This window comes from Flavobacterium sp., from assembly GCF_043780635.1.
Classification (GTDB): domain Bacteria; phylum Bacteroidota; class Bacteroidia; order Flavobacteriales; family Flavobacteriaceae; genus Flavobacterium.
This window is the reverse complement of record NZ_JAYWCK010000077.1, coordinates 1-51,639: the sequence shown is the minus strand read 5'-3', so window position 1 is coordinate 51,639 and position 51,639 is coordinate 1. Positions and strand designations below refer to the sequence as shown.

Sequence of the window (51,639 nt, the reverse complement as noted above, 5' to 3'; positions counted from 1 at the left end):
TATACTACATCTGGTATCAAAACTGGTCCAACGGCAAACTGTGTTACCGAAAAATTAGATTTGACCATCACTCCATCTTCTGATAATGTGACTATTGTTTCAGCTTGTGATAGTTATTTTTGGAATGGAACAACCTATACTACATCTGGTATCAAAACTGGTCCAACGGCAAACTGTGTTACCGAAAAATTAGATTTGACCATCACTCCATCATCGGATAATGTGACTACAGTTTCGGCTTGTAATAGTTATTTTTGGAATGGAACAACTTACACCACATCAGGTATTAAAACTGGGCCAACGTTAAACTGTATAACCGAGAAATTAGATTTAACTATCACTCCATCATCGGATAATGTGACTATTGTTTCTACTTGTGATAGTTATACTTGGAATGGAACAACCTACACTACATCTGGTATTAAAACTGGGCCAACTGCAAACTGTGTTACCGAAAAATTAGATTTGACAATAAATACAACTACTGCCCCAACAGGATTGGCATCACAAACATTTTGCAGCAGTGAAACGGTAAGTTTACTGAATGCAACAGGAACAGGAATTATCTGGTATGACGCTGCAACTTTGGGAGCAGTAGTGACTGGATCAACATTATTAGTTGACGGCACTACTTATTATGCTTCGCAAACAATCAGTGGTTGTGAGAGTTCAACAAGATTAGCGGTAACAGTAACTGCTGGTGGTTGTTTAGGTTTAGACAATTTTGACGCTGCAAATTTGCTATGGTATCCAAACCCAACCAAGGGAATATTGAATATCACTTATTCAAAAAATATCGAAGAAATAAGCGTGATTAATTTGTTGGGACAAACTTTGTTTACCAACAAAACAAAAGCAAACGAAGTTCATCTCGATTTATCGAAACTTTCAACGGATACATATTTTGTAAAAGTGGTTTCTGAAGGAAAATCGAAAATGATTAAAGTGATTAAACAATAGCTTACTTCTAGTTTTAATTCAACAAAAAGTCTCGCAATTGCAGGACTTTTTGTTTTATAAGCTAAATCATTTTTTTCTAAAACGGCATTTCGTTATCGTCGTCCTCATCATTATTCAAATTACTACCAAAAGCTTCATTTGGTGATGGAAGATTCTTAGTTTGAAATGGATTATCATCATGATTCATTTTGGAAGGTAAATCATCAAAACTACCGCTGTAATCTTCTAGATTGTCAAATTTACCCAAATTTCCAATAAACTTCAAGCGAACATTTTCAAGAGAACCATTTCTGTGCTTTGCAATAATAAATTCGGCTTGACCAGCTGAAGGAGTTTGCTCGTCATCATCCCATTCATCTATTTTATAATATTCTGGTCTATAGATAAACGACACAATATCTGCATCTTGTTCTATCGCTCCCGATTCCCGAAGGTCAGATAATAAAGGTCTTTTACTCGAACCACGAGTTTCTACTGCACGAGACAATTGGGATAAGGCAATTACGGGAATCGCTAACTCTTTGGCCAAAGCCTTTAAATTTCTTGAAATGGTAGAGATTTCTTGTTCTCTATTTCCACCACCTTTTCCGTTTCCTCCGGCAGTCATCAATTGTAAATAATCGACAATAATAATTTTTATTCCATGTTGCGAAACTAAACGTCTTGCTTTTGCTCTTAAATCAAAAATAGAAAGCGAAGGTGAATCATCTATAAAAAGCGGTGCTTTTTCTAAATCTTTAACTTTAGTATTCAATTGTGTCCATTCGTGTGTTTCCAATTTCCCTGTTCGAAGTTTTTCAGAAGATAATCCAGTTTCGGAAGAAATCAATCTTGTAATTAACTGAACAGATGACATTTCTAAAGAAAATAAGGCAACTGGCAATTTAGAATCTATCGCAATATTTCGAGCCATCGATAGAACAAAAGCAGTTTTTCCCATACCTGGTCTAGCTGCTATAATAATTAAATCGCTCGGTTGCCAACCAGAAGTAATGGCATCGAGTTTAGTAAAACCTGTTTCTACACCACTTAATCCCTTTTGGTTTCCAATTTCCTCAATTCGTTTTTTTGCTTGTAAAACTAAAGTCTGGGCAGTTTCAGAACTACGTTTTATATTCCCTTGGGTAACTTCATAAAGTTTAGATTCTGCTTTATCCAATAAATCGAAAACATCAGTAGTTTCATCATAGGAATCTTCGATAATATCCGAAGAAATCCGTATCAAACTACGCTGAATATATTTTTGGAGAATGATTCTGGAGTGGAATTCAATGTGTGCAGAAGAAGAAATTTTTTGTGTAAGTTGAATGAGGTAAAAATCACCTCCCGCCAAGTCTAATTTTGCATTTTTTCGCAACTGTGCCGAAACTGTTAATAAGTCAATAGGCTGTGTATCTGTAAACAGTTGAACGATAGCCTCAAAAATATATTTATGTCCTTCTTTATAAAAAGCATCAGGTTGTAGAATGTCAATTACCTCATCTACTCCTTTTTTATCAATCATCATCGCACCAAGCACAGCCTCTTCTAAGTCGATAACTTGTGGAGGTAGTTTGCCTTTTTCAAGGCTTATGATGTTTGTTCTTTCTGTTTTTATTGGGTTTATATTCCTGACGTTTTCCATAGAGCGAATGTAACGAAAATTAAAAAATTATTACCATTGAGTTATTACAAATAATTGTTAATAAACAATCTTTTTTTGTTAATAAGCCAAAAAAAATCCGAAACGATAAGGCTTCGGATTATTTAAAGATTTGTAGGATTTTACTCTTTGAATTCTCCCATGTTACAGTATTTATCCATTCTCTGGGCAACTAATTCTTGTGTTGATAAGTCTTTCAATTCATTGAATCCTTTCATAATATATTGCTCAACCGTTTTGAAAGCAGTTTCTCTGTCAAAATGAGCTCCTCCTAAAGGTTCTGGGATAATATCATCAACTAATTTTTGTTTTTTCATATCAGCTGAAGTCAGTTTTAAGGCTTCGGCCGCTTGTTCTTTATAATCCCAACTTTTCCAAAGGATAGAAGAACAAGATTCTGGAGAAATAACAGAATACCAAGTATTTTCCATCATATAAACTCTGTCTCCAACACCTATTCCTAATGCACCACCTGAAGCTCCTTCGCCAACAATGACAACAATAATAGGAACTTTTAAACGAACCATCTCGAATATATTTCTGGCAATTGCTTCTCCTTGTCCGCGTTCTTCTGCTTCAATTCCAGGAAAAGCACCCGGTGTGTCTATCAAAGATAAAACTGGAATACCAAATTTCTCTGCCATTTTCATCAATCGCAACGCTTTCCGATAACCTTCTGGATTTGCCATTCCAAAATTTCTATATTGACGCGTTTTGGTATTGTATCCTTTTTGCTGACCAATGATCATAAACGATTGTCCGCAAATTTTTCCTAAACCACCAATCATTGCCTTATCGTCTTTAAATCCTCTGTCGCCGTGAAGTTCCAGAAAAGTATCACCGCAAAGTGCTTTTACATGATCTAAAGTGTAGGGTCTATTAGGGTGTCTTGACAATTGAACCCGCTGCCAGGCGGTAAGATGTTTATAAATATGTCTTTTAGTCTCTTCGAGTTTTTTGTTGATTTGTTTACACGTATTTGTAACATCAACTTCTGATTCCTGTCCTATAACCAGACATTTATCCAGCTGGTCTTCAAGTTCTTTTATTGGAAGCTCAAAATCTAAATATTCCATGTGGTATATGAGTTTTTGTTTTTGATTTGAAATGCAAATATAAAATTTAAAATTATCAAAAACGTTTATTTCTTATCTTATTACAAATAAATTCACAGTAAAATTCAATGAAAATAATTATTCTTTATCCGTAAGATAATGCTTCAAAACAGCGTTCAGGATTACAGTAATAACTATTAAAATTGCTCCAATGTAAAATTCTGCACTCATTTTTTCTTTCCCTCCAATGATAAAAAAAGCTAAAATAATACCATAAACAGGCTCTAAACTAGTAGTTAACATAACAGTATATGGTGATAATTTTCGCATCACTTTTACTGAAGCTGTGAATGCATAAGCAGTACAAACCGAGGACAAAATAAATAGCAAAAGCCAATCATTAGAAGTCAGAATAAAGAATTCAACAGTAAATTTATTTTCGAATAAAAAGTAAATAGAAATAAAAAACACCCCTGCCAGAAATTCATAAAATGTGATAACAGACGGTTCATGTTTTTCGATTAATTTTCCATTCATAAGTGTAAATAAAACTCCAATTATTATGGAAGCTAGTGCGTACATCATTCCTTCGAAATAATTGATTTCGACTTGCAAAATCAGAGCAAGCCCAGCAATAATTACAAGTCCGAAAAGGACTTCGTACCAAAGCACTTTTCTTCCATAAAAAATAGGTTCGAGTATTGATGTGAAAAATGCTCCTAAAGAAAAAACGGATAATGTGATGGATACATTGGAAATATGAATGGCCTTGAAAAAAAATATCCAATGAACCGCTATTAATAATCCAACAAAAATCAATTTAAAAAATTCTTTTATCGGAATTCGAAATGATTGCTTTTTAAAGAGAATATAAAGGAATAAAAAAACACCTGCAAAAAGCATTCGATACCAAACCAAAGCATCCGCCTGAATTGAAATTAATGCTCCCAATATTGCTGTGAATCCCCAAATAAAAACAATTAAATGAAGATTTAAATAACTTGTTAATTTACCGTTTCGCATTTCGTAATAAAAAAATTGCCAAAATTCCGAAAACAATATTAGGAAACCAAACTGCTAATAAAGGTGGAAAACTTGATTTTTCGGCCAATGTTCCAAATATTTTATCAAAAAACACAAATGAGAAAGCCACTGCTATCCCAATTGCTAAACTCAATCCCATTCCTCCTCTTCGTTTCATTGATGAAACCGCAACGGCTATAATGGTAAGAATAAATGCCGAAACTGGAATACTATATTTTTTATATAAAACCACCATATACACATTGATATTTGAAGAACCTCGCTTTTTTTCCTTATCAATAAATTGGTTTAATTTACCTAGATTTAGTGTTTCAGCAATGTAAACTACAGGTGTTAAATCTTCTAAATCAAAATTAAATTTAGCATCCTTTTTGTCTACTTTTTCAATTTTATCATCTATTTCCCCTACAGTTCTTTTGACGTAATCATACATCGTATAGTTCTTGGTTTTGGGATTCCATTGTATCCTTGAGGCCGATATTTTATAATCTAGTTTATCCTTTTTGAACTTTTCATAGCTAAAATTATAAGCTGTTTTTGACACTACATCAAAACTATTGACATAGATATATTCATCATTGCTGACTTGTCTGTAAACGTCAGTATTATCGCCCCTCATTGCTTGTTTTCCGTCTCCTCTAAGATAAGTATACCTAAAATTATTGAATCCTTCGCTAGCTTTTGGAACAACAAAGAACCCCATTAACAAAATAAAAACAGAAATGATTGAAGCACCAATAATAAAAGGCCTTAAAAATCTGGTAAACGAAATTCCAGAACTTAAAATAGCAATGATTTCAGTATCATTGGCTAATTTTGAGGTAAACCAAATCACAGATAAAAACAAAAATATTGGAAATAATAAGTTGGTGAAATAGATGGTGAAATTAAAATAGTAAATCAATATTTCAGCAATTGGAATTTTGTTTTCAATCATTTTATTGATTTTTTCCGAAACATCAATTACGATTCCAATAGGTGCAAATAACAACAACATAACCGCAAAAGTGGTCAGGTATTTTTTTAGAATGTATTTGTCAATTATTTTCATTTATTGTTGATTCAGCTATACAAAATTACAATCTCTGGCTCATATTTCGAACCATCATTTCTTTCCAAGTTCTAAAATCTCCGGCTAAGATATGTTTTCTAGCCTCACGAACCAACCACATATAAAAACCAAGATTGTGTATCGTGGCAATTTGTTTTCCAAGGTATTCATTGGCAGCAAACAAATGTCGCAAATACGCTTTTGTATATTCTGTATCCACAAACGTATGTCCCATTTCGTCAACAGGCGAAAAATCATCTTCCCACTTTTTGTTTTTGATATTGATGGTTCCGTTTGCAGTAAACAACATTCCATTTCTGGCGTTTCGTGTTGGCATCACACAATCAAACATATCAATTCCCAAGGCAATATTTTCGAGAATATTTATTGGAGTTCCTACACCCATTAAGTATCGAGGTTTGTCTTCTGGAAGGATCTCACAAACAATCTCGGTCATAGCATACATTTCTTCGGCTGGTTCACCTACAGAAAGTCCGCCGATAGCATTTCCTTGCTGACCAGCATTGGCAATATATTCTGCTGATTGTTGACGTAAATCTTTGTATGTACTTCCCTGAACAATTGGGAAAAAAGTTTGGTCATAACCATATTTTGTAGGTACTTTTTCCAAATGGTTGATGCAGCGATCCAACCAGCGATGTGTCATTTTCATCGATTTTTGTGCATATCGATAATCACAAGGGTAAGGCGTACATTCGTCGAAAGCCATAATGATATCGGCTCCAATGGTCCGTTGAATTTCCATCACGTTTTCAGGAGTGAAAAAATGATAAGATCCATCGATATGCGATTTGAATTTTACTCCTTCTTCCTTAATTTTTCTGTTTGCCGAAAGCGAATACACTTGGTAACCGCCGGAATCAGTCAAAATATTCCTGTCCCAATTCATAAATTTGTGCAAACCGCCAGCTTTTTCAAGGATTTGAGTTTGTGGACGCAAGTATAAATGATAGGTATTCCCTAAGATAATATCTGGATTAATATCGTCTTTCAATTCCCGTTGATGCACTCCTTTTACCGAAGCAACCGTACCAACAGGCATAAAAATTGGGGTTTCAATAACACCGTGATCAGTAGTAATACTTCCTGCTCTGGCCTTAGTATGAAGATCTTTTTGTAATAAATCAAATTTCATAAATCATTTTTCAGTGCGCAAAGATAATTTATTTAAGATTTAGGAATTGGGATTTAGGATTTTATTTAACAAGTCCGTTTTAAATAAAAAAAGCGACCCTTGTAAGGCCGCTTTGAATGTTTTCACAACGGAATAATCCTTATTGTGAATTGCTTCAAAATTGTACTACAATAGTACAACAAAAGTTTTAATATTTGAATGAGGTTTACCGTAAAGCAGTTAATTTTCTTTTGATTAAATTTAGAGATTAATTTAGATAACGCGAAAAATCATTATAAAATATAGTTAGAAATGAAAAAAATATTAGGACTGGATTTAGGGACAAATAGTATTGGGTGGGCATTAACAAACAATGACTTCGACAATAAACTAGGAAATATTGAAGGATTAGGGAGCAGAATAATCCCTATGAGTCAAGATGTTTTGGGAAAATTTGACAGTGGAGTATCTATTTCGCAAACTGCTGAAAGAACAAAATACAGAGGAACAAGGAGATTAGTGCAACGCTTTTTATTAAGAAGAGAACGACTTCATAGAGTTTTGAATATCCTTGATTTTCTACCTAAACATTATTCTGAAGCAATCTATTTTGATACGAAGTTTGGGCAATTTAAACCCGGAAGAGAAGAAAAATTATCTTTTTATAAAAATGAAAGCGGTAAAAATCAATTTTTATTTTTGGAAAGCCACCAAGAAATGCTTTCTGAATTCAAATTAACACATCCTGATTTAAAACAAGTTCCTTATGATTGGACAATTTATTATTTGAGAAAAAAAGCATTAACCCAAAAAATATCCAAAGAAGAATTGGCTTGGATAGTATTAAATTTCAATCAAAAAAGAGGCTATTATCAATTGCGTGGAGAAGAACAAGAAGAGAACAAAAATAAATTAGAAGAGTTTCATTCCCTTACTGTTGTTGATGTAATTGAAAGAGAAAAAGGAAAGTCTGGTATATGGTATAACGTGATTCTTGAAAACGGTTGGATTTACAAACGTGAAAGCAAAATAGCATTATTTGACTGGGTTGGAAAGCAAAAGAATTTTATTGTTACGACCGAATTGAATGATGACGGAACTGTAAAACTTAATAAAGACAATGAAGAAAAAAGAAGTTTTAGATCTCCAAAAGAAGACGATTGGGGATTAAGAAAAATCAGAACTGAACAAACGATAAATCAAAGTGAAAAATCGGTTGGTTCTTTTATCTATGATGAACTTTTAAAAAACCCAAATCAAAAAATAAAAGGAGAATTAGTTCGAACTATTGAAAGAAAGTTTTACAAAGATGAACTGTCTAAAATTCTTAAAACCCAGATAGAATTTCATTCGGCTATTTTAATTGATAGAAATCTATACAAAATATGTATTGATGAATTGTATAAACATAATGATTCTCATAAAAACAACATCAAAGACAGAAGTTTTGAGTACTTGTTTTTGGATGATATTATTTTTTATCAACGTCCGCTTAAAAGTAAGACTTCGTTAATTAGCGATTGTAGTTTAGAATTTGTACCGATTAAAGATAAAAAAGGTGTTTTAGTAAAAGACGTTAATGGAAAGCAAATTGTAAAACCCTTGAAATGTATTGCAAAATCAAATCCTATTTTTCAAGAATTTAGATTGTTACAATTTGTAAAGAATCTTAAAATTTATAAAAAAGAAATCGTAAATGAAGTTGATGTTACCAATGATTATTTAAAATCAGAAGACGATTTGGTAGAATTATTTAATTGGCTAAATGACAAAGCTGAAATCAGTCAGAAACAATTTTTAGCGTATCCAAAATTCAAATTAAAAGAAGATAAAGATAAATTCAGATGGAATTTTGTAGAAGATAAAATTTATCCTTGTAACGAAACTAGAAATCAATTTTTGAATGCTATTACAAAAATAGATGTAGATAAATCTTTTTTTGATGCCAAAAACACCCAAGATCTATGGCATATTTTATATTCTGTTACTGATAAAACGGAATTATATTCAATAAATCCAGATACAGGAGTACAATCTGGAGCTCTTTCTACATTTGCTAAACGACATAATCTATCTAACGAATTCGTATTGAATTTTTCAAAAATAAAACCTTACAAAAAAGATTATGGTTCTTATTCTGAAAAAGCGATAAAAAAATTATTGACTTTAATGCGTTTTGGAAGTAATTGGAATGAAAACAATATCGATTCTAAAACATTGGCTAGAATTGACAAAATCCAAACAGGAGAATTTGATGAAAATATGAGAAATCAAGTTAGATTCAAAGCTATTGATTTACATAAAATTAAAGATTTTCAAGGTTTGCCTTTGTGGCTTGCTTCATACATTATTTATGATAGACATAGCGAATCTAGCGATATTTCCAAATGGAAAACTCCAGCGGATATTGAACACTTTTTGAAACACGACTTTAAACAACATTCACTCCGAAATCCAATTGTAGAACAAGTAATTACAGAAACTTTACGAGTTGTAAAAGATATTTGGCAACATTACGGAGAAGGAAAAGAAAATTTCTTCGACGAAATCCATATCGAATTAGGTCGTGAAATGAAGAATGACAAAGCCACTCGTGAAAGAATGACTAAAAAAATATCAGAAAACGAAAATACAAACTTGCGAATTAAAGCCATTTTAACGGAATTGAAAAATGATGGAATTAATGATGTCCGTCCTTATTCGCCAAGTCAGCAAGAAATTCTGAAAATTTATGAGGAAGGCGTTTATAGTAGTGAAATTAAAAAAGAAAAGTTAGAGGAAATTGATAAAATCAGAAAAAATGCAAAACCCACAACTTCTGAAATTATCAAATACAAACTTTGGTTGGAACAAGGTTATATTTCACCATATACAGGAAAACTAATACCGCTAAGTGATTTATTTACCACAAAATATCAAATCGAACATATTATTCCACAATCAAGATTATTTGATGACTCCTTATCTAATAAAGTTATTTGTGAATCTGAAGTGAATGAGTTGAAAGGAAATATGACTGCAATGGAATTCATCATAAAAAAAGGAACTACAATTGTAACTTTAACAGGCGGAAAATCTGTTGAAATATTTACTAAAGAAGCCTATAACCAACACATAACTGCTTATTACAGCAAAAATAAAAACAAGCAAAAAAGATTATTGACCGAAGAAATTCCCGAAAAGTTTATCGAAAGACAATTGAATGATACTAAATACATCAGTAAAATTGTAAAAAATATTTTAAGCAAAATAGTTCGAGAAGACGACGAACAAGAAGTCACTTCAAAACATATTGTTTCCTTGAATGGATCTATAACATCAAGAATGAAACAAGATTGGGGCTTAAATGATGTTTGGAACAACATAATTACACCACGTTTTGAACGCTTAAATGCCATTACTAATTCTAGCGATTTTGGAAAATTAGAATTGAAAGTAGATGAATTTGGAAATAGAGGCAAACAAGTTTTTCAAACCACTGTGCCAGATGCAATTGCAAAAGGATTCACTAAAAAAAGAATTGACCATCGCCATCACGCTTTAGACGCTTTGGTAATTGCTTGTGTAAATAGAACACACATCAACTATTTGAACAATCTAAATGCTAAAGATGATGATGACAAATCAGTCAAACACGAATTAAGAAACAAACTTTGTTTTAAAACCAAACCTGATGCAAATGGGAATTACAAATGGGAATTTTACAAACCTTGGAATAATTTTACAAAAAATGCAGAAGATGTATTGAATCAAACCATTATCAGTTTCAAGCAAAACACTCGAGTTATCAATAAAACGGTAAACAAATATCAAGTTTGGAAAGAGGAAGATGGTGCAATGAAAAAAGTTACCGTTAAACAAACAAAAGGAGATAATTGGGCAATTAGAAAACCTATGCACGCAGAAACGGTAAGCGGAAAAGTGTTTTTAAAGCGAATCAAACAAAGTCATATTACCATTGTAAATGCAATTGAGCAAATAGAATTGATTGTTGATAAGGACGTTAAAAAGCAACTGACAGCAAAAATTAAACAATATCCTAACAATCCTGAGGGATTAAAAAAATACATCAAAGCTTTTCCTGTAATGATTAATGCAAAGGCAATTGACAAAGTTCAGATTTATGAAACCATACAAGCAACTGCAACTCGAAAAACACTCGATATTACTTTTGATGAAAAAAGAATTGAGAAAATAACAGATACTGGAATTCAACAAATTCTTTTGAATCATTTGAAACAAGAAATATATCAAAATGCGATTGATGAAAATGGCAAAAAAATCCCAGCTTACGAAGTTGCTTTTTCTGAAAATGGAATAGATCAATTAAATAAAAATATTACAGCACTAAATAATGGCAAAAAACATCAACCAATTAAAAAGGTTAGAGTTTTTGAGGAAGGTGGTAAATTTAGTTTAGGTCAAACTGGTAACAAAGCTGATAAATATGTTGAAACCGCAAAAGGAACAAACTTATTCTTCGCAATTTATCAAGATGAAAATGGGAAACGAAACTATAAAACCATTCCTTTCAATGAAGTAATTGAAAGACAAAAACAAGGATTAAGTTCTGCTTTAGAAATAGATGAAAACGGAAATCGTCTTTTATTTACTCTTTCTCCAAATGATTTAGTTTATGTACCAACAGAAGATGAAAAAGAAAACTTAACGTTACTTAATTTGGATAAACTATCAAAAGAGCAAGTTCAAAGGGTTTTTAAAATGGTAAGCTTTTCTGGAATTCAAGCTTTTTTTGTCTCAAACAATATTGCTACATCAATTGTCGACAAAATGGAATTTTCAGCTTTAAATAAAATGGAAAAATCTACAGATGGATTAATGATAAAATCTTTGTGTCTAAAACTAGAAGTTGATAGACTTGGAAAAATTAAAAGAATCATCATATGATAAAAAGAACCCTTTTCTTCGGTAATCCCGCTTATTTGAGTACCAAAAATGAGCAAATAGTCATCTCTTATCCCGACAAGGAACAAGAAACCAAAACTGTGGCAATCGAAGATATTGGCGTTATAGTCTTGGAAAACCAACAAATCACGATTACCAATGGTTTACTGGAAAAACTGACCAATAACAATGTAGCATTAATCAATTGTGACCAGTACCATTTACCAATTGGTTTACTAATGCCACTCAACGGACATACCGAACAAACGGAGCGTTTTAAAAACCAGATTAATGCTTCGGTTCCACTAAAAAAGAATTTGTGGCAGCAAACCATTAGTTCCAAAATCTTAAACCAAGCTGGACTGCTCAAAGAAAAAGGAATCCCGTGCCGAAAAATGGAGCTTTGGGCAAAAGAAGTGACATCAGGAGATGCGCTCAATCACGAATCGAGAGCAGCTGTTTTTTATTGGCAAAACCTCATCCCAATAGAAAATTTCACTAGAGGACAAAAAGGAATTCCTCCAAACAATTTATTGAATTATGGTTATGCCATTTTGAGAGCCATTACGGCACGAGCTATTGTCAGTTCGGGGATGTTGCCCACTTTAGGAATATTCCACCGCAACAAATACAATGCCTATTGCCTTGCTGATGATATAATGGAGCCGTATCGTCCTTATGTGGATTTAATTGTTTGCCATATTATGGAAACCGAAGATAGTTATGATGAATTGACTATCGAAATAAAAAAACAATTGCTGAACATTGCTACTATTGATGTATTTATTGACGGAAAAAACAGTCCGTTGATGGTGGCAATGAGTCGAACTACAAATTCATTACACGAATGTTTTGAAGGAACAGCAAGGAAAATTTTATACCCTGTTTATGTATGACGAACATTACACGCGTTTAAACCAATATAGAAGTTTGTGGATATTAGTCTTTTTTGATCTGCCCACCGAAACACGTAAAGAGCGTAAAATTGCTAGTGGATTTCGCAAGAAATTATTAGACGATGGCTTTTCTATGTTTCAATTCTCCATCTATATGCGTTTTTGTGCCAGTCGAGAAAATGCTGAAGTCCACACCAAAAGAATAAAAAATAACCTACCCGAACACGGCAAAATTGGTGTGATGCAAATTACCGACAAACAATTTGGGATGATGGAACTTTTTTATGGCAAAAAACAAGTAGAAACTGACAAACCTTCGCAACAATTAGAGTTGTTTTAAAGTTTCTAGGATTAGAAAAAACACTAACTTCCTTTCATCCAACGAAGAAGCATTACTCTTTTTAATTTCAAAATAAGCTCATAACTACCAACATATCAAACGATTGAATCGCAGTATGTTGGGAATTATAAGCTAAAATACAATTTTGAAAGCAATTCACAACGAAAAATCGTTGCAATAAAATCGGAAGGGCGATTTTTCGTTGTGAATTGGATGTTTAAGACTGTGAAAAATAAATTTTGCTAAAATTATGTAACAAAACTTCAGTTTGGAATGATTCTACAAAATTGGCACAATTCAAAAGCAACAGTACCTATCTCTTCAAAATCTCCCCAATCTTTAACGCACATTTCTCCCCATCAATTGCTGCAGAGATAATACCTCCAGCATAACCAGCACCTTCTCCGCAAGGATACAAACCTTTTATGTGAACGTGTTCTAATGTTTCTGAATCTCTGGGAATACGCACTGGCGAAGAAGTTCGAGATTCTGGTGCGTGAAGAATAGCCTCATTTGTCAAAAAACCTCGCATTGATTTTCCAAATTCTACGAAACCCTCTCTTAATATTTGGGTAAGAAATCCTGGAAAAACTTGTCCCATTTCTACCGAAGTGGTTCCTGGAACATAAGACGTTTTTGGAATATTGTAAGAAACTTTATTTTGGGTGAAATCGACCATTTTTTGAGCAGGAACTTTTTGCGTCGCTCCTGCCAAATACCAGGCTTTTTGCTCGATACTTTTTTGAAATTCCATTCCTGCCAAAGCACCAAATTTGGCAAACGGCTTGAAATCCTCCAGTTTTAATTCGATTACAATTCCAGAATTGGCGGTAGCCTGATCCCGTTTTGATGGTGACCAACCATTCGTCACTACTTCGCCAGGACTTGTCGCACAAGGCGCAATTACACCACCAGGACACATACAGAAAGAATACATTCCGCGTCCACCCACCTGTTTCACAATAGAATACGGAGATGGCGGCAAATGCTCTCCTCGATAATCACAACTGTACTGAATGCTGTCGATCAAAGATTGTGGATGTTCGGCTCGAACTCCCAAAGCGAAAGCCTTTGCTTCGATAAAAATTTGTTTTTTGTCGAGTAATTCAAAAATATCGCGCGCTGAATGTCCTGTTGCCAAAATTATTTTGTTGGCAAGAATAGTGTCACCATTTTTGGTAACAATTCCTTGCACTTCATTGTTTTTTACGATAATATCGGTCAATCGGGTTTCAAAAAGAACTTTGCCTCCCATTTCGATTATTTTCTCTCTAATATCCTGGATAATTTGAGGTAATTTATTAGTTCCAATGTGGGGATGGGCATCGACCAGAATATCGTGTGAGGCACCAAAAGCGACGAATAACTCTAAAATTCGGGTAACATCACCACGTTTTTTTGAACGCGTATATAACTTTCCATCCGAATAGGTTCCTGCTCCACCTTCGCCAAAACAATAATTTGAATCTTCATCAACAATATGATCCACATTGATGGCCTTCAAATCCCGGCGACGCCCTTTTACATCTTTTCCACGTTCGATTATTATTGGTTTTAAGCCCAATTCTATTAATTGCAAAGCGGCAAATAATCCTGCCGGACCAGCACCAACAATGATTATTTCTTGCGCATTGGAAACATTCTTATAATCCGGAATCAGAATTTTGTTTTCTTGAAAAGGTTCTCCAACCAAATAAATAGCAACTTTCAAATTAAATTTCACAGCTTTCTGTCGCGCATCAATTGAACGTTTAAGTATGGAAATATGCTGAATTTCATTTGGAGAAACCTTTATCTGCTTGGACAAATAATCTTTCAGCAAATTTTCATTTGAGGCTATTTCTGGAGAAACTTGAAGAAGAAGTTCACGAGGCATAAGTTGAATTTTGACAAAAATAGTAATTTGAAAATTGTTATTGTAATTTTGCAACTCAACAACAAAGAAAAGTTCAAAATGTCTAGACAAATAAAATTAATATGGGATTTTCGTGGTCAGGCTTCGGCAAAAACGGCTGAACATCACGAAATTCATTTGAAGGAATATATTCATGCCGAAAAATTATCACCAAATATCACTGGTTTTGAAATCTTTAGCGAAATGTATGCAATTGCTTTTATGGTCGTAACAGACGGGAATATGATTCAAGTAAGAGATGCTTTGAAACCACATCGAGGTGAATTGGTTGAGTAATTTCAGTATTCATTCGCAGTTTCCAGTTATCAGCTGAGAATGAATACTCCGAATGCAAACTACTTAATTCGCTACTTCACTTATAAATTTTATACGCATTAGGCGTAATTCTTCAAGGTCATAATCACCTTCAAATTCTTTCAAAGCATTTTCAATATTATCTGAATGCGATTCCATAAAATAATCGTGAATTTCTTCTTGTTGGTCGTCATCCAGCATTTCATCAATCCAATATTTGATATTCAGCTTCGTCCCCGAATTCACGATTTGTTCCATTTCAGAAATCAATGCATCCATAGTCAATCCCTTAGAAGAAGCAATATCATTTAGTGGTAATTTCCTGTCTATATTCTGAATGATATACAGTTTGTTAACTGAATTAACTCCTGTTGATTTAACAACCAAATCATCTGGTCGAATAATATCATTTTCTTCTACATAATGACTGATCAATTCAATAAATTCCTTGCCGTATTTCCTTGCTTTTCCTTCTCCAACACCGTGAGTATTTATTAACTCATCAATACTCATTGGGTATTTCAAGGCCATATCTTCTAACGATGGATCTTGAAATACCACAAAAGGAGGAACACCTAATCTCTTCGCTGTTTTTTTACGCAGGTCGCGCAACATGCCCATCAAAACTTCATCAGCGACTCCGGTTGATTTTGCTGCAGTTACAATAGCTTCGTCTTCGGTTTCATTGTATTCGTGATCTTCTGACATCATAAAGGAAACTGTTTTTTTGATAAAATCCAGTCCTTTTTTCGTGATTTTTACGACACCATAAGTTTCTATATCTTTTGATAATAAACCATCAACTAATACTTGTCGCAATAAAGCCATCCAATATTTTTCGTCATGATCAGAACCGGTACCAAAAAAGGTTTGGCTATCAGTTCTATGCGCTTTAATGACTGCGTTTACTCGACCAACCAGTGTAAAAACAACTTCTTTGGATTTATAGATATGTTTAGTATCACGAATCACTTCGAGTAATTTAACTACTTGATCTTTAGCTTCAATCTTAACTTTTGGATTGCGAACATTGTCATCCATATCGCCACCTTCTCCAGTTTCGTTATCAAATTCCTCACCAAAATAATGCAAAAGAAATTTTCTTCTTGACATTGAAGTTTCAGCATAAGCCACCACTTCCTGCAATAATGCGAAACCTATTTCCTGCTCAGCAACGGGTTTCCCTGATAAGAATTTTTCAAGTTTTTCAACATCTTTATAAGAATAATAAGCTAAACAATGTCCTTCACCTCCATCACGACCTGCCCGTCCCGTTTCTTGGTAATAACTTTCCAATGATTTTGGAATATCGTGATGAATCACAAAACGCACATCGGGTTTGTCTATTCCCATACCGAAAGCAATCGTTGCAACGACCACATCTACATCTTCCATAAGAAACATGTCCTGATGTTTGGCACGTGTTTTAGCATCTAAACCCGCATGATAAGGAACTGCGCTTATTCCGTTTACTTGTAAAACTTCGGCTATAGCCTCAACTTTTTTACGACTTAGACAATAAATAATTCCTGATTTTCCTTTGTGTAGTTTTATAAAACGAATAATATCTGATTCGATATTTTTAGTTTTGGTACGTACTTCATAATATAAATTAGGCCTGTTAAAGGAAGCCTTATAAGTTGTTGCGTCAACCATATCTAGGTTTTTCAGGATATCTTCCTGAACTTTTGGGGTGGCTGTTGCTGTAAGTCCTATAACGGGAATATCTCCTAATTGCTTGATAATATGTTTAAGATTTCTATATTCAGGTCTAAAATCGTGACCCCATTCCGAGATGCAATGCGCTTCGTCAATGGCAACAAATGAAATAGGTACAGTTTGAAGAAAAGTTATATATTCTTCCTTAGTCAAGGATTCCGGAGCTACATATAAAAGTTTTGTCAAACCTGACGAAATATCTTTTTTGACTTGAGCAATCTCAGTTTTGGTAAGTGATGAGTTCAAAACATGTGCAACCCCATTTTCAGAAGACAAACTTCTAATGGCATCGACTTGATTTTTCATTAAGGCTATTAAAGGAGAAACAACGATGGCTGTTCCCTCTTGAACTAAAGCAGGCAATTGATAACATAGTGACTTACCACCGCCTGTAGGCATAATCACAAAAGTATTTTCTTTATTAAGAATACTATTTATAACTTGTTCCTGTAAACCTTTGAATTGGCTGAAGCCAAAATACTTCTTTAATTCTTTGTGGATATCAATTTCGTTTGAATTCATTCTTTATTAATGGTATTTTATCTAAATTTGCGACACATAAAGATACTACTTTCTTTTACACATACAAATATTTATAATAATTCTATTTTGGACACAAAAGAAAATATATTGATTTTGGCAAAAAAAACCATTCTTTCAGAGAGTGAATCTATTGCAAAACTAATTGATTTTATTGACATTAACTTCGCAGAAGCAACTCAAATCCTTTTTAATTCCAAAGGAAGATTGATAGTCACGGGAATTGGAAAAAGTGCGATTATAGCTCAAAAAATGGTTGCTACATTCAATTCTACTGGAACTCCATCACTTTTTTTGCATGCTTCTGAAGCTATTCACGGTGATTTAGGCATGGTACAACCCGATGATGTTGTCATTTGTATTTCAAAAAGTGGCAATAGTCCCGAAATAAAAATTCTTATTCCTATATTGAAACGATTTGGAAATAAATTAATTGCTATAACGGGAAATATAACTTCTTTTTTGGCGAAAGAATCCCATTATATTTTAAATACTACTGTTGATGCTGAATCTTGCCCACTTAATCTAGCGCCAACAAATAGCACCACAGCACAGCTAGTTATGGGTGATGCGCTTGCAGTATGTTTAATGGAATTGAGAAATTTCACTCCAGAAGATTTTGCAAAATATCATCCTGGCGGTTCCCTCGGCAAAAAATTATTGCTGCGCGTAAGCAATATGCTCGATGAAACTCATAAACCTAGTGTTACACCAAATTCAAGCATTAAAGAAGTTATTTTTGAAATTTCAGCAAAGCGTCTTGGTGTTACAGCTGTAATTGAAAACGAAAAAGTGTTAGGAATTATTACTGATGGAGACATTAGAAGAATGCTAAACGAAAATGATAGTTTTACTCATTTGACGGCCAAAGATATTATGACAAAAAATCCAAAAATGATACAATCAACCACTATGGTTGCCGAAGCATTAAATATTCTTGAAGATTTCTCCATCACTCAATTGGTTGTTGTTGATAATGGTGAATACAAAGGCGTAATTCATTTACATGACATTTTAAAAGAAGGAATTGTATAATGGAGAAAAAGCAACTTAAAGAAATGTCGTTTTTAGATCATCTTGAGGAATTAAGATGGTTATTGGTTCGAAGTTCTGCAGCAGTAATAATAATGGCCTTCCTTACTTATTTTATAAGTGATTATTTGTTCGATGTCATCATTTTTGGACCAACACGTCCATCCTTTTTTACCTATCGTTTATTTTGTGATTTATCGCATCAATTAAATTTTGGCGAAAGTATTTGTATTGAAGAATTGCCTTTTATTATTCAAAATACCGAAATGGAAGGTCAGGTAAATATGTTTGTTTGGATGTGTATTTTGGCGGGTTTTATTTTGGCTTTTCCTTATATTTTATGGCAGATTTGGAGTTTTATCAGCCCAGCTTTATATGAAAAGGAAAGAAAAAATGCTAAAGTATTTATCTTTATTTCCTCAATTCTTTTCTTCTTAGGCGTACTTTTTGGCTATTATATAGTCATCCCAATGTCAGTAAATTTTGTGGCAACTTTTACAGTCAGTGAAATGGTCAAAAACCAATTTACTTTGGATTCTTATATTGGAATGTTTAAAACATCCGTTTTAGCAGGAGGAATATTTTTTGAATTACCAATAATAATGTATTTCTTGACAAAACTAGGATTAGTAACTCCCGATTTTTTACGAAAATACCGAAGATATGCCATTGTAATTGTTCTAATAGTTGCAGCAATTGTTACGCCACCTGATGTGGTGAGCCAAACTATTGTTGCCATTCCGATGCTGATTATTTTTGAATTAAGCGTAATTATCTCTTCCATTGTTTATAAAAGAAAAATAAAAAATGAGCAACTTAGTTAAAGAATTCAATGACTATCGTTCTAAAATGAACGAAAAATTATTGGCCGACAATAATAAAATCGTAAAAAGAATTTTCAATCTTGACACCAATGCTTATGCTGCGGGAGCACTTGATGTAAAAACCAAAGAATTGCTAGGTTTAGTGGCTTCGGCGGTTTTGCGTTGTGATGATTGTGTAAAATACCATTTGGAAAATTGCCATAAAGAAGGCATTTCAAAAGAGGAAATGATGGAAGCAATGGGAATTGCAACGCTTGTAGGCGGAACTATTGTTGTTCCTCATTTGCGCAGAGCTTATGAGTTTTGGGAAGAATTGGAAAATAATTAATAATTTTTAAATGGTGAATTTGGTAATTTGTTTATTCGTTAATTTATCGAATACACAAATACACAAATACACAAATAACCTTTTTTAGAATGAAGTTAAGAGCCGAACATTTAGTTAAAACATATAAAGGACGAAGTGTTGTTAAAGGCATTTCTGTAGAGGTAAACCAAGGCGAAATTGTGGGACTTTTGGGTCCAAATGGTGCCGGAAAAACCACTTCATTTTATATGATTGTAGGATTGGTAAAACCAAATATGGGCAATATCTATCTTGATGATTTGGATATCACCCATTTTCCAATGTACAAAAGAGCTCAACAAGGTATTGGGTATTTGGCTCAGGAAGCCTCAGTTTTTAGAAAATTAAGTGTCGAAGATAACATTTTGAGTGTTTTGCAATTGACAAAACTTTCAAAGGAAGAGCAGGAAGCAAAAATGGAAAGCCTGATTGACGAGTTTGGTTTGCAACACATTCGCACCAATCGTGGCGATTTGCTTTCAGGTGGAGAACGTCGTCGTACTGAAATTGCTCGTTGTCTTGCCACAGATCCAAAATTTATTCTTCTTGATGAACCTTTTGCAGGAGTTGATCCCGTTGCAGTAGAAGATATTCAGCGCATCGTGGCACAACTAAAAAATAAAAATATCGGAATCCTGATTACGGATCACAATGTTCAGGAAACTCTAGCGATTACTGACAAGACATATCTTATGTTTGAAGGAGGCATTTTAAAAGAAGGCAAACCAGAAGAATTGGTCGTAGATGAAATGGTACGTCGGGTATATTTAGGACAGAATTTTGAATTGAGAAAGAAAAAATTAGAGTTTTAAAAAATTAAAATTTTAAAAATGGAAAATCAAGAAAAACCAAGTCAGGAAACAAAAGAAAAATGGAACCAAGACCCAAACAACTGGATCTGGGGAATTTTTTATTACAACAAAGAAGACAAACGCTTAATGCCTCCAAAAAGAATCCCTTTTATGGGTTGGACTGTAAACTTTGCCAATAGAAATTCAGTATTTCTATTCGTTTTTATAATGCTGCTTATTATACTATTTATTATATTTATGATTGAATTCAAAAAATAATTACTCAATAGTTATAAATCTCAACTGCTCTACATCGCCATTGTAAATATTAACATCTACATTGCCTTTAATCCCTGATACAGAAGCTTTTTCGGTGAATTGCCAAAAAAGCCAATCTTCCCCTATTTTCTCGCGATAAAAATTATAATTGGCAATCCAAAAAAGATAATTACTAAATTCTTCCTTCAAAAAATCATCATAATATTTCTCGCTGGTATAAATAATAGGTTTCACTTTATAATGTGTTTCAATAGCTTTTAGCCATCGCTTCAACCCTACTTTCAAACTATCTATAGATTGACCTTTGGGAAGTTTCTCTATATCTAAAACTGGTGGCAAATCTCCTTTTCGCAACTGAACTGATTTAATAAAAAGTTTTGCTTGTTCCAATGAGTTTTCGTTGGGACGATAATAGTGATAAGCGCCACGAATCATCTTGCTTTTTTTGGCACCAATCCAATTAGTTGTAAATTGCCGGTCTTCTCTATCGTTTCCAGCAGTGGCACGAATAAAAACAAACTCTAGCGGGTAATCGTTTTCTATGTTTTCGACCAAAGTCCAGTCGATTTTTCCCTGAAATTCAGAAACATCAATTCCAATTGCTTTTCCTTGGTGGTTTTCTAGAACTTGGTAATTTCGCACATCCGAAATGCGTTTAGCTTCGGCTTGTTCGTACTTTAATTTATAGGATTTAAAACCTAGATAATACAGCAATCCATTTCGATAATGATAGCCAATTCCTAAAAACAGAAAAATTAAAAAACCAATTATCGAAAAACGCAACAGTTTTCCAGAGAATAAAGAACCTTTCTTTCGAGGTTTTCGTCTGATTGTGGATCTGCTTCTGACCGCTTTCCGTTTCATTAAAAAACTACTTTTTCAGGAACTTGTTATTGACAACCGACAATAAAACGTAAGTAATGATAATCAGCGGAATGCCCAAGTATTGGAAGAAACCCAACAAAAATAATGATAAAGTCAAAAAGATAATTTGAAGCGCATTTTTCTTAAAAGTAAAATCTTTTATTTTTAAAGAAAATAACGGAATTTCTGCATTTAGAATATAGGCGCTGAATAAAGTAATAGCCAACAAAGCCCATTGATTAGACAAAATTTCAAATACAATTAACGAATCCGAATGTTTTAATACCAAAGGCAAACTTAATATAAACAAAGCATTTGCTGGTGTTGGCAAACCAATAAAAGAATCGGTTTGGCGTGTGTCAATGTTGAAATTTGCCAGACGATAACAAGATCCCAAAGTAATAATAAATCCTAAATACGGTAATATCCCTTGATGAGAGAATTCATCATAGTCCCCAGAAAGTAAATTAAACATTACATATCCAGGAACGACACCGCTGGTAACCATATCTGCCAAAGAATCCAATTGTAAACCCAGCGGACTAGAAACTTTGAATAATCTGGCAAAAAAACCATCAAAAAAGTCTAAAAAAATTCCGAGACAGACAAAAAAGAAAGCCATTTCAAAATTCAATTCAGCGGCAAAAACTAAGGCAATACAGCCCGAAAAAAGATTGAGAAGCGTAATTAAATTTGGAACGTGTTTTTTAATGTTCATTATTGTTTGAATTAGATTATCAAAGTTCACAAATTTAATATAATAAGTGATGGAGAAGTGCGTTTTTAATAGAGTTTTTTTAACAGCGAGTTCATTGGTAGTTTTATTTATCCAAAGGAAGGAATAAGCTCAGTAAAAAATTATATTTTTGGGAAAAATTAAACAGGCCTCATATCTGCAAAATAATCAATGTTGAAAAAAATTCTATTCTTCTTCCTCCTTTTGCTTTACGCAAGTACGTATGCGCAAACCGTCAGAAAGTATTCGAACGAGTTTATGAATATTGGTGTCGATGCTGCTGCCTTGGGAATGGCAAATGCAATGACTGCAAGCACCAGCGACGTAAATTCTGGTTATTGGAATCCCGCAGGATTGGTTCATCTTGAAGACCATCAATTGTCATTGATGCATGCCAATTATTTTGCCAATATTGCCCAATACGACTATATCGCTTATGCAAATACCATTGATGATGATAGTGCTTGGGGGATTTCTTTAATCCGTTTTGGTGTTGATGACATCATGAATACAACCGAATTAATCGACAGCCAGGGTAATATTGACTACAATCGAATCAGCCTCTTTTCCACAGCAGATTATGGCGTTACCTTTTCATATGCTCGAAAACTGCAAGTTCCAGGATTTCAATATGGTGTAAATGCCAAAGTGATTCGCAGAATTATCGGAAAGTTTGCCGGTTCTTGGGGTTTTGGATTTGATGCCGGATTGCAATTCGAAAAAAATGACTGGCAATTTGGCTTGATGGTCCGCGACATTACTACTACATATAATGTTTGGAGTATTGACGAAGCCGAATACAAGAAAATTGCCAATGCTATTCCGGGACAAAATCAGGAATTACCAGAAAGCACTGAGATTACAGCTCCGAAAGTACAATTAGGACTGTCCAAAAAATTTATTGTTCGTTATGATTACAGCATTTTGGCTGCAGCCAATATTAATATGCAATTTGCCCAAACCAACGATATAATTTCGACAGATTTTGTGAGTATTGATCCAGCTTTGGGATTTGAGTTTGGTTATACCGACTTAGTTTTCTTACGTGTTGGTGTTGGGAATTTTCAAAACATACAACAAATTGATAACTCAGAAAAAGTAGGTTTTCAGCCTAATATTGGTTTGGGATTTAAATACAAAGGCATCCAAATTGATTATGCCCTGACCAATTTAGGAAATCAAAGTGCAGCCTTGTATTCAAATATCTTTTCGGTAAAAGTAGATTTAGGCCTTTTTAGAAATTAATTTATTCTTTTAATATATCCATAAATGAATTCATCATTATTCAAAAAAATATTTTGTTTTGCTTTGTTGATTAGTTCAATGAGCAGCTTTGGACAGAACAGAATATTGTCAAAAAACGCTCGAGTAAGCATTATCACTTGTGAAACAGGCAATGAATCCTATTCGCTTTTTGGACATACTGCGATAAGGATTACCGACTTGGAAAATAATTTGGATCTTGTTTATAATTATGGTGCTTTTGATTTTGCCACACCTAATTTTGTTGCAAAATTTGCCAAAGGGGATTTACAATATTTTGCAGTTGTTAATGCCTATTCTGACTTTATGACCCAATATACCTATGAGCAAAGGAGTGTTTATGAACAGAAATTGAATGTTCCGCTGATTTACAAACAAAAATTATTTGACAATTTGAGTACTGCATTAGCATCAAGCGAAAGTTATTATACTTATAAATTTATAGATAAAAACTGTACTTCAATGGTAGTTGATATATTGAACAAAACATTAGGTTCCAAAATTATTGTCAAAAAAACCGACACTGATAAAACGTATAGAAGCATTTTATATCCTTATTTTGACAATTCCTTTTATGAAAAACTGGGAACTAGTATCATCTTTGGAAAGAAAGTTGATGAATATGGCACCAAAATCTTTCTTCCATTGGAACTTCATAAAAGTTTAAAGCAAATTAAATTTGAGAATTATTTGCTTTGTAAGGAGAGCAAAACTCTTTTGGAATTCAAAAAAGAATCACACAATTCTTGGTGGGATACTATTTATACTTATGTTTTGTTTCTTGGACTTATCCTTATTTTAAATAAAAAAAGTATCGACCAGTTTTATTTTTTGATAATGGGATTGTTAGGATTATTTTTCGGATTTATGGGATTTTATTCTTTTCATGAAGAATTGGCTTATAATTATAACATATTGTTGTTTAACCCAACTCTGCTTGTCTTGTACTATTATATGCTGAGAAAAAATAAGAAATGGACAATCAATTTATCCGTTATTAATATACTTTTCATAGTAGCATATTTAATCATAATGATTAATAAAGCACACTTATTGATTGTGTTGCCACTTGTGATAACCAGTTTAGTATTATTGACGAAAATTGCCATAAAGAACAGCAAACGAATTCCAATAATTGTATAACTATTGTCCTCTATAAAATAGGACTGTACTTATGGTTTTAATTGCAATATTCAAATCCAAAAAAACGCCTCGGTGCTTGATATAATACAAATCATATTGTAGTTTTATCAAACTGTCGTCCATAGATTCTCCATACGAATAATTCACTTGTGCCCAACCGGTTAGCCCTGGTTTTATGACATGTCGGGTTTCATAAAAAGGCATTATTTCGGCGATTTCTTTAACAAAGAAAGGTCGTTCAGGTCGTGGTCCAATAACTGCCATTTCCCCTTTTAAGATATTGAGGAATTGAGGAATTTCATCTATTCTGGTTTTACGAAGAAATTTACCAAAAGAAGTGACACGATTATCATTTGGCCCCGAAAATACGGCACCTTCTTTCTCCGCATTATTGATCATAGTCCTGAACTTGAGAATTTGAAATATTTTGCCATTTTTACCCACTCGTTCCTGATTGTAAAATAATTTTCCGCGATTTCCAATTGCATTTCCTAATAATATAAAAGGAATTAATAGCACTCCTAACAACAACCCGAAAATGCAAATTAATTGTTCCATTATACTAATATTCAACAAATAAAGACGATTATTATTACTCCTATTAAAAGGAAAAAACTTGTAAAAATCTCTGGTAATATAGTGCACCGGAATACGTTGGGTTTTATCTTCATAAACTTGGGTATATTCGCGAATAGTCGTCCCTGATTCTAATAAATGAAGTAATTCTTGGTATAATTCCACTGTAATATCTTCAGTATTTTGGGAGGCAACAACAATTTCGAACAAGTTATTTTCATTGACAAAAGAAACTAAATCATTAACACCTATATGTTGTACAAAATGGTATTCGAAGAGATCATTATTGATCCTATCAGAGTTTACATAAGCAACAATCCTATAATGTGGATCAGAGTTTTCCAGTCCCAAAATTAATTCTTCTACCTGATCCCTTTCACAAACCAATATCACGTTTTGTACAAATCTATTGGATGCCAAAAACTTGACATAAAAAGTTCTCCATAGAAGCAAGGCCAAAAGAAATGTAAAATAAAAAGTCAAAATTTGAAACCTATTGCTAGGTAACTCTGCTGAGAAAATTGGTGTCAACAAATAAAATAAAACAGTGGTTGATGCAGTAAGAATTGCACTTTTCAACACTTGATATTGATTACTTGCAACCTGCAGATTATACATTTCGAAAACAGTTCCAATTATATTGATGTATAGTGCAAGAGCAATCACATAATAAAAATTGCTTGTTGAAGTTACTAAATAAACTAAATCCAGAATATTACCGGTAAAATATAATGCTATCAAAACAAATAGAACATCAAAAACCCTTAGCAATATTTTTCGCTCAGAGACTTCAAAATGTATTTTGTTATTCTTATTCATTGTTACTTTTAAATTCTGTTATAAAAACAAATCTACATAAACATCCGATGAAATCAATAAAAAATCGATGACCTGCAATTATAACAGGTCAAACTTAATTATAAGGGTATTTATCTTGTTAATTTTTTACTCTTTTCTAACCAATTTAAATACTTATTTATCACAGTTTTCTCTGAGTAATTATTAATAATAGTCTCATTAAGTACCTTTCCAAAATTTGTAAGTAATGTGTCATTTTCTATCAATTTCACCACAGAATCATAAAACATTTCTGCATTGCTTACTTCAACTATAAACCCATTAATTTCGTTTTGGATTAATAAAGGAATTTCACCTACATTAGTTACCACAACTGCCTTTTTTTGCAATCCATATTCAAGCAACGCTACAGGTAAACCTTCTGATTTTGAAGTCAGTACACCAATAGTTGACTGATTGAGTATGTTTTTTATATCCTGCCTGGAACCATATATGAAAACGTTATTTTCTAAATTATAGTCCAAAATTAAAGTCCTGATTTTTAAAGAATAATCATCCTCAAAATCTTTTCCCACCAAATGAAATGTCCATTCAGGATGGGATATTTTAACTTTTTTAGCGACTTCTAATAATAAAAAATGGTTCTTCTGAACTCTCAAATTAGCCAAAGACACTATTCGTTTTCCTTGAATTCCTTTTAAAATAGTTTGTTCTGAAACTTCATTTTCCTGTGAAGGAAAATTAGGCAAATAAATAACATTTTTAAAATGTATTTTTTGTTCAGCCCAAACTTTAAGTTGTTGGTTTACTGCAATAATTCCCTTAAAAAATGGAAGAACAATTTTTAAACTTAACGACGGCCTTTTGGATAAAAACTCACTATCTCCATAATGATCGTGCCAAATTAACTTTATGGATGGATGAATTAACATCAACAAAAAAGCCGTAAAAAAAGAAGTGCTGTGTGCATGGATAATTTCTACCTCGTTTTCAACTGCAAATTTTTTCAATTTATAAAGTGATTCTATGTCAAATGCACTTTTCTTATTCAAAAAAAGATAAGAAACCTTTTTGCTAACCTGATTCAAAAGAGCTCCTTCCTTTCGAGTAACCACTAATCCCGAAAACTCAATTTCTTTTGCAAGTGCATTGGCATAGTTTACCGCCATTCGTTCAGCACCACCAGCTTCAAGAGAATCTATGATTTGAAGGACTCTCATGATTGTAACGATTTTTTAATTTCTTCTTCAAAAACATCCAAAGTATATTGTCTCGACCATTCACTAGCCTTTTGGCTTTTGCTTTTAAAGTCAGCTTCATTTCTCAAAAGATCTTCTATTTGCAAGATATCTTTTTCCAAGTCCATATTTAACAAAACCCCTCTATTGCCATAATCCAACATAAATGGCACGCAAGAAACCTTTGTTGATATTGGAACACAACCCCAAAACATACCTTCAGCAATTGCTTTTGGCCAGCCTTCACTATCCGATGGCAATAGCACAAAATGACTGGCTTCGTATGCTTTTTTTACAGTATCTTGTGTTTGATTTCCTTTCAACGAAATTATGTTTCCTAAATTATTATGGTTAATATATTCTACCAATTTATTCCTCTCCACTCCATCTCCATATAGAACTAATGCAACATTAAATCCTTTTTTATATAACGTTTCCACCAATTGGATAGCATATAATGGATTTTTTCCTGATACCAAAGCTCCCACGAAAATTAAACAAATTTGACCTTTTAAATCATTAGAAAAAAAGGTAGATTTATCTGTTTCTTTATAAGTTGCGGTAAAAAAAGGTTTGATGTTTTTCGAACTTCCTTCCCATTCGCCATAAACTAAAACCTTCATATTTCGTGTCAAAAAGGTATTGCTCAGAATCCACTTTTGAAAATTATAGGTCCATGGTTGTTTTGAATTTGGATCCCAATTACCTGCATATTTAGCTGTTTTGGTTTTATTTGGAAATAAAATCTGAATCAAACTCCCCAACAAACCAATATTTCCAGGACAGCGCAAATGAATATGATCGGATTTCTGCATAGCGGAATAAATCTGCCAACTAATTTTAGGTATTTTAAAAATAGTTTTTAACACAGCCTTTAAACTCAGTACATCAAAGCTTTCAATAGCTTTGAATTCTATTTTATCGTGATCATAGTTTAAGTCAATTGCTGTTTTCCTAGATTTGGATTCAGGCGCAACTATAATCAACTTATCCACCTGTTTTGCCCAGATATTCATTTCTCGAACATATGGCGAATAAGCAAAATATTGATTTTGCTCAAGGATATGAGGCACATGAGTAATGATGGCAAAAGTCATTATAGATTATTCGGTTGCGAATTAAAATTTCTCGTGTAAATATATTGCTAAATCTAATCAATATCAACACAAGAATTTAAATATTATGGTTTACAGTATTTAGGAAAATCCTTCTGAAATTTTTTGAATCGTCAAGAACAATTTACCAAAAACCAACTGCTAATCAAACCTTAACAAATGTTAACAAAATAGATTTTCAGAAACCATAATTAATTGTATTTTTACCGTTCAAAATTTAGAAAAATAAATGGGCAAAATCATTGCGATTGCTAATCAAAAAGGTGGTGTTGGAAAGACTACAACGTCAGTAAATCTAGCAGCATCACTAGGTGTTTTAGAAAAAAAAGTGTTATTGATAGATGCTGATCCACAGGCAAATGCAAGTTCAGGATTGGGTATTGATGTAAATACTGTAGAAATTGGAACCTATCAAATTATAGAACATAGCAATACTCCTAAAGAGGCAGTAGTGAAATGTTCAGCGCCTAACGTGGATGTGATACCATCTCATATCGATCTTGTCGCCATCGAAATCGAATTGGTTGATAAAGCAGATAGAGAATATATGCTCAAAAAAGCATTGGAAAGCATCAAAGATGATTATGATTATATCATTATAGATTGCGCTCCATCATTGGGTTTACTTACACTGAACGCTTTAACAGCGGCAGATTCTGTGATTATTCCTATTCAATGTGAATATTTCGCCCTCGAAGGTTTGGGAAAATTATTGAATACAATAAAAAGTATTCAAAAAATTCACAATCCAGATTTAGATATTGAAGGATTGCTTTTGACAATGTTTGATTCCAGATTGCGTTTGTCAAATCAAGTGGTCGAAGAAGTTCAGAAACATTTTAATGATATGGTTTTTGAAACTATTATTCAAAGAAATGTAAAATTGAGTGAAGCTCCAAGTTTTGGCGAAAGCATTATAAACTATGATGCCACAAGCAAAGGAGCCAATAATTACCTACAATTAGCTCACGAAATTATAAAGAAAAACAGCAAATAGTTTTATGGCAAAAGCAATAAAAAAACAAGCGTTAGGAAGAGGATTATCGGCTTTATTGAAAGATCCGGAAAACGACATAAAATCAGTAAGCGATAAAAATGCCGATAAAGTTGTCGGGAATATTATTGAGCTTGAAATTGATGCTATCGAAATAAACCCGTTTCAGCCAAGAAGTAATTTCAATGAAGATTCGTTAAGAGAATTAGCTTCTTCCATCAAGGAACTAGGCGTTATTCAACCCATAACTGTTCGAAAATTAGACTTCAATAAATACCAATTAATTTCTGGAGAAAGACGTTTACGTGCTTCAGCATTAGTAGGATTGACTACTGTTCCTGCTTATATTCGAATTGCAAACGACAATGAATCCTTGATTATGGCTTTGGTTGAAAATATTCAACGCCACGATTTAGATCCAATAGAAATTGCGCTTTCATATCAAAGATTAATTGATGAAATTCAATTAACACAAGAGCAAATGAGCGAACGTGTAGGAAAAAAACGTTCAACAATTGCCAATTATTTGAGACTTTTAAAATTAGATCCAATTATTCAAACCGGAATTAGAGATGGTTTCATCAGTATGGGTCACGGCCGAGCGATAATCAATATCGAAGATCAAGATATTCAAACTGATATTTACCAAAAAATTGTGAGCCAGAATCTTTCAGTTAGAGATACTGAAGCTTTGGTAAAAAATTATCAAGAAAGTTTAAAACCAAAACCTGCGTCAAAAGCCAAATCTGCCTCATTTGAAATTGCCGATACACAAAAAAACACATTCAACAATTATTTTGGAACAAAAGTAGATGTGAAAATCGCTGGAAATGGCAAAGGAAAAATCACCATTCCATTTCATTCTGAAGAAGACTTCAACAGAATTATAAAACTAATAAAAGACTAGTGAATAAATTCAGTTTCATCATTCTACTCCTTTTTGTTTTGGGAAACACATCGGTTTTTTCACAAAAGAAAACAGAAGCTACCTTGGTTGCAAAAGACACTGTGAAATCGAATGATATTGACCCTTTGACACCGGCAAAAGCAGCATTTTATTCGGCTATTTTGCCAGGATTGGGACAGGCTTACAACAAAAAATATTGGAAAATCCCAATTGTTTACGGAGCAATTGGAGTTAGTATGTATTATTATATCGACAGTAATAAAAGTTATCACCAGTATCGTGACGCTTATAAACGCAGATTAGAAGGCTACTCTGACGATCAATTTTCCTATTTGGATGAAAGCAGATTGGTTTCTGCCCAAAAATTTTATCAACGAAACAGAGATTTATCCGCATTATTTGTGGTTGGTTTTTATGTGCTAAATATCATCGACGCTAATGTTGACGCAGCATTGATACAATTTAACGTAAATGAAAATTTATCCATAAGACCCGATTTATATATGAACGATGTAACATCTAAGACAAATTTGAGTCTAACATTAAATTATAATTTTTAGAAACAAAAAAATGAAAATCGCACTTTTAGGATACGGAAAAATGGGACAGACAATTGAAAGAATTGCGCTGGAAAGAGGTCATGAAATTGTTTTGAAAAAAGACGAATTTAATACCTATGAAGGACTTTCGAATGCTGATGTTGCTATCGATTTTAGCATTCCAGCAGTTGCTGTAGAAAATATTTCAAGTTGCTTTTATGCCAATGTTCCTGTGGTTTCAGGAACAACAGGTTGGTTAGACCGTTATGACGAAATGGTGGCTCTTTGCAAAGAAAAAAACGGTGCATTTATTTCTAGTTCTAACTTTAGCTTAGGCGTAAATCTTTTCTTTGGACTCAATGAATATCTGGCTAAAATGATGTCTAAGTTTGATTCTTATAAAGTTGAAATGGAAGAAATTCATCATACTCAAAAACTGGATGCACCAAGCGGAACTGCAATTTCATTGGCAAAAGGAGTTATTGAAAATAGTGATTATACCAATTGGACATTAGAAGAAGCGAAAGAAAATCAAATTCACATTGAAGCTATTAGAACTGAAAATGTTCCTGGAACACATACCGTAACTTACAATTCAACAGTGGATACAATTGAAATAAAACATACCGCTCACAATCGTGATGGTTTTGCACTTGGTGCTGTTATTGCAGCAGAATGGATTGTAGGTAAACATGGGATTTTCACAATGAAAGATGTATTAAATTTAAAATAAACTTGTTTCTGGTTAAAGGTGAAATTTCAATTGACACTATCTTAAACTTTAAACTTTAAATAAAATAATTATGACACTATATCAATGGTTTGCTTTTTTCTTGATTGTACAAGTAATTCACTTTTTAGGAACTTGGAAATTATATGAAGCTGCTGGCAGAAAACGCTGGGAAGCAGCAATTCCTGTTTATAATGCTATTGTTTTAATGAAAATTATTGGTCGCCCAACTTGGTGGACGCTATTGATTTTTATTCCAATTATTAACCTGATTATGTTTCCTGTTATTTGGATAGAAACTTTAAGAAGTTTCGGAAAACGTTCAAGTTTAGACACTTTTTTAGGAATAGCAACTTTTGGTCTGTATATTTTTTATGTCAATTATACACAGAAATTAAATTACGTTTCTGACAGAAGCTTAAATCCAGATAATAAAACTGCTGATACAATAAGTTCGTTGCTTTTCGCAGTAATTGTTGCCACATTGGTTCATACATATATCCTTCAACCGTATACTATTCCTACTTCTTCTCTGGAAAAATCTTTATTAGTTGGTGACTTTTTATTTGTGAGTAAAATGAATTATGGCGCCAGAGTCCCTATGACAACGGTGGCTTTGCCAATGGTTCACGACTCCATTCCTTTGACAAAAAGTAAATCCTATATGAGTTGGCCACAATTACCATATTTTAGATTGCCTGCTTTTCAAAAAATACAACATTGTGACATTGTAGTTTTCAATTGGCCGGTAGATACCGTTTATAAATTCAGAGATAATTCAGGTAGAAGAGCTGATAAACCAATCGATAAGAAATCAAATTATGTAAAACGTTGCGTCGGAATTCCTGGAGATAGTCTACAGATAAAAGACGGAATTGTTTACATCGATGGAAAAGTATTGGCTTTGCCAGAAAGGGCTAAACCGCAGTATTCATACAAAATATCCATAGACGGAAAAACACCCATAGATTTTGAATATTTATTTAAAGATATGAATATCACTGACGGTGGAGGTTTTACAAGTGAAAAAAGAGATACGTTATTTGTTGCAGCATTGACAACCGAAAGTGTTGAAAGATTGAAAAATGTTCCCGGAATTACTTCTATAACAAGAATAATTTCAAAAGGTGTAGAAGATGGAATTTTTCCACATATCCATAAATGGAATCGTGATAATTTTGGACCGATTTACATTCCCCAAGAAGGAAAAACGGTAACAATAAATTTTATGACTTTGCCTTTTTATAGTAGAATAATTACCGAATATGAAAAGAACAAGTTGGAAGTTAAGGGTAGCGATATTTATATAAATGGAATTAAAACAAAAACATATACCTTCAAACAAGATTATTTTTGGATGATGGGAGACAATCGCCATAACTCTGAAGATAGTCGCTATTGGGGTTATGTTCCCGCAGACCATATCGTTGGAAAACCAGTTTTTATCTGGATGAGTTGGGATACAAACGGCAAAGGATTTAGTAAAATTCGTTGGGAAAGATTATTTACAACCGTTGGCGGTGATGGTCAGCCTCAATCCTATTTTAAATTTTTCCTATTTGCTTTAGCTGCCTTTTTTATAGGTGAGTATTTTTGGGAAAAAAGAAAAGAGAAAAAAAATATTTAGTCAAAAGTGTTTAGAGTTTAAGATCATAAAAACAAACTTAAACTTTAAACCTTAAACAAATAAAAGATGAAAACTCTAATCCATCCGACCTATTTTCCTTCGATTAGTCATTATGTTGCAATGACTCAAGCAGAAAAAATTGTGTTTGAAATGGAGGATAATTTCCAAAAGCAAACTAATCGGAATCGAACTTACATATACAGTCCAAATGGAATTCAGTTGCTGAATATTCCCGTAAAGCATTCGAAACAAATACATCAAAAAACTAAAGACATCAAAATCGAAACTGATTTTGAATGGCAAAAACAACATTTTAAATCACTGGAAGCAGCTTACAGAAGTTCTCCATTTTTTGAATATTTTGAGGATGACATCCGTCCTATTTTCGAAAAAAAATACGATTTCTTGATGGATTTAAATTTTGAAACAATGAGTTTTATTTCAAAATGTCTGCGAATGAAACTCGAATACGAAACTACATCAGAATATTTTCACGAAGTTGATTCAAATACAATTTTGGACTTTAGAATTTTAGCAGATGGAAAAAAAGACAATTATCAATTTGAAACTTATACTCAGGTATTTGATGATAAACACGGGTTTTTGAAGAATTTGAGTGTTCTTGATTTGATATTTAACGAGGGAAAATATGCTTTGGATTATTTGAAAAATCAGAAATTAATTCTAAAATAAAACATCAACCTATTCCATAGAAAGTTTCGCCATAATTGGATAATGGTCTGAATTTTCGAATTCAGGAAAACTTTCAAATTTCTTGACTGTCATTTTATCATCTGCAAAAATATAGTCAATTCTGGCTGGATAATATCGGAACTTATAAGTCGCTCCAAAACCTCTTCCCGCTTCTTCAAAACTGTCTTTTAATTTCCCTTTTATATTTCGATAAACATAAGAAAAGGCACTGTTATTCATGTCTCCACAAATAATTATAGGATATGGGCATTCTTTTTTATGCTCCTTAATCATTTCGGCTTGTTGCTGCTGTATCTTAAAAGCCTTGCTTATTCTATTAAAAAGCCGTTGTGATTTCCCTTGATTAATTGCATCAATATTATCGTTAATTTCGGTGACATCAGGCGAAATTTTTATGGATTGAAGATGCATATTATAGACTCTGATTATATCTTTCCCTTTTTTGATGTCAGCAAAAACAACATTATTATTGGAATTTGGAAACACAATATTTCCCTGATCTATAATGGGGAATTTAGAAAAAATCGCTTGTCCGGTTTTAATCTGATTTCCTTCCATTAAAATGTATCGATGGCGATACACTTTCAAATCAATATTGGCAGAATAAGAATATTCCTGAATACACAATATATCAGGATTCTTGTCATTTATGAAAGTCAAAATATTTTCCGGGACATCTTCTCTGTCTAACCATTTGAACACGTTCAGCAATCGAACATTATAACTCATTACCGTAAAATCTTTCTCGTTTTCAACATACTCCTTTGCCGAAAATTTATAGAATTTATTGATAAAAGTAATCCCCATTAAAAGCACCAACCCAGACAAAATCATTCTTTTCTTGAACTGAAATCCCCAATACAAGAAAAACAATCCGTTCAAAATAAAGAACAAGGGCATAAACAAAGTAAGAACTGATAAAAGCGGGAAAAGTTTTGGCGCCAAAAAAGGTAAAACATAAGCAACAAATGTTGATACAGTAAGTACTATATTCAAAAAAAACATCACTTTATTAAACCAAGAAAGGTTTTTCATTTTTATGTTTGTTTGTTGTTAATTGACAAACTGCCAACTGCGACTGAACACTGAATACTAATTTTATTTCCCGGCTTTAAACAAAAATTCTTTTTCTTCTTTTGTCAGACAATCATATCCGGAACGACTTATTTTATCCAAAATTTCATCTATTTGCTGTTGCGTTTTGTCTTTGGTTATAATTTTTGAAGTATGTTTCACCACTGGTTTATTATAATTTTTGTGTACCTTTTTGAATGGTGTGGATGGGGATTTCCGAAACAAATTAACAAAAAAATCTATTATGGTTGAAATAATTTTACTCAAATCGATTCCGTTTTGCAATAATTTAATAAAAATAAACCCAAAAAAAGCACCTGCTAAATGAGCAATATGTCCACCCGTGTTTTCAATACGAATTTGCATCAAGTCAATAACAAGAATAACAAGAGTAATGTGCCATAATTTAACGTTTCCAATGAGCAACAATCGCACATTCATCAAGGGGTTATAAGTTGTTGTAGCGACCAAAATCGTCATAATTGCTGCCGATGCGCCAACAATTGGCGAAATAATGTTCATTAAATAAAAGAACAAAACAAAAACTAAACCCGAGAAGATAGATGATAATATATACAATCCCAATAACTGTTTCTGATTAAAAAAAGTTAAAAACAATTGACTAGAAAAATTCAGAACAATCATATTGAAAAGAATATGGAAGATGTCAGAATGAAAAAAAGCATAGGTAATTATTGACCAAGGCTTCCATAGCAAATCCACTGGATTGGAAGACAAACTCACATATTGAAGAAAATCTATATCAATATTAACTAATCTCAACAGTCCAAAAATCACATACGAAACTATGAAGCAAGCAATATTCCAGTAGATTAACTTTTGAATCATTCCACCAAATTTATATTGTGATTTCAAGTCGTCTATAATACTAGCCATTTTTTCTAAATAAATTATTCTAAATCTTGTCATTTCGACAAAGGAGAAATCGCATTTGTTGCTCTCTTTATGAGATTCCTCGTACCTTGGAATGACAAATAAACTCACCCTGAACTTAATTCCAACGATTACCATTAAACTGGTTTTTCTTCCAAAACCACATCATTATAAAACCAGTTAATGCGCCACCAACGTGAGCAAAATGTGCTATTCCAGTACTTCCTGCACCAAAAATAGATTGTCCATTAAATCCTAAAAACAAATCGATTGCCAAAATTCCTGGTACAAAATACTTCGCTTTTATCGGAATAGGAATAAAAAGTAAAGCCAATTCCGCATTTGGAAACATAAAAGCAAAGGCAGCCAATAATCCATAAATAGCTCCAGAAGCCCCAATAACAGTGCCTTTTGAAATCATAGATGCTTCTCCAATCGCATTAAATTGTTGCTGAGTACAATGAACTCTTTCTAAAAGAGAGTTGATTTCACCAGCCATCATTTTCCCTTTTGAATCAAAAAGAGAGCTATAATCTGCATTTAATAATTGATGTAATTCTGAAGTTGATAAATTCAAATTTGCCACTTGTGATAACAAAGAATGAATCTCAATATAATTTACTACTGTATGCAATAAAGCGGCCCCTAAGCCACAAGAGATATAGAAAAACAAGAATTTTTTACCACCCCAAAAATGTTCTAACGCACTTCCGAAGGAATAAAGCGCAAACATATTGAATAATATATGCGACACATTAGGAAATGGGGCGTGCATAAACATATGCGTAATGAGTTGCCAAATTCTAAAACCATCATTTTCAGGATAATAAAGAGCAAATAAATCATACGCTACTGGCACAAAATAGGAACCAATAAAAAAGAGAATGTTAATTATTAAAAGTTGCTTTACAACTGGTGTGATATTCATCATAGTGCAAATTTTTTGTCTAAATCTTCCACACGCATCGTGATGAAAGTAGGTTTTTGAAATGGGGAAACATTGGGGTCTTTACATGCAAAAAGCCCGTTTACCAAGTTTTCCTGTTCTTTTTGTGTCAAATAAGTTCCTGTTTTTATTGCCAAACTTCGTGCCATAGATTTGGCAATCGTGTCATTCTGACTAAAACTACTTTCCGGAATTCCATCGTGTAAGTCACTCAAAAGTTGTTCCAAAACCAGTGAAGCTTCACTTTCTGAAACATTGACAGGCAATCCTGAAATAACCACACTGTCTTCGTTTGTTTCCTCGAAAACAAAACCCGTGTTGGTCAACGAAGGCTTTAATTCTTTTATCAATTGCATTTCTCCATTGGAAAAATACAAATGCAAAGGAAACAGCAATTGCTGGCTTGAAGCCAAATTGACTGTAATATTGGTCAGAAATTGTTCATATAAAATTCGTTGATGTGCTCGTTGTTGATCCACAATGATCATTCCTGATTTTATAGGATTTACAATATATTTTTTCTGGATTTGATAGGTTTTATGAACCGCTTGCTCTACATCTTCACTATTAAATAAAGACGAAGTTACTGCCTCATTTTCGAAAGTCATCGTTTCAACTTCCTCTGAATCCTGTTTTAATCCTATATACAAACTTTCCCAATTTGCAGTAGATTCTGGTTTTCTATAATTTATAAAATGTTTATTAGGTCTATTTTCTTCCGAAAACGGATTGAAACTGCCGTCAACTTGAATTGTAGGTGAACTTGCTTCCAAATCTTTGTAATGATATGGCGTGTCCAAATTAGCATCGCGTTCAAAATCCAAAACGGGCGCCACATTAAATTGACCCAAACTATGTTTTATCGAAGCCCTTAAAATTGCATACAAAGCAGATTCATCGTCAAACTTAATTTCGGTTTTTGTGGGATGAATATTAATATCGATGGTGTTTGGTGGAACCGTTAAATATATAAAATAACTGGGCTGTGCTCCATCTTTTAGCAAGCCTTCATAAGCTGCCATCACGGCGTGGTGTAAATAACCACTTTTTATGAATCTATCATTAACAAAGAAAAATTGTTCACCACGATTTTTCTTGGCAAACTCGGGTTTGCAAACAAAACCCTGAATGCTTACAATTTCGGTTTCTTCGTTAACGGGAACCAATTTTTCATTGGTTTTACCTGAAAAAACATTCACGATTCGTTGTCTCAAACTCGAAGGATGCAAATTAAACATTTCGCTTCCGTTATGATAAAAAGTAAAATATAGTTGCGGGTGTGCCAAAGCCACTCGATGAAATTCATCAATGATATGGCGGTATTCCACCGTATCCGACTTCAAAAAATTACGACGAGCAGGAATATTAAAAAATAAATTTTTGACTCCAAAAGAAGTTCCTTTTGGCAAAACTGCTACGTCTTGTGAAACAAACTTGCTGCCTTCAATTACAATGTGCGTTCCTAATTCTTCTTGATCTTGCTTGGTTTTCATTTCAACGTGAGCAATTGCAGCAATAGAAGCTAAAGCTTCTCCACGAAAACCTTTGGTATGCAAAGAAAACAAATCTTCGGCTTGACGTATTTTTGACGTTGCGTGACGCTCAAAACACAAACGCGCATCGGTGACATTCATTCCCAAACCGTTATCAATCACCTGAACTAATGATTTTCCGGCATCTTTCAAAATCAATTTAATATCATTTGCTCCAGCATCAACGGCATTTTCAAGCAATTCTTTAACAACCGAAGCAGGTCGCTGAACGACTTCTCCAGCGGCAATTTGATTAGCAACGTGATCAGGAAGCAATTGAATAATACTCGACATTAAAAAAGGATTTAAAATTTATGGTTTAAAATTTTGAAAAACCAATGGTGACAAATTTAAGTAATTTCTGTTTGTTTTTATAGAATAAAGGATGTCCTTTTATTTCAAATTATTTATTTCATCAAGGGTATAAACTTTATATTCAATTTCCATTCTTTTTGCGTTCTCTTCAACCGTAGTCGTGAAACCTGCTTTTTTTCTTAGTTCATTAACCAGTTCTGGATTTTTTATTGGCAAAATGTATCTAAAAAAATCCTCTTTCCCAGTTTCTTTATTTATGATTCTTTTCCCTGCTCCTTGAGTTCCATAAATTTGTTCTTTACCTTGAGAAGTCAGAAGTCTGTCCTGCATCATAGCCACTTTGGTAAAATCAATTTCTTTATTAGTACCAGCTTTTTCTATTAAAGGAAAATATTTGGCTATTTTACCTGAATGTTGGATGACAAACCAAGCTGCTTCGTTTGTTGGTTCTCCAACTAATGTTTTTCCGGGATAACCATATTCAGCAATTATTCTTTCTACTTTTATAAGATTAATTGAATCTTGTTTCTTAATAATTCCCCAAGTGTTCTTTGCAAATTCTTCTTTGGAATAAACAGTTTCTTTCAAAATTTCAAGTTTTCTGTTTTCAGCTGTTTCAGAATCAATATACTCTCTAAAAATTTGATCTGATTTTAAAATGGAATCCAACTCCATCTTTAAATTTTGATTGATTTTAGTTTGAGCTTGAGAAAAAGATAAAACTAAAAATAAGATTATGATATGTAAATATTTTTTCATTTGAAAATTAAATAGAAGTTATTAGTTATAAGCAAAGGATACAAATTAATGAATTTGCATCCGGTTTAATAGCCAACCTTTTCTTAAAAAAAAACCTATACCATCGATAGAACAGTATAGGTTTTAGATTTGTCTATTTTGTCTTTATTCTTCTATCATCTTCAAACCTTCGATTTGCAATGGACCGGTTGATAATAATTGTTGATCTTTAAATTGGTGGCTAAATGAAGCCTGATGTCTTAAATACGCCATTTTTATTGCCGCGACAGCAGCTTCTGTTCCTTTATTTCCGTGTTTTCCACCACTTCTGTCAATGGATTGCTGCATATTATGATCAGTCAAAACACAAAAAATAACAGGAATATCAGTTTCTATATTCAAGTCTTTTATCCCTTGTGAAACCGCTTCACAAACAAAATCAAAATGTTTAGTTTGTCCTTGAATTACACAACCAATAGCTATTACTGCATCGACATTTTGGGTTTGCAACATTTTTTTGGCTCCATAAATAAGTTCAAAACTTCCAGGTACATTCCAACGAATGATGTTCGCTGATGGCACTTCGTTTTCTAAAAGTCCTGTAACTGCCCCAAAACAAAGCCCTTCGGTTATAGTGTCGTTCCATTCTGAAACAACAATCCCAAACCGAAAATTTTTCGCGTTTGGGATTGAATTTTTATCGTATTCGGATAAGTTTTTATTTATAGTTGCCATCTTATTTAAGATTGCAGATTGCAGATTGCAGATTGCAGAAAAACTGCCGTCTGAAATCTGCAATCTGGATTTATTGTGCTAATCCTATCAATACATCTATTGAAGCAGCTTCTGGAGATGCATCAAAATTTTCTTTAATATCTGTAAAGTATTTTAGTGCATCCACTTTATTTCCTAAAGCCAATGCTGTTTTTCCAGCTTTCAACAAGAAACGTGCCGTAGTAAAATCATTTTTATTGGCTTCAGCCGCTTTTACATAATTTTCCAAAGCTTCTTTTGGTTGGTTATTTTGCGAATAAGCATCTCCAATAGCACCTTTTGCCAAAGCACTTAAAACTATATCATCTGATTTGAATTTACCTAAATAGTCAATCGCTTCAGTATATTTTCCTGTATTTAAATAGGCAATACCAGCATAATAATTAGCTAGATTTCCTGCGTCAGTTCCAGAATATACATCTGCAATTTTTATAAAGCCAAATTTACCTTCAGAACCATTCAATGCTAATTTATATAAAGAATCGCTTGCAACTCCGTCTGTAGCTTTTTGAAAGTTTTGTTGTGCAACAAACATTTCGGTAGCAGCTTCATCTTGTTTTGGTGCAGCAACAAATTTTTGGTATGTCAAATATCCAACAGTCAATAATGCAATTGCACCAACAACTCCAATAATAATTCTTTGATTTTTAGCTACAAAATCTTCAGTTTTAGATGCAGTGGCGTCCAATGTTGAAAAAACTTCTGCAGTTTTGCTGTTTTTCTCAAGAACTTTTATGTCTTCGGTAACTTCTTTTCCTTCTTTTTCTTTTGCTGGTTTATATCCTCTTTTATTATAAGTAGCCATTTAAATATTTAATTTAGTGAGTGGCAAAAATATAATATTTATTCAAATCTAAAACCACTTTTATCGATATTTTTCAATAATTTGCACCCACTTAAAAAAAAATATCCAAAATCAGGAAGATTCTCAATACCAGCAAGCTTTACCAATGTATTTAAAAAAGATTTCATTATTCAATTACAAGAACTTTTCCGAAGCAAATTTCGAATTTGTGGGCAAAATAAATTGTTTTGTGGGCAAAAACGGAATTGGGAAGACTAATGTGTTGGATGCAATCTACCATTTATCTTACGGAAAAAGTTATTTCAACCCATTGGCAGTTCAAAACATTAAACACGGTGAAGAATTTTTCGTAATTGATGGAGAATTTGAAATCAACGAAAGAAATGAACAAATCATTTGTAGTTTAAAAAAAGGGCAAAAAAAAATATTGAAACGCAACGGAAAAATCTATGATAAATTTTCAGAGCATGTTGGGTTTATCCCTTTGGTTATCATTTCTCCAGCTGACACGGATTTGATTGTTGAAGGCAGTGAAACCCGAAGGAAGTTTATGGACAGCGTCATCTCACAATTGGATCCCCAATATTTGAAACAACTTATCCAATATCAAAAAGTGATGAGTCAGCGCAATGCTTTGTTGAAATATTTTGCGTTGAATTATGTTTTCGAAAACGATACGCTTTCAATATATAATGAGCAACTCGATGCTTTTGGAAAATATATTTTCGAAAAGCGAAAAGAATTCATCGAAAAATTTATCCCTATATTTAACACACATCATCAAGCCATTACAGGTTCGCAGGAAACAGTCCAATTGGTCTACGAAAGTCATTTATTCGAAAATGATTTGCTGACACTTTTAGAAGAAAAAATCAATAAAGACAGAGCTTTACATTACACAAGTGTGGGAATTCATAAAGACGATTTATCATTTGAAATTGATAATTATCCAATAAAGAAATTTGGCTCGCAAGGCCAACAAAAATCTTTTTTAATTGCCTTAAAACTGGCGCAATTTGAATTTTTAAAAACCCAAAGCGGATTTAAACCCATTTTGCTTTTTGATGATATCTTCGATAAATTGGACGAAAGTCGTGTTGCTAAAATAATTGAAATGGTCAACAGTGATACTTTTGGACAGTTATTTATTTCGGACACACATCCGGAACGAACTGAAACTATTGTAAAATCGACTCATCAGACTTATAAAATTTTCAATCTGTAATTTTTTAATAATCTGTATATTTGTCTGAAAACAAACACCTTAAAATGAAAAATAAAATCCTGCCGCTGCTTTTTATAGGTTTTCTTTTTTTTGGTTGTAGTGTACAAAACACTAAAAATCACCCAACATCTTCTATAAATAATAGTAATTTAAGTTCAAATATTTTTTTGGATTCAATAGATTATTCTTCTGCTAAAAATTGGGCGGTTTTACCCGGAAATTATCCTGATAATTTAAAAGAATATACCGTGCAGAATCCACAAGATTCGATTGATGTGTTTTATGTTTACCCAACATTACTCGTTTCAGATAAGGATAAAAGATGGAATGTTCCAATAGATGATAGCATTCAAAGAAATAAAGTTCTGAATATTGCCGTTCGTTTTCAGGCCTCAGCTTGGGCAAGTTCTGGCAATTTGTATGTTCCTTATTATCAGCAAGCACATATTCGTTCCTACAATAATCTTGAAAATGGTGGTAAGACTGCATTATTGTTTGCCTATTCAGACGTAAAAGCCGCATTCGAATATTATTTAAAACATTATAATCACGGTCGAGGCATTATTCTGGCAGGTCACAGTCAGGGAAGTACCCATATTTCTTATTTATTGCGTGATTTTTTTGATGGGAAACCTTTGCAAAAACAACTAGTGGCGGCTTACATTCCCGGCGTAGGATTAGATAAAAATCAATACGAAAACATTCCGTTTATGGAGCATCCAGACCAAATAGGAGGTTTTGTAACTTGGAACACTTTCAAAAAGAAATTTGACAAAGAAAAATACAAATGGTTCAAAGGCAAAGTTGTGATAAACCCTGTGACTTGGGATACCACTTCCATTGCAAAGCGGGAACTTCACAAAGGTTTTTTGTATTCCAATGGCAAAATGTATAAAAACAGTTTTGACACCCATATTGCTGATGGCGTAATTTGGATTTCAACACCGCATTTTCCTTATCGCTATATTGCCTTTTTGATGCGAAATTACCATTCAGGCGATGTGAATTTATTTTGGGAAGATATCAGCGAAAATTCTCTTTTAAGAATAAAAAGCTTTCATACGAACCAGAAAAGTTTTAATTATGCAAAAGCCGAAAATACAAATTAAAAAATTTTATTTTCTTTAACTCTTGTTTATTAAATTGCACATAGAATTTACTTAATTTAGCCTTTTTAAATTCAAATACAACCTATTATGAAATTTCGTTCCGTTTTTATCCTTTTAATATCTTTTACACTATTATCATGCAACGGTCAACCCTCAAAAAATATCCAAACTATTGCTCCTGAGGCTTTCGCCAAAAAGATAAATGAAACTCCAAAAGCACAAATTTTAGATGTAAGAACTCCTGAAGAATTCGCATCAGAACACATTGTCAATGCCATAAATGTAAATTGGCTTGGAGATAATTTTGTGTCTGGGGCTGAAAAATTCGACAAATCAAAACCAGTCTTTGTTTATTGCAAAAGCGGTGGCAGAAGTGCAAAAGCTTCGGCAAAATTAGCTGAATTAGGATTCAAAAATATCTATAACCTAGACGGCGGTATGATGAAATGGAATGCTGCCGAATTATCAACCCGAGCCGAAGGCGAACAGGGCGAAGCCAAACCAAGTGATAAAATCATAGGGATGTGTAGTCAGGAATATGCTGAATTATTGAATACTGACAAAAAAGTGTTGATAGATTTTAATGCCAAATGGTGTGCGCCTTGCAAAAAAATGGCTCCATATCTTGATAAAATGCAAAAAGAGATGGCTGACAAATTGGTCATCATCCGATTAGATGCAGATGAAAATAAAACCTTGATTAGTGAGATGAAAATTGACGAACTTCCAACTCTTATTTTATACCAAAACAAAGAAATAATTTGGAAAAATTCCGGTTATATTAGCGAAGAAGATTTAAAAAAACAATTACAATAATCAACAAAATATGCTTTCAAAAGACAGTGTGCAATTTCTAGAAGATTTAAAAGCCAATAATAATCGCGATTGGTTTTTAGACAATAAAAAGCGCTATGAAGTTTTTAAAAAAGACTACCAACAATTAGTTGGAGATTTTCTTGATGCAATGAAACCGCTAGATCCATCTTTAGAAATGCTCGAAGTCAAAAACTGTACTTTCAGAATCAATCGTGACATTCGATTTTCGAAAGACAAATCACCCTACAAAGACCATATAGGCGTTTGGCTATCAAGTGGTGCCAAAGGAATGAATCGTTCTGGTTATTATGTTCACCTTGCAAAAAGCGGCAGTTTTATTGCTGGTGGATTTTATTGCCCCGAAGCCGAGGATTTGAAAAAAGTACGAAAAGAAATTGCCTATTTTCACGAAGATTTGGAAGAAATTCTCAACAATAAAAACTTCAAGAAAGAATTTGGTGATTTTGATCGAAATGAAACCAATTTACTAAAAAACCCACCAAGAGGCTACGATAAAGATCATCCAGCTATTGAATTCCTAAAATTAAAAAGTTTTGAAACTTCACAGAAATTTGACATAGAAGAAGTGACAAAAGAAGATTTTGTTGCCAAAATGAGCAAGAAGTTAATCCTGCTGAAACCCTTGAACGATTTTATAAATCGGGCGCTAACGTCCGAAGAATGATTCAACAAATGGCAAAAAGGAAGATACTATTTCTAGGAGAAACTTACAGAGCCGACGCCATAACCTGGATGAATGGACTGAAAGAATTTGGCGACTTTGAATTTATCACTTGGGAATTAAAAACGCCAAATCATACTTTTTTCAGCCGGTTTTTTAGACTTTTAGAATTTTGTACCGGACTTTTTCAAGTCAGAAAAATAATAAAACAGCACCAACCCGATATGGTAATTGCCGAGAGAACCACAAGTTATGGTTTTCTTGCAGCAGTATCAGGCGTAAGACCAATAGCAATTGCACAACAAGGAAGAACCGATTTGTGGCCTGAAAAATCGCTTTTGCTCCCATTAAAAAAAATAATTCAGGATTATGCTTTTAAAAAAGCTGATTTAATTCACGCTTGGGGATCCGTAATGACCATTTCAATGAAAGCCATCAATGTCGATATGGATAAAGTTTTGGTTTTGCCAAAAGGAATTGATTTAGTTAAATTTGGAAACAAAAACTCCGCTGATTCTTCAAAAATTAATGCCATAGTTACTCGATCATTAACAACCGATTATCGTCACGATATTATTTTAAAAGCTTTTTCAATCATAAACCAAAACGGAATTGATTTTGAACTTACCATTGTTGGTGATGGGAAAGAATTACCAAAGATGAAGGAATTTGCCAAGAGATTAAAAATAGAAAAAAAGGTGAATTTCACAGGAAGAATTCCAAATACAAAATTACCGGAATTGTTGCAACATTCTAATATTTATATCAGTATGCCAATAACAGAAGGAGTTTCAGCTTCTTTGTTTGAAGCTATGGCCTCCAATTGTTATCCCATTGTAACTGATATTCCTGGAAATCGGAGTTGGATTAAACACCGCGAAAATGGGCAATTAATTACCATTGACAATTATAGAATGCTCGCCGAAGAAATACTTTGGGCTTTCAAAAATAACGAAATAAGAATAGCTGCAGTTATAAAAAACAGACAATTTGTTGAAGAAAATGCAGATTACAAAAACAATATGAAAATCATTGCCACCAAGTATCACGAATTAATTAACACATCTAAAACCTACTAGCTATGTGTGGAATTAATGGAATACTGCATTTACAATCACAAAAAAAAGTGGACGAACACATCCTGACAAAGATGCGCGATTCGCTGGAACATCGTGGACCTGACGACAAAGGTTTGTTTGTAGAAAACAACATTGGTTTGGGGCATCGAAGACTTTCGGTTATTGACGTTTCTTCGGCTGGACACCAACCGTTTCTTTCAGATGATGGTCGTTATATAATGGTTTATAATGGCGAAATATACAATTTTAAGGATTTTTATCCAGAACTAAGAAGTAATGGATCTGACATTCGCACCAGTTCCGACACGGAAGTTTTGCTAAAATTATTTGAATTATACGGCACGAAAATGCTCTGTCGCCTCAACGGAATGTTTGCTTTTGTGATTTGGGACAAGCAAGAAAGAAAACTTACTGCCGTTCGAGACAGAATGGGAGTTAAACCATTGTATTATTCGTTTTTCAACGAAACTTTCTATTTTGCTTCCGAACAAAAAGCGCTTTTCACTGCTGGAGTTCCCCTTAAAATGGCGAAAGACGGAATGGAAGAATACATTTTCAACCGGTTTGTGGCTGGTGAAAATACGTTGTACGAAAACGTAAAAAAAGTCTTGCCCGGACATATTATGACCATTCACGAAAGTGGAAAAATTGAAACCGAAAAATGGTGGGATTTAAAAGCTGAAATTCAAAACCAACCCAAAATCAAAAACCCTGTGGAATGGTTTCGCGAAACTTTTGACGATTCCATAAAACTGAGAATGGTCAGTGATGTTCCCGTTGGTGTTTTATTGAGCGGAGGACTCGATTCTTCCTCGATTTTGGCTTCGTTAAACCAACAGAATTACAAAAACATCCAAACTTTCAATATTGGTTTCAAGGAAAAAGAACACAACGAATCCCATTTGGCTAAAATGATGGCAGAGAAATTCGATTATGGATTTCACACGATGCAACTGGAGGACAACGCCCTTTTTGACAAACTGGTAAGTTCCACGTATTTTCAAGATGAACCCATAATGCATTTGAGCGAACCACATATTTTGGCACTTTCACAATTAGCAAAACCATCGGTAAAAGTGTTGCTTTCCGGCGAAGGTGCTGATGAATTGATGGGTGGTTACGTGAGATACAAAGCACTAAAATACCCGTCTTTATTGAATACAATTGGTACCATTGGACATATGGATTATTTCACGACAAAGCCACGTTATGAAAAATTGGCTCGTTATTCTCAAATAAAGGACAACGATGATTTAGTGATTTACAATGGTTCCAATATTTATCCAAATGACATTGCAAAGACTTTTGGAATTACCAATCCTCCAAAAAATGAATACAGAAAACAAATTCTGGAAGATGCAAAATCCTTGTATCCAAATAATTTAAGGAGACAGGCACTTTATTTTGACCAACATACTTATTTGTGTTCGCTTCTCGACCGAAACGACCGTTGCACAATGGGCGCTTCTATTGAATGCAGGGAACCTTTCTTAGATCAGAGACTCATTGTTGGATTGGGTTCCTTGGAAGACAAATGGCTTTTCACTGGCAAAAAATGGAAATACGTCTTGAAAACCGCGATGGCAGCTAGACTCCCAGAAGAAATCTTGAAATTCAAAAAAGTGGGATTGAGCGTTCCTTGGGGTGATTATTTAATAAAAAGCCCTGGTTTTATCGATGAATTAGAATCATTTTCGAAAAGTGAACTATTCAGAATGCCTTATTTCGAACACATCGACGCGCATAAACTTGTTGAAAATTTTAGAAAAGGCGACAGGAAAATGCTTCCTTACATAATGCCACTATTTATGATGCATATTTGGCTAAAAACCTACGCAAATAAATTTTAATACTTACTTTTGGGTAAAGTTTAAACGCACTCCTTTTTATGGAAATACAAGATAATTTTTCACTGAAAAACTACAATACTTTTGGCATTGAAGCCAAAGCAAGACAATATGTTGCCGTTCATAATGTGGCTGAATTAAGAGCAGTTTTGGAACAAAATAAATCTCGAAAAAAGTTTGTTCTTGGTGGCGGCAGCAATATGCTTTTGACCAAGGACATAGACGCATTGGTCATTCACATCGATTTGAAAGGCAGAAAAATCATCAAGGAAAACGATGATTTTGCCTGGGTCGAAAGTCAGGCTGGCGAAAACTGGCACGAATTTGTGATTTGGACCATCGACCAAAACTTCGGTGGACTGGAAAATATGTCACTCATTCCGGGAAATGTGGGTACAACTCCGGTACAAAACATTGGAGCTTATGGAACCGAAATCAAAGACACTTTTGATTCGTGCGAAGCAATGACAATCGAAAACCAGATAATGAAAACCTTTACCAAAGCCGAATGTCATTTTGGTTATCGGGAAAGTGTTTTCAAAAACGACGCTAAAGACCAATACATTATCACTTCGGTGGTTTTTAAGCTGAGCAAACGCAACCATAACATAAATACTTCGTATGGTGACATTACTGCTGAATTGGCAAAAAATAATGTCGTTACTCCTACTCTAAAAGACGTGAGTAATGCCGTGATTGCCATTCGTCAGAGTAAATTGCCAGACCCGAAAGAATTGGGAAACAGCGGAAGTTTCTTCAAAAACCCTATTCTTTTAAAAACCGATTTCGAGAAAATTCACCAGCAGTTTCCAGAAATGAAATTCTATGAAGTTTCTGAAACCGAAGTTAAAGTTCCTGCAGGTTGGTTGATTGAACAGGCTGGATTCAAGGGAAAACGCTTTGGAGATGCTGGAATTCACAAAAACCAGGCTTTAGTTTTGGTGAATTACGGCAACGCAACAGGAAAGGAAATATTGGATGTATCCAAGACTATTCAAGAAACAATTTTCAAGACTTTTGGCATTCACATTGAAGCTGAAGTAAATGTTATTTAGATTTTTTCGAATCAAAAATCTGAAATCTGAAATCTGAAATCTAAAATTCTATGTTCATACCAGACATTTATAAAAACGAAAACCAAGAAGATATTATTGATTTTCTTCGAAAAAATAGCTTCGGTATTTTAGTAAATCAAACCAATGGAAAATTGTGGGCAACCCACATTCCATTAGAATTGGATACCAATAAAAATGGAAAACAAGTTTTGCAAGGTCACATTTCGAAAGAAAATCCACAATGGGAAAGCTTTGCAGATAATGACAACGTTTTAGCCATTTTTTCTGGGGCTCATAGTTACATTTCTCCTTCTTGGTACGATCACGAAAACGTGCCAACCTGGAATTATATTGCAGTTCACATATACGGAACCATTAAAATTATGGAAGGCGAAGCCGTAATCGAAAGTTTAAAAAAACTGGTCGATAAATACGAACAAAACTCTGAAAAACCTGTCAGAGTCGAAGATTTTTCCAGAAAAACAATGATGCAAACCCGCGGAATTGTTGCTTTTGAAATCGAGATTGAGGAAATTCAAGCCAAACATAAATTATCTCAAAACCGAGATGAGAAGAATTATGATAACATCATTTTAGAATTAAAAAAGACGGAAAATGCCCAAGCCACTGCTGTTGCAAATGAAATGTTGAAATGTAGAAAGTAATTGCCGTTTATCGATGGATAATTAAGAATTGATAATTACCTTTGCGCAGATTTTAAAAAGAAGCCAAGCCTATATGTTGACCATTACTTTATACTTTTTTATAGTTATAGTTGCAATACAATTTTCGTATTATCTATTTGTTTTTGGGAAATTTGCTTTCGCCAAAGCGCAAAAGTCAACTCCAAAAAGAATTCCAATTTCGGTAATCGTTTGTGCCAAAAATGAAGCCGAAAATGTGGCTAGATTTATTCCACTACTTGCTGAACAAGATTATCCTGATTATGAAATTATATTGATTGACGATGCTTCAAGCGATACTACTTTGGAAATTTTCGAAGAATTCGAGAAACAATATTCCAATATCAGGTTAGTAAAAGTACAAAATAACGAAGCATTTTGGGGAAACAAAAAATATGCCCTTACTCTTGGAATAAAAGCAGCATCAAAAGATTATTTATTGTTTATGGATGCTGATTGTTATCCAGCTACAAAAGATTGGATTACCAATATGAGTTCGCAATTTACAATGCACAAAACCATCGTTTTGGGTTATGGAGCTTATGAAAAAATTGCCAATTCATTCCTGAATAAAATCATTCGTTTTGAAACGATGCTAACTGCGGTTCAATATTTTTCTTGGGCCAAAATAGGAAATCCTTATATGGGAATTGGCCGAAATTTAGCCTACAAAAAAGAAGAATTCTATAACGTAAAAGGTTTTATCAGCCATATGAAAATTCGCTCTGGTGATGATGATTTATTCATCAATCAAGTGGCAAAAAGCAAGAATACATCGATTTGCTATTCACCAGAAAGTTTCACTTATTCGAAACCAAAAATAACATTTAAAGGTTGGTTTACCCAAAAACGCAGACACGTTTCTACAGCTAGTTTTTACAAATCATTTGACAAAGTTCAACTAGCTCTTTTTTATGTTTCTCAATTGCTGTTTATAATTTTACCAATTATTTTATTGGCTTTTCAATACCAATGGATTCTGGTTTTAAGTTTAATTGGTTTCCGTTATTTGTTCACTTGGATCACTCTTGGTTTCTCCGCAGGAAAACTAAAAGAAAAAGATGTGATGTATTGGTTTCCAATTATTGAAATTGTGCTTATCTTCACCCAATTAAATATCTTTATCACCAATATTTTTTCAAAACCGGTACATTGGAAATAAACAAACAGATAGAAAAAGCGAAAAAAGGTGATCAAGTAGCCTTCACTTTTCTATTGGATTTTTATTGGAATGAGGTTTATGGTTTTATGCTGAAACGCACTGAAAACGAAACCAATGCCGAAGATATTACTATCGAAACCTTCTCAAAAGCCTTTGATAAAATAGCCAGTTACAATCCTGAATTTCAGTTCAACACTTGGTTGATTGCCATTGCAAAAAATGTCCATATTGATTTATTGCGGAAAAAGAAATCTTCTCTTTTTATCGAAATCACTGACGACGAAGACCAGCAAGCGTACAACATTGCCGATACAACTCCATCGGCAGAAGATGAATTGATTACTGAGCAAAACCTTTCGCAATTGTTGCAATTCATCAAGGAGCTCAAACCGCATTATCAGGAAGTGATCCAGTTGCGTTATTTTCAGGAAATGAGTTATCAGGAAATCGCTAATAAAATTGAAGAACCACTGAGCAATGTTAAAATAAAACTGCTTCGCGCCAAGAAATTATTGGCTGAAATCATTCAGGATAAGCGATGATTTGTGATTGCAAAACAATCGAAATTTACTCCTACGTAAGTCCGAAAAATTTGCAACAAACAAAAAGACCATTTGATGATTTGTAATACAATTATTATTTTTACATTTGTTAAATAATGTGCTACTCTATAGCGACAATCTACTCGATTTTGGGTGTATATGCGCTAGTTTGTAGCGAGTATATACAAGTTAGCGTCAAGCATAAAAAAGTGACTGCTAAAAAACATCAAATAAACAATAAATGGATATATTGCAAATTATACTTGGTAGATATTTATTAGAGCTAATTGGCGCGAGTGTTAGGTACATATATATAAGTACAAGTTCATTAATAGGGTTCAACGAGTAC

General features: G+C 33.4%; 47 protein-coding genes. 28 read left to right on the top strand and 19 right to left on the bottom strand.

Annotated elements, in window-relative coordinates; genetic code table 11:
- On the top strand, positions 1-960 hold a 960-nt coding region (locus ACH2BV_RS07640; protein WP_395050133.1), incomplete at its 5' end, for a T9SS type A sorting domain-containing protein.
- 76 nt (positions 961-1,036) lie between these two features.
- On the opposite strand, the gene dnaB is transcribed toward ACH2BV_RS07640, so the two are convergent.
- The 5 genes from dnaB to tgt all read right to left on the bottom strand — a co-directional run bounded on the left by dnaB (position 1,037) and on the right by tgt (position 6,908).
- Complete coding sequence (gene dnaB / locus ACH2BV_RS07635) at positions 1,037-2,584, bottom strand: replicative DNA helicase (protein WP_395050132.1); 1,548 nt, start codon at positions 2,582-2,584, stop codon at positions 1,037-1,039.
- Between the two features lie 140 nt (positions 2,585-2,724).
- Positions 2,725-3,678: an acetyl-CoA carboxylase carboxyltransferase subunit alpha gene (locus tag ACH2BV_RS07630; protein WP_395050131.1), complete on the bottom strand. Its 954-nt coding sequence runs from the start codon at positions 3,676-3,678 to the stop codon at positions 2,725-2,727.
- Between the two features lie 117 nt (positions 3,679-3,795).
- Positions 3,796-4,680: a DMT family transporter gene (locus tag ACH2BV_RS07625; protein WP_395050130.1), complete on the bottom strand. Its 885-nt coding sequence runs from the start codon at positions 4,678-4,680 to the stop codon at positions 3,796-3,798.
- Positions 4,667-5,752: an LptF/LptG family permease gene (locus tag ACH2BV_RS07620; RefSeq protein WP_395050129.1), complete on the bottom strand. Its 1,086-nt coding sequence runs from the start codon at positions 5,750-5,752 to the stop codon at positions 4,667-4,669. Before ACH2BV_RS07620 ends, ACH2BV_RS07625 begins: the two co-directional genes overlap by 14 nt.
- Before the next feature lie 25 nt (positions 5,753-5,777).
- On the bottom strand, positions 5,778-6,908 hold the full coding sequence (gene tgt / locus ACH2BV_RS07615) for a tRNA guanosine(34) transglycosylase Tgt (protein WP_395050128.1): 1,131 nt from the start codon (positions 6,906-6,908) through the stop codon (positions 5,778-5,780).
- 291 nt (positions 6,909-7,199) lie between these two features.
- Between tgt and cas9 the strand changes: the two genes are divergently transcribed.
- From cas9 to cas2, 3 genes are read left to right on the top strand one after another with little or no spacing between them, the layout of a single operon-like run.
- Positions 7,200-11,795, top strand: coding sequence for a type II CRISPR RNA-guided endonuclease Cas9 (cas9, locus tag ACH2BV_RS07610; protein ID WP_395050127.1), 4,596 nt, complete (start codon positions 7,200-7,202; stop codon positions 11,793-11,795).
- Complete coding sequence (cas1, locus tag ACH2BV_RS07605) at positions 11,792-12,688, top strand: type II CRISPR-associated endonuclease Cas1 (protein WP_395050126.1); 897 nt, start codon at positions 11,792-11,794, stop codon at positions 12,686-12,688. Before cas9 ends, cas1 begins: the two co-directional genes overlap by 4 nt.
- Entirely contained in the window at positions 12,681-13,028 is a 348-nt protein-coding gene (cas2, locus tag ACH2BV_RS07600) for a CRISPR-associated endonuclease Cas2 (protein ID WP_395050125.1), read from the top strand. Before cas1 ends, cas2 begins: the two co-directional genes overlap by 8 nt.
- Positions 13,029-13,341: 313 nt before the next feature.
- Here cas2 and ACH2BV_RS07595 read toward each other — a convergent pair whose 3' ends face one another.
- A complete protein-coding gene (locus tag ACH2BV_RS07595; protein ID WP_395050124.1) occupies positions 13,342-14,904 on the bottom strand; it encodes an NAD(P)/FAD-dependent oxidoreductase in 1,563 nt (520 codons plus the stop codon).
- A 78-nt stretch (positions 14,905-14,982) separates the two neighbouring features.
- Between ACH2BV_RS07595 and ACH2BV_RS07590 the strand changes: the two genes are divergently transcribed.
- Positions 14,983-15,219 carry a hypothetical protein gene (locus ACH2BV_RS07590; protein WP_395050123.1) on the top strand — a complete coding sequence of 79 codons (237 nt, stop codon included), beginning with the start codon at positions 14,983-14,985 and terminating at the stop codon, positions 15,217-15,219.
- Between the two features lie 63 nt (positions 15,220-15,282).
- On the opposite strand, the gene ACH2BV_RS07585 is transcribed toward ACH2BV_RS07590, so the two are convergent.
- Entirely contained in the window at positions 15,283-17,478 is a 2,196-nt protein-coding gene (locus ACH2BV_RS07585) for a RecQ family ATP-dependent DNA helicase (RefSeq protein ID WP_395050122.1), read from the bottom strand.
- Positions 17,479-17,565: 87 nt separating this feature from the next.
- Here ACH2BV_RS07585 and ACH2BV_RS07580 point away from each other — a divergent pair, with 87 nt between their 5' ends.
- The 5 genes from ACH2BV_RS07580 to ACH2BV_RS07560 all read left to right on the top strand — a co-directional run bounded on the left by ACH2BV_RS07580 (position 17,566) and on the right by ACH2BV_RS07560 (position 20,768).
- Positions 17,566-18,531, top strand: a complete 966-nt coding sequence (locus ACH2BV_RS07580; RefSeq protein WP_395050121.1) for an SIS domain-containing protein — start codon at positions 17,566-17,568, stop codon at positions 18,529-18,531.
- Positions 18,531-19,352, top strand: coding sequence for a twin-arginine translocase subunit TatC (gene tatC, locus ACH2BV_RS07575; RefSeq protein ID WP_395050120.1), 822 nt, complete (start codon positions 18,531-18,533; stop codon positions 19,350-19,352). The genes ACH2BV_RS07580 and tatC overlap by 1 nt, the downstream gene beginning before the upstream one ends.
- Complete coding sequence (locus ACH2BV_RS07570; RefSeq protein ID WP_395050119.1) at positions 19,336-19,680, top strand: carboxymuconolactone decarboxylase family protein; 345 nt, start codon at positions 19,336-19,338, stop codon at positions 19,678-19,680. The genes tatC and ACH2BV_RS07570 overlap by 17 nt, the downstream gene beginning before the upstream one ends.
- A gap of 89 nt (positions 19,681-19,769) precedes the next feature.
- Positions 19,770-20,510: an LPS export ABC transporter ATP-binding protein gene (gene lptB / locus ACH2BV_RS07565; RefSeq protein WP_395050118.1), complete on the top strand. Its 741-nt coding sequence runs from the start codon at positions 19,770-19,772 to the stop codon at positions 20,508-20,510.
- 18 nt (positions 20,511-20,528) lie between these two features.
- Positions 20,529-20,768 carry a DUF5808 domain-containing protein gene (locus tag ACH2BV_RS07560; RefSeq protein ID WP_395050117.1) on the top strand — a complete coding sequence of 80 codons (240 nt, stop codon included), beginning with the start codon at positions 20,529-20,531 and terminating at the stop codon, positions 20,766-20,768.
- Here ACH2BV_RS07560 and ACH2BV_RS07555 read toward each other — a convergent pair whose 3' ends face one another.
- Positions 20,769-21,632, bottom strand: coding sequence for a glycoside hydrolase family 25 protein (locus ACH2BV_RS07555; protein WP_395050116.1), 864 nt, complete (start codon positions 21,630-21,632; stop codon positions 20,769-20,771).
- 7 nt (positions 21,633-21,639) lie between these two features.
- Positions 21,640-22,350: a CDP-alcohol phosphatidyltransferase family protein gene (locus ACH2BV_RS07550; protein WP_395050115.1), complete on the bottom strand. Its 711-nt coding sequence runs from the start codon at positions 22,348-22,350 to the stop codon at positions 21,640-21,642.
- Between the two features lie 276 nt (positions 22,351-22,626).
- On the opposite strand from ACH2BV_RS07550, the gene ACH2BV_RS07545 reads away from it, so the two are divergent.
- Positions 22,627-23,613 carry a PorV/PorQ family protein gene (locus ACH2BV_RS07545; protein WP_395050135.1) on the top strand — a complete coding sequence of 329 codons (987 nt, stop codon included), beginning with the start codon at positions 22,627-22,629 and terminating at the stop codon, positions 23,611-23,613.
- Positions 23,614-23,637: 24 nt separating this feature from the next.
- On the top strand, positions 23,638-24,774 hold the full coding sequence (locus tag ACH2BV_RS07540; RefSeq protein WP_395050114.1) for a DUF4105 domain-containing protein: 1,137 nt from the start codon (positions 23,638-23,640) through the stop codon (positions 24,772-24,774).
- On the opposite strand, the gene ACH2BV_RS07535 is transcribed toward ACH2BV_RS07540, so the two are convergent.
- The 3 genes from ACH2BV_RS07535 to ACH2BV_RS07525 form a co-directional block, all read right to left on the bottom strand.
- On the bottom strand, positions 24,775-26,169 hold the full coding sequence (locus ACH2BV_RS07535) for an exopolysaccharide biosynthesis polyprenyl glycosylphosphotransferase (RefSeq protein ID WP_395050113.1): 1,395 nt from the start codon (positions 26,167-26,169) through the stop codon (positions 24,775-24,777).
- 110 nt (positions 26,170-26,279) lie between these two features.
- Positions 26,280-27,368, bottom strand: a complete 1,089-nt coding sequence (locus ACH2BV_RS07530) for a glycosyltransferase (protein ID WP_395050112.1) — start codon at positions 27,366-27,368, stop codon at positions 26,280-26,282.
- Entirely contained in the window at positions 27,365-28,483 is a 1,119-nt protein-coding gene (locus ACH2BV_RS07525; RefSeq protein ID WP_395050111.1) for a glycosyltransferase family 4 protein, read from the bottom strand. Before ACH2BV_RS07525 ends, ACH2BV_RS07530 begins: the two co-directional genes overlap by 4 nt.
- A 247-nt stretch (positions 28,484-28,730) precedes the next feature.
- On the opposite strand from ACH2BV_RS07525, the gene ACH2BV_RS07520 reads away from it, so the two are divergent.
- From ACH2BV_RS07520 to ACH2BV_RS07495, 6 genes are all read left to right on the top strand, one after another.
- Positions 28,731-29,498, top strand: coding sequence for a ParA family protein (locus ACH2BV_RS07520; RefSeq protein ID WP_395050110.1), 768 nt, complete (start codon positions 28,731-28,733; stop codon positions 29,496-29,498).
- A 4-nt stretch (positions 29,499-29,502) separates the two neighbouring features.
- A complete protein-coding gene (locus ACH2BV_RS07515; RefSeq protein WP_395050109.1) occupies positions 29,503-30,402 on the top strand; it encodes a ParB/RepB/Spo0J family partition protein in 900 nt (299 codons plus the stop codon).
- Positions 30,402-30,962, top strand: a complete 561-nt coding sequence (locus ACH2BV_RS07510; protein ID WP_395050108.1) for a DUF5683 domain-containing protein — start codon at positions 30,402-30,404, stop codon at positions 30,960-30,962. The genes ACH2BV_RS07515 and ACH2BV_RS07510 overlap by 1 nt, the downstream gene beginning before the upstream one ends.
- 10 nt (positions 30,963-30,972) lie before the next feature.
- The gene (gene dapB, locus ACH2BV_RS07505) at positions 30,973-31,674 is read left to right on the top strand and encodes a 4-hydroxy-tetrahydrodipicolinate reductase (RefSeq protein ID WP_395050107.1); all 702 of its coding nucleotides are present in this window, start codon (positions 30,973-30,975) and stop codon (positions 31,672-31,674) included.
- Positions 31,675-31,744: 70 nt separating this feature from the next.
- Positions 31,745-33,298: a signal peptidase I gene (gene lepB / locus ACH2BV_RS07500; RefSeq protein ID WP_395050106.1), complete on the top strand. Its 1,554-nt coding sequence runs from the start codon at positions 31,745-31,747 to the stop codon at positions 33,296-33,298.
- A 66-nt stretch (positions 33,299-33,364) separates the two neighbouring features.
- Entirely contained in the window at positions 33,365-33,991 is a 627-nt protein-coding gene (locus tag ACH2BV_RS07495; protein ID WP_395050105.1) for a WbqC family protein, read from the top strand.
- Between the two features lie 9 nt (positions 33,992-34,000).
- Here ACH2BV_RS07495 and ACH2BV_RS07490 read toward each other — a convergent pair whose 3' ends face one another.
- The 7 genes from ACH2BV_RS07490 to ACH2BV_RS07460 all read right to left on the bottom strand — a co-directional run bounded on the left by ACH2BV_RS07490 (position 34,001) and on the right by ACH2BV_RS07460 (position 41,090).
- Entirely contained in the window at positions 34,001-35,047 is a 1,047-nt protein-coding gene (locus ACH2BV_RS07490) for an endonuclease/exonuclease/phosphatase family protein (protein WP_395050104.1), read from the bottom strand.
- A 63-nt stretch (positions 35,048-35,110) separates the two neighbouring features.
- Positions 35,111-35,983 (bottom strand): rhomboid family intramembrane serine protease, encoded by an 873-nt coding sequence (locus ACH2BV_RS07485; RefSeq protein WP_395050103.1) that lies wholly within the window; start codon positions 35,981-35,983, stop codon positions 35,111-35,113.
- A gap of 115 nt (positions 35,984-36,098) precedes the next feature.
- The gene (locus ACH2BV_RS07480) at positions 36,099-36,911 is read right to left on the bottom strand and encodes a rhomboid family intramembrane serine protease (protein ID WP_395050102.1); all 813 of its coding nucleotides are present in this window, start codon (positions 36,909-36,911) and stop codon (positions 36,099-36,101) included.
- Positions 36,908-38,752 (bottom strand): DNA mismatch repair endonuclease MutL, encoded by a 1,845-nt coding sequence (mutL, locus tag ACH2BV_RS07475; RefSeq protein WP_395050101.1) that lies wholly within the window; start codon positions 38,750-38,752, stop codon positions 36,908-36,910. The genes ACH2BV_RS07480 and mutL overlap by 4 nt, the downstream gene beginning before the upstream one ends.
- A 99-nt stretch (positions 38,753-38,851) precedes the next feature.
- On the bottom strand, positions 38,852-39,532 hold the full coding sequence (locus ACH2BV_RS07470) for a DUF6624 domain-containing protein (protein ID WP_395050100.1): 681 nt from the start codon (positions 39,530-39,532) through the stop codon (positions 38,852-38,854).
- A gap of 144 nt (positions 39,533-39,676) precedes the next feature.
- Positions 39,677-40,246 carry a 6,7-dimethyl-8-ribityllumazine synthase gene (gene ribH, locus ACH2BV_RS07465; RefSeq protein WP_395050099.1) on the bottom strand — a complete coding sequence of 190 codons (570 nt, stop codon included), beginning with the start codon at positions 40,244-40,246 and terminating at the stop codon, positions 39,677-39,679.
- 70 nt (positions 40,247-40,316) lie between these two features.
- Complete coding sequence (locus ACH2BV_RS07460) at positions 40,317-41,090, bottom strand: tol-pal system YbgF family protein (RefSeq protein ID WP_395050098.1); 774 nt, start codon at positions 41,088-41,090, stop codon at positions 40,317-40,319.
- A 145-nt stretch (positions 41,091-41,235) separates the two neighbouring features.
- Between ACH2BV_RS07460 and recF the strand changes: the two genes are divergently transcribed.
- The 10 genes from recF (at position 41,236) to ACH2BV_RS07410 (ending at position 51,290) form a co-directional block, all read left to right on the top strand.
- Positions 41,236-42,315: a DNA replication/repair protein RecF gene (gene recF / locus ACH2BV_RS07455; RefSeq protein ID WP_395050097.1), complete on the top strand. Its 1,080-nt coding sequence runs from the start codon at positions 41,236-41,238 to the stop codon at positions 42,313-42,315.
- A gap of 44 nt (positions 42,316-42,359) precedes the next feature.
- Positions 42,360-43,424 (top strand): DUF3089 domain-containing protein, encoded by a 1,065-nt coding sequence (locus ACH2BV_RS07450; protein WP_395050096.1) that lies wholly within the window; start codon positions 42,360-42,362, stop codon positions 43,422-43,424.
- An 87-nt stretch (positions 43,425-43,511) separates the two neighbouring features.
- Positions 43,512-44,240, top strand: coding sequence for a rhodanese-like domain-containing protein (locus ACH2BV_RS07445; RefSeq protein ID WP_395050095.1), 729 nt, complete (start codon positions 43,512-43,514; stop codon positions 44,238-44,240).
- A 10-nt stretch (positions 44,241-44,250) separates the two neighbouring features.
- Positions 44,251-44,925 (top strand): DUF2461 domain-containing protein, encoded by a 675-nt coding sequence (locus ACH2BV_RS07440; protein ID WP_395050094.1) that lies wholly within the window; start codon positions 44,251-44,253, stop codon positions 44,923-44,925.
- Positions 44,926-44,933: 8 nt separating this feature from the next.
- Complete coding sequence (locus ACH2BV_RS07435) at positions 44,934-46,001, top strand: glycosyltransferase (RefSeq protein ID WP_395050093.1); 1,068 nt, start codon at positions 44,934-44,936, stop codon at positions 45,999-46,001.
- Between the two features lie 2 nt (positions 46,002-46,003).
- A complete protein-coding gene (gene asnB / locus ACH2BV_RS07430; protein WP_395050092.1) occupies positions 46,004-47,851 on the top strand; it encodes an asparagine synthase (glutamine-hydrolyzing) in 1,848 nt (615 codons plus the stop codon).
- A 38-nt stretch (positions 47,852-47,889) separates the two neighbouring features.
- Positions 47,890-48,903 (top strand): UDP-N-acetylmuramate dehydrogenase, encoded by a 1,014-nt coding sequence (murB, locus tag ACH2BV_RS07425; RefSeq protein ID WP_395050091.1) that lies wholly within the window; start codon positions 47,890-47,892, stop codon positions 48,901-48,903.
- Between the two features lie 50 nt (positions 48,904-48,953).
- The gene (locus ACH2BV_RS07420) at positions 48,954-49,568 is read left to right on the top strand and encodes an FMN-binding negative transcriptional regulator (RefSeq protein ID WP_395050090.1); all 615 of its coding nucleotides are present in this window, start codon (positions 48,954-48,956) and stop codon (positions 49,566-49,568) included.
- A gap of 73 nt (positions 49,569-49,641) precedes the next feature.
- Positions 49,642-50,748, top strand: a complete 1,107-nt coding sequence (locus tag ACH2BV_RS07415; RefSeq protein ID WP_395050134.1) for a glycosyltransferase — start codon at positions 49,642-49,644, stop codon at positions 50,746-50,748.
- Positions 50,739-51,290: an RNA polymerase sigma factor gene (locus ACH2BV_RS07410; protein WP_395050089.1), complete on the top strand. Its 552-nt coding sequence runs from the start codon at positions 50,739-50,741 to the stop codon at positions 51,288-51,290. Before ACH2BV_RS07415 ends, ACH2BV_RS07410 begins: the two co-directional genes overlap by 10 nt.
- The last annotated feature ends 349 nt before the right edge of the window (positions 51,291-51,639 follow it).

Excerpts from the sequence above, each read along its gene's own strand:
- dnaB (WP_395050132.1), bottom strand. The coding sequence starts at position 2,584 with ATGGAAAACGTCAGGAATATAAACCCAATAAAAACAGAAAGAACAAAC.
- ACH2BV_RS07630 (WP_395050131.1), bottom strand. The coding sequence starts at position 3,678 with ATGGAATATTTAGATTTTGAGCTTCCAATAAAAGAACTTGAAGACCAG.
- ACH2BV_RS07625 (WP_395050130.1), bottom strand. The coding sequence starts at position 4,680 with ATGCGAAACGGTAAATTAACAAGTTATTTAAATCTTCATTTAATTGTT.
- ACH2BV_RS07620 (WP_395050129.1), bottom strand. The coding sequence starts at position 5,752 with ATGAAAATAATTGACAAATACATTCTAAAAAAATACCTGACCACTTTT.
- tgt (WP_395050128.1), bottom strand. The coding sequence starts at position 6,908 with ATGAAATTTGATTTATTACAAAAAGATCTTCATACTAAGGCCAGAGCA.
- cas9 (WP_395050127.1), top strand. The coding sequence starts at position 7,200 with ATGAAAAAAATATTAGGACTGGATTTAGGGACAAATAGTATTGGGTGG.
- cas1 (WP_395050126.1), top strand. The coding sequence starts at position 11,792 with ATGATAAAAAGAACCCTTTTCTTCGGTAATCCCGCTTATTTGAGTACC.
- cas2 (WP_395050125.1), top strand. The coding sequence starts at position 12,681 with ATGTATGACGAACATTACACGCGTTTAAACCAATATAGAAGTTTGTGG.
- ACH2BV_RS07595 (WP_395050124.1), bottom strand. The coding sequence starts at position 14,904 with ATGCCTCGTGAACTTCTTCTTCAAGTTTCTCCAGAAATAGCCTCAAAT.
- ACH2BV_RS07590 (WP_395050123.1), top strand. The coding sequence starts at position 14,983 with ATGTCTAGACAAATAAAATTAATATGGGATTTTCGTGGTCAGGCTTCG.
- ACH2BV_RS07585 (WP_395050122.1), bottom strand. The coding sequence starts at position 17,478 with ATGAATTCAAACGAAATTGATATCCACAAAGAATTAAAGAAGTATTTT.
- tatC (WP_395050120.1), top strand. The coding sequence starts at position 18,531 with ATGGAGAAAAAGCAACTTAAAGAAATGTCGTTTTTAGATCATCTTGAG.
- ACH2BV_RS07570 (WP_395050119.1), top strand. The coding sequence starts at position 19,336 with ATGAGCAACTTAGTTAAAGAATTCAATGACTATCGTTCTAAAATGAAC.
- lptB (WP_395050118.1), top strand. The coding sequence starts at position 19,770 with ATGAAGTTAAGAGCCGAACATTTAGTTAAAACATATAAAGGACGAAGT.
- ACH2BV_RS07560 (WP_395050117.1), top strand. The coding sequence starts at position 20,529 with ATGGAAAATCAAGAAAAACCAAGTCAGGAAACAAAAGAAAAATGGAAC.
- ACH2BV_RS07555 (WP_395050116.1), bottom strand. The coding sequence starts at position 21,632 with ATGAAACGGAAAGCGGTCAGAAGCAGATCCACAATCAGACGAAAACCT.
- ACH2BV_RS07550 (WP_395050115.1), bottom strand. The coding sequence starts at position 22,350 with ATGAACATTAAAAAACACGTTCCAAATTTAATTACGCTTCTCAATCTT.
- ACH2BV_RS07545 (WP_395050135.1), top strand. The coding sequence starts at position 22,627 with ATGAATATTGGTGTCGATGCTGCTGCCTTGGGAATGGCAAATGCAATG.
- ACH2BV_RS07540 (WP_395050114.1), top strand. The coding sequence starts at position 23,638 with ATGAATTCATCATTATTCAAAAAAATATTTTGTTTTGCTTTGTTGATT.
- ACH2BV_RS07535 (WP_395050113.1), bottom strand. The coding sequence starts at position 26,169 with ATGAATAAGAATAACAAAATACATTTTGAAGTCTCTGAGCGAAAAATA.
- ACH2BV_RS07530 (WP_395050112.1), bottom strand. The coding sequence starts at position 27,368 with ATGAGAGTCCTTCAAATCATAGATTCTCTTGAAGCTGGTGGTGCTGAA.
- ACH2BV_RS07525 (WP_395050111.1), bottom strand. The coding sequence starts at position 28,483 with ATGACTTTTGCCATCATTACTCATGTGCCTCATATCCTTGAGCAAAAT.
- ACH2BV_RS07520 (WP_395050110.1), top strand. The coding sequence starts at position 28,731 with ATGGGCAAAATCATTGCGATTGCTAATCAAAAAGGTGGTGTTGGAAAG.
- ACH2BV_RS07515 (WP_395050109.1), top strand. The coding sequence starts at position 29,503 with ATGGCAAAAGCAATAAAAAAACAAGCGTTAGGAAGAGGATTATCGGCT.
- dapB (WP_395050107.1), top strand. The coding sequence starts at position 30,973 with ATGAAAATCGCACTTTTAGGATACGGAAAAATGGGACAGACAATTGAA.
- lepB (WP_395050106.1), top strand. The coding sequence starts at position 31,745 with ATGACACTATATCAATGGTTTGCTTTTTTCTTGATTGTACAAGTAATT.
- ACH2BV_RS07495 (WP_395050105.1), top strand. The coding sequence starts at position 33,365 with ATGAAAACTCTAATCCATCCGACCTATTTTCCTTCGATTAGTCATTAT.
- ACH2BV_RS07490 (WP_395050104.1), bottom strand. The coding sequence starts at position 35,047 with ATGAAAAACCTTTCTTGGTTTAATAAAGTGATGTTTTTTTTGAATATA.
- ACH2BV_RS07485 (WP_395050103.1), bottom strand. The coding sequence starts at position 35,983 with ATGGCTAGTATTATAGACGACTTGAAATCACAATATAAATTTGGTGGA.
- ACH2BV_RS07480 (WP_395050102.1), bottom strand. The coding sequence starts at position 36,911 with ATGATGAATATCACACCAGTTGTAAAGCAACTTTTAATAATTAACATT.
- mutL (WP_395050101.1), bottom strand. The coding sequence starts at position 38,752 with ATGTCGAGTATTATTCAATTGCTTCCTGATCACGTTGCTAATCAAATT.
- ACH2BV_RS07470 (WP_395050100.1), bottom strand. The coding sequence starts at position 39,532 with ATGAAAAAATATTTACATATCATAATCTTATTTTTAGTTTTATCTTTT.
- ribH (WP_395050099.1), bottom strand. The coding sequence starts at position 40,246 with ATGGCAACTATAAATAAAAACTTATCCGAATACGATAAAAATTCAATC.
- ACH2BV_RS07460 (WP_395050098.1), bottom strand. The coding sequence starts at position 41,090 with ATGGCTACTTATAATAAAAGAGGATATAAACCAGCAAAAGAAAAAGAA.
- recF (WP_395050097.1), top strand. The coding sequence starts at position 41,236 with ATGTATTTAAAAAAGATTTCATTATTCAATTACAAGAACTTTTCCGAA.
- ACH2BV_RS07450 (WP_395050096.1), top strand. The coding sequence starts at position 42,360 with ATGAAAAATAAAATCCTGCCGCTGCTTTTTATAGGTTTTCTTTTTTTT.
- ACH2BV_RS07445 (WP_395050095.1), top strand. The coding sequence starts at position 43,512 with ATGAAATTTCGTTCCGTTTTTATCCTTTTAATATCTTTTACACTATTA.
- ACH2BV_RS07440 (WP_395050094.1), top strand. The coding sequence starts at position 44,251 with ATGCTTTCAAAAGACAGTGTGCAATTTCTAGAAGATTTAAAAGCCAAT.
- ACH2BV_RS07435 (WP_395050093.1), top strand. The coding sequence starts at position 44,934 with ATGGCAAAAAGGAAGATACTATTTCTAGGAGAAACTTACAGAGCCGAC.
- asnB (WP_395050092.1), top strand. The coding sequence starts at position 46,004 with ATGTGTGGAATTAATGGAATACTGCATTTACAATCACAAAAAAAAGTG.
- murB (WP_395050091.1), top strand. The coding sequence starts at position 47,890 with ATGGAAATACAAGATAATTTTTCACTGAAAAACTACAATACTTTTGGC.
- ACH2BV_RS07420 (WP_395050090.1), top strand. The coding sequence starts at position 48,954 with ATGTTCATACCAGACATTTATAAAAACGAAAACCAAGAAGATATTATT.
- ACH2BV_RS07415 (WP_395050134.1), top strand. The coding sequence starts at position 49,642 with ATGTTGACCATTACTTTATACTTTTTTATAGTTATAGTTGCAATACAA.